Origin of the sequence: Pseudomonas sp. D(2018), assembly GCF_005502555.1 — a bacterium.
Classification (GTDB): Bacteria; Pseudomonadota; Gammaproteobacteria; order Pseudomonadales; family Pseudomonadaceae; genus Metapseudomonas; species Metapseudomonas resinovorans.
Map to the genome: position 1 here is coordinate 1 of NZ_SCOK01000029.1, position 55,788 is coordinate 55,788.

Annotated in this window: 51 protein-coding genes and 3 pseudogenes (1 of these 54 only partly in view); 33 read left to right on the plus strand and 21 right to left on the minus strand. The window is 64.7% G+C overall.

All coding sequences use genetic code 11. From position 1 onward, the window contains the following. Positions 1-244 precede the first annotated feature (244 nt). Positions 245-1,573, minus strand: a complete 1,329-nt coding sequence (locus FFS60_RS18135) for a TldD/PmbA family protein (protein ID WP_137822752.1) — start codon at positions 1,571-1,573, stop codon at positions 245-247. Then, positions 1,573-3,006, minus strand: a complete 1,434-nt coding sequence (locus FFS60_RS18140; protein ID WP_137822753.1) for a TldD/PmbA family protein — start codon at positions 3,004-3,006, stop codon at positions 1,573-1,575. Before FFS60_RS18140 ends, FFS60_RS18135 begins: the two co-directional genes overlap by 1 nt. Before the next feature lie 171 nt (positions 3,007-3,177). Between FFS60_RS18140 and FFS60_RS18145 the strand changes: the two genes are divergently transcribed. The 14 genes from FFS60_RS18145 to FFS60_RS18210 all read left to right on the plus strand — a co-directional run bounded on the left by FFS60_RS18145 (position 3,178) and on the right by FFS60_RS18210 (position 21,809). Next, on the plus strand, positions 3,178-4,446 hold the full coding sequence (locus tag FFS60_RS18145; protein ID WP_137822754.1) for an MdtA/MuxA family multidrug efflux RND transporter periplasmic adaptor subunit: 1,269 nt from the start codon (positions 3,178-3,180) through the stop codon (positions 4,444-4,446). Then, on the plus strand, positions 4,443-7,535 hold the full coding sequence (locus FFS60_RS18150) for an MdtB/MuxB family multidrug efflux RND transporter permease subunit (RefSeq protein WP_137822755.1): 3,093 nt from the start codon (positions 4,443-4,445) through the stop codon (positions 7,533-7,535). Before FFS60_RS18145 ends, FFS60_RS18150 begins: the two co-directional genes overlap by 4 nt. 76 nt (positions 7,536-7,611) lie before the next feature. Beyond that, complete coding sequence (locus tag FFS60_RS18155) at positions 7,612-10,719, plus strand: multidrug efflux RND transporter permease subunit (RefSeq protein ID WP_137822756.1); 3,108 nt, start codon at positions 7,612-7,614, stop codon at positions 10,717-10,719. Next, complete coding sequence (locus FFS60_RS18160) at positions 10,716-12,215, plus strand: efflux transporter outer membrane subunit (protein WP_371926451.1); 1,500 nt, start codon at positions 10,716-10,718, stop codon at positions 12,213-12,215. The genes FFS60_RS18155 and FFS60_RS18160 overlap by 4 nt, the downstream gene beginning before the upstream one ends. Positions 12,216-12,626: 411 nt before the next feature. Continuing rightward, entirely contained in the window at positions 12,627-13,370 is a 744-nt protein-coding gene (locus tag FFS60_RS18165; RefSeq protein WP_137822757.1) for an SDR family oxidoreductase, read from the plus strand. 16 nt (positions 13,371-13,386) lie between these two features. Further along, entirely contained in the window at positions 13,387-13,713 is a 327-nt protein-coding gene (locus FFS60_RS18170) for a DUF190 domain-containing protein (RefSeq protein WP_028631233.1), read from the plus strand. A gap of 50 nt (positions 13,714-13,763) precedes the next feature. Continuing rightward, the gene (locus FFS60_RS18175; protein WP_028631234.1) at positions 13,764-13,979 is read left to right on the plus strand and encodes a DUF3820 family protein; all 216 of its coding nucleotides are present in this window, start codon (positions 13,764-13,766) and stop codon (positions 13,977-13,979) included. A 501-nt stretch (positions 13,980-14,480) separates the two neighbouring features. Beyond that, positions 14,481-15,782 (plus strand): outer membrane beta-barrel protein, encoded by a 1,302-nt coding sequence (locus tag FFS60_RS18180; RefSeq protein WP_256658113.1) that lies wholly within the window; start codon positions 14,481-14,483, stop codon positions 15,780-15,782. An 82-nt stretch (positions 15,783-15,864) separates the two neighbouring features. Next, the gene (locus tag FFS60_RS18185) at positions 15,865-17,175 is read left to right on the plus strand and encodes an ABC transporter substrate-binding protein (protein ID WP_137822759.1); all 1,311 of its coding nucleotides are present in this window, start codon (positions 15,865-15,867) and stop codon (positions 17,173-17,175) included. 107 nt (positions 17,176-17,282) lie between these two features. After that, complete coding sequence (locus FFS60_RS18190; protein ID WP_137822760.1) at positions 17,283-18,005, plus strand: ABC transporter ATP-binding protein; 723 nt, start codon at positions 17,283-17,285, stop codon at positions 18,003-18,005. Between the two features lie 4 nt (positions 18,006-18,009). Further along, a complete protein-coding gene (locus FFS60_RS18195) occupies positions 18,010-18,714 on the plus strand; it encodes an ABC transporter ATP-binding protein (protein ID WP_028631238.1) in 705 nt (234 codons plus the stop codon). Beyond that, positions 18,711-19,577, plus strand: coding sequence for a branched-chain amino acid ABC transporter permease (locus FFS60_RS18200; RefSeq protein ID WP_256658112.1), 867 nt, complete (start codon positions 18,711-18,713; stop codon positions 19,575-19,577). Before FFS60_RS18195 ends, FFS60_RS18200 begins: the two co-directional genes overlap by 4 nt. Then, complete coding sequence (locus FFS60_RS18205) at positions 19,577-20,599, plus strand: branched-chain amino acid ABC transporter permease (protein WP_137822761.1); 1,023 nt, start codon at positions 19,577-19,579, stop codon at positions 20,597-20,599. The genes FFS60_RS18200 and FFS60_RS18205 overlap by 1 nt, the downstream gene beginning before the upstream one ends. Positions 20,600-20,879: 280 nt before the next feature. Then, a complete protein-coding gene (locus FFS60_RS18210) occupies positions 20,880-21,809 on the plus strand; it encodes a LysR family transcriptional regulator (protein WP_137822762.1) in 930 nt (309 codons plus the stop codon). A 37-nt stretch (positions 21,810-21,846) separates the two neighbouring features. Here FFS60_RS18210 and FFS60_RS18215 read toward each other — a convergent pair whose 3' ends face one another. The 7 genes and pseudogenes from FFS60_RS18215 to FFS60_RS18245 form a co-directional block, all read right to left on the minus strand. Continuing rightward, entirely contained in the window at positions 21,847-22,350 is a 504-nt protein-coding gene (locus tag FFS60_RS18215) for a sterol desaturase family protein (protein ID WP_137822763.1), read from the minus strand. 292 nt (positions 22,351-22,642) lie between these two features. After that, complete coding sequence (locus tag FFS60_RS18220; RefSeq protein ID WP_028631242.1) at positions 22,643-24,220, minus strand: malate:quinone oxidoreductase; 1,578 nt, start codon at positions 24,218-24,220, stop codon at positions 22,643-22,645. Between the two features lie 179 nt (positions 24,221-24,399). Next, positions 24,400-25,827, minus strand: coding sequence for a mechanosensitive ion channel family protein (locus FFS60_RS18225; RefSeq protein WP_137822764.1), 1,428 nt, complete (start codon positions 25,825-25,827; stop codon positions 24,400-24,402). Positions 25,828-26,003: 176 nt separating this feature from the next. After that, positions 26,004-26,442, minus strand: a pseudogene (locus tag FFS60_RS18230) (N-acetyltransferase family protein); the annotation flags it as partial. A gap of 49 nt (positions 26,443-26,491) precedes the next feature. Continuing rightward, a pseudogene (locus FFS60_RS18235) lies at positions 26,492-27,133 on the minus strand (LysE family transporter). A gap of 38 nt (positions 27,134-27,171) precedes the next feature. Continuing rightward, a complete protein-coding gene (locus FFS60_RS18240) occupies positions 27,172-27,384 on the minus strand; it encodes a helix-turn-helix transcriptional regulator (RefSeq protein ID WP_009050838.1) in 213 nt (70 codons plus the stop codon). Positions 27,385-27,391: 7 nt separating this feature from the next. Then, positions 27,392-27,949: a DUF2975 domain-containing protein gene (locus tag FFS60_RS18245; protein ID WP_137822765.1), complete on the minus strand. Its 558-nt coding sequence runs from the start codon at positions 27,947-27,949 to the stop codon at positions 27,392-27,394. 153 nt (positions 27,950-28,102) lie between these two features. Here FFS60_RS18245 and FFS60_RS18250 point away from each other — a divergent pair, with 153 nt between their 5' ends. Then, positions 28,103-28,444 carry a DUF190 domain-containing protein gene (locus FFS60_RS18250; protein WP_137822766.1) on the plus strand — a complete coding sequence of 114 codons (342 nt, stop codon included), beginning with the start codon at positions 28,103-28,105 and terminating at the stop codon, positions 28,442-28,444. A gap of 137 nt (positions 28,445-28,581) precedes the next feature. Here FFS60_RS18250 and FFS60_RS18255 read toward each other — a convergent pair. The 3 genes and pseudogenes from FFS60_RS18255 to FFS60_RS18265 form a co-directional block, all read right to left on the minus strand. Further along, a pseudogene (locus FFS60_RS18255) lies at positions 28,582-28,897 on the minus strand (glutathione S-transferase N-terminal domain-containing protein); the annotation flags it as partial. A 70-nt stretch (positions 28,898-28,967) separates the two neighbouring features. Further along, positions 28,968-29,627 carry a glutathione S-transferase family protein gene (locus FFS60_RS18260; protein WP_137822767.1) on the minus strand — a complete coding sequence of 220 codons (660 nt, stop codon included), beginning with the start codon at positions 29,625-29,627 and terminating at the stop codon, positions 28,968-28,970. A gap of 276 nt (positions 29,628-29,903) precedes the next feature. Continuing rightward, on the minus strand, positions 29,904-30,245 hold the full coding sequence (locus FFS60_RS18265; RefSeq protein WP_028631248.1) for an FKBP-type peptidyl-prolyl cis-trans isomerase: 342 nt from the start codon (positions 30,243-30,245) through the stop codon (positions 29,904-29,906). Positions 30,246-30,543: 298 nt separating this feature from the next. Between FFS60_RS18265 and FFS60_RS18270 the strand changes: the two genes are divergently transcribed. Then, positions 30,544-30,906: a DUF3509 domain-containing protein gene (locus FFS60_RS18270; protein WP_137822768.1), complete on the plus strand. Its 363-nt coding sequence runs from the start codon at positions 30,544-30,546 to the stop codon at positions 30,904-30,906. Between the two features lie 50 nt (positions 30,907-30,956). On the opposite strand, the gene FFS60_RS18275 is transcribed toward FFS60_RS18270, so the two are convergent. From FFS60_RS18275 to FFS60_RS18295, 5 genes are all read right to left on the minus strand, one after another. Then, a complete protein-coding gene (locus FFS60_RS18275; protein ID WP_028631250.1) occupies positions 30,957-31,148 on the minus strand; it encodes a hypothetical protein in 192 nt (63 codons plus the stop codon). 217 nt (positions 31,149-31,365) lie between these two features. Further along, positions 31,366-32,760: an efflux transporter outer membrane subunit gene (locus tag FFS60_RS18280; protein ID WP_137822769.1), complete on the minus strand. Its 1,395-nt coding sequence runs from the start codon at positions 32,758-32,760 to the stop codon at positions 31,366-31,368. Next, the gene (locus FFS60_RS18285; RefSeq protein WP_028631252.1) at positions 32,757-35,945 is read right to left on the minus strand and encodes an efflux RND transporter permease subunit; all 3,189 of its coding nucleotides are present in this window, start codon (positions 35,943-35,945) and stop codon (positions 32,757-32,759) included. The genes FFS60_RS18280 and FFS60_RS18285 overlap by 4 nt, the downstream gene beginning before the upstream one ends. A gap of 11 nt (positions 35,946-35,956) precedes the next feature. Next, positions 35,957-37,198, minus strand: coding sequence for a multidrug efflux RND transporter periplasmic adaptor subunit MexE (gene mexE, locus FFS60_RS18290; RefSeq protein WP_137822770.1), 1,242 nt, complete (start codon positions 37,196-37,198; stop codon positions 35,957-35,959). Between the two features lie 373 nt (positions 37,199-37,571). Further along, positions 37,572-38,489 (minus strand): LysR substrate-binding domain-containing protein, encoded by a 918-nt coding sequence (locus FFS60_RS18295; RefSeq protein ID WP_137822771.1) that lies wholly within the window; start codon positions 38,487-38,489, stop codon positions 37,572-37,574. A gap of 161 nt (positions 38,490-38,650) precedes the next feature. Between FFS60_RS18295 and FFS60_RS18300 the strand changes: the two genes are divergently transcribed. The 4 genes from FFS60_RS18300 (at position 38,651) to FFS60_RS18315 (ending at position 43,617) form a co-directional block, all read left to right on the plus strand. Further along, positions 38,651-39,673, plus strand: a complete 1,023-nt coding sequence (locus tag FFS60_RS18300; RefSeq protein ID WP_028631255.1) for a zinc-dependent alcohol dehydrogenase family protein — start codon at positions 38,651-38,653, stop codon at positions 39,671-39,673. A gap of 197 nt (positions 39,674-39,870) precedes the next feature. Continuing rightward, positions 39,871-40,800, plus strand: coding sequence for an AraC family transcriptional regulator (locus tag FFS60_RS18305; RefSeq protein WP_028631256.1), 930 nt, complete (start codon positions 39,871-39,873; stop codon positions 40,798-40,800). Between the two features lie 103 nt (positions 40,801-40,903). Beyond that, positions 40,904-41,362: a (2Fe-2S)-binding protein gene (locus tag FFS60_RS18310; RefSeq protein ID WP_028631257.1), complete on the plus strand. Its 459-nt coding sequence runs from the start codon at positions 40,904-40,906 to the stop codon at positions 41,360-41,362. 11 nt (positions 41,363-41,373) lie between these two features. Continuing rightward, the gene (locus FFS60_RS18315; RefSeq protein WP_137822772.1) at positions 41,374-43,617 is read left to right on the plus strand and encodes a xanthine dehydrogenase family protein molybdopterin-binding subunit; all 2,244 of its coding nucleotides are present in this window, start codon (positions 41,374-41,376) and stop codon (positions 43,615-43,617) included. Between the two features lies 1 nt (position 43,618). Here the strand turns inward: FFS60_RS18315 and ptrC are convergent, their stop codons facing one another. Next, entirely contained in the window at positions 43,619-43,813 is a 195-nt protein-coding gene (gene ptrC, locus FFS60_RS18320) for a type III secretion system co-regulatory protein PtrC (RefSeq protein WP_028631259.1), read from the minus strand. Between the two features lie 194 nt (positions 43,814-44,007). After that, entirely contained in the window at positions 44,008-44,919 is a 912-nt protein-coding gene (locus FFS60_RS18325; RefSeq protein ID WP_028631260.1) for a LysR family transcriptional regulator, read from the minus strand. A 126-nt stretch (positions 44,920-45,045) separates the two neighbouring features. Between FFS60_RS18325 and FFS60_RS18330 the strand changes: the two genes are divergently transcribed. Further along, positions 45,046-45,789: an SDR family oxidoreductase gene (locus FFS60_RS18330; protein ID WP_028631261.1), complete on the plus strand. Its 744-nt coding sequence runs from the start codon at positions 45,046-45,048 to the stop codon at positions 45,787-45,789. A gap of 53 nt (positions 45,790-45,842) precedes the next feature. Here FFS60_RS18330 and FFS60_RS18335 read toward each other — a convergent pair whose 3' ends face one another. Next, the gene (locus FFS60_RS18335; RefSeq protein ID WP_028631262.1) at positions 45,843-46,073 is read right to left on the minus strand and encodes a DUF2789 domain-containing protein; all 231 of its coding nucleotides are present in this window, start codon (positions 46,071-46,073) and stop codon (positions 45,843-45,845) included. 189 nt (positions 46,074-46,262) lie between these two features. Between FFS60_RS18335 and FFS60_RS18340 the strand changes: the two genes are divergently transcribed. Both FFS60_RS18340 and FFS60_RS18345 read left to right on the plus strand, forming a co-directional pair. Next, positions 46,263-46,586: a hypothetical protein gene (locus FFS60_RS18340; protein WP_137822773.1), complete on the plus strand. Its 324-nt coding sequence runs from the start codon at positions 46,263-46,265 to the stop codon at positions 46,584-46,586. A gap of 85 nt (positions 46,587-46,671) precedes the next feature. After that, positions 46,672-46,962 (plus strand): hypothetical protein, encoded by a 291-nt coding sequence (locus FFS60_RS18345; RefSeq protein WP_028631264.1) that lies wholly within the window; start codon positions 46,672-46,674, stop codon positions 46,960-46,962. 152 nt (positions 46,963-47,114) lie between these two features. Here the strand turns inward: FFS60_RS18345 and FFS60_RS18350 are convergent, their stop codons facing one another. Continuing rightward, positions 47,115-47,591: a hypothetical protein gene (locus FFS60_RS18350; RefSeq protein ID WP_137822774.1), complete on the minus strand. Its 477-nt coding sequence runs from the start codon at positions 47,589-47,591 to the stop codon at positions 47,115-47,117. 428 nt (positions 47,592-48,019) lie between these two features. Here FFS60_RS18350 and FFS60_RS18355 point away from each other — a divergent pair, with 428 nt between their 5' ends. The 10 genes from FFS60_RS18355 to FFS60_RS18400 all read left to right on the plus strand — a co-directional run. Then, positions 48,020-48,514 (plus strand): hypothetical protein, encoded by a 495-nt coding sequence (locus tag FFS60_RS18355; RefSeq protein WP_028631266.1) that lies wholly within the window; start codon positions 48,020-48,022, stop codon positions 48,512-48,514. A gap of 38 nt (positions 48,515-48,552) precedes the next feature. Continuing rightward, complete coding sequence (locus tag FFS60_RS18360) at positions 48,553-49,572, plus strand: hydroxyquinol 1,2-dioxygenase (protein ID WP_137822775.1); 1,020 nt, start codon at positions 48,553-48,555, stop codon at positions 49,570-49,572. A gap of 92 nt (positions 49,573-49,664) precedes the next feature. Further along, positions 49,665-51,128 (plus strand): aldehyde dehydrogenase family protein, encoded by a 1,464-nt coding sequence (locus FFS60_RS18365; RefSeq protein WP_028631268.1) that lies wholly within the window; start codon positions 49,665-49,667, stop codon positions 51,126-51,128. Positions 51,129-51,136: 8 nt separating this feature from the next. Beyond that, a complete protein-coding gene (locus FFS60_RS18370; RefSeq protein ID WP_137822776.1) occupies positions 51,137-52,204 on the plus strand; it encodes a maleylacetate reductase in 1,068 nt (355 codons plus the stop codon). Positions 52,205-52,279: 75 nt separating this feature from the next. Further along, positions 52,280-53,155 (plus strand): intradiol ring-cleavage dioxygenase, encoded by an 876-nt coding sequence (locus tag FFS60_RS18375; protein WP_137822777.1) that lies wholly within the window; start codon positions 52,280-52,282, stop codon positions 53,153-53,155. Further along, complete coding sequence (locus FFS60_RS18380) at positions 53,152-53,463, plus strand: YciI family protein (RefSeq protein ID WP_028631271.1); 312 nt, start codon at positions 53,152-53,154, stop codon at positions 53,461-53,463. Before FFS60_RS18375 ends, FFS60_RS18380 begins: the two co-directional genes overlap by 4 nt. Further along, entirely contained in the window at positions 53,460-53,789 is a 330-nt protein-coding gene (locus tag FFS60_RS18385) for a Rieske (2Fe-2S) protein (protein WP_137822778.1), read from the plus strand. Before FFS60_RS18380 ends, FFS60_RS18385 begins: the two co-directional genes overlap by 4 nt. A gap of 289 nt (positions 53,790-54,078) precedes the next feature. After that, positions 54,079-54,963 carry a LysR family transcriptional regulator gene (locus tag FFS60_RS18390; RefSeq protein WP_137822779.1) on the plus strand — a complete coding sequence of 295 codons (885 nt, stop codon included), beginning with the start codon at positions 54,079-54,081 and terminating at the stop codon, positions 54,961-54,963. Positions 54,964-55,010: 47 nt separating this feature from the next. Continuing rightward, positions 55,011-55,670 (plus strand): YceH family protein, encoded by a 660-nt coding sequence (locus tag FFS60_RS18395; protein ID WP_028631274.1) that lies wholly within the window; start codon positions 55,011-55,013, stop codon positions 55,668-55,670. 106 nt (positions 55,671-55,776) lie between these two features. Further along, on the plus strand, positions 55,777-55,788 hold the 5' end (the start) of the coding sequence (locus FFS60_RS18400) for a M14-type cytosolic carboxypeptidase (RefSeq protein ID WP_028631275.1). Its footprint extends 1,119 nt past the window's final position; the window shows 12 of its 1,131 coding nt (coding positions 1-12); it begins with the start codon at positions 55,777-55,779; its stop codon lies off the right edge, out of view.

The following is a 55,788-nucleotide window of genomic DNA, read 5'->3' on the forward strand; positions in this document are numbered from 1 at the left end:
TCCTGACCGCGCGCCTCTCCCTGGATGTAGCCCATAAACGACAATGCCCGTATCGATCGATACGGGCATTGTCTTCAGCTTCGACTCAGACGGCTAGGTTTTCACACAGTCTGAATGGCCTCCCTTTTTTGTGCCCGGGCACCGGGTTTCCGCAGGTTGCGGCCAAGCGGAGCGCGGCCCAACGTTCGGTGCCATTCCGGCGCGACGTGACGATGGGTTTCGTGCCTCTACCCATCCTACGGGCTTACAAGGTGAGCTTCAGCCGGTTGACCAACGCCCCCGGCAGCAGCGCCGACCAGGTCTGGCGCTCCCCGTAGGTGCTGCTGGACAGCCGTAGCTGGCGCTCCAGGGTCAGGTCTTCCAGTTGCTCGCCGAGCAGGCTGAACAGGCTGTCGTCGAAGCGCATGGTGTCCACCGGGGCCTGGATCTGGCCATCTTCCACCCAGAAGGTGGCGAAGCGGGTCATACCGGTCATGCGTGCGGCGGGCAGGTCCGACCAGTTCAGGTACCAGAGATTGCCGATGTAAAGGCCTGTGCCCAGGCGTTCCAGCACGCGGTCCTGCGGCAGGTTGCCGGCGCCCATCACCAGCGACTGGGTGGCTTCGTTGGCGTCGGCGCAGTTCGCTTCCAGGCCGTATTCGCGGGCGCTGCGGGGGTAGACCAGTTGCCCGGGCATCTTCCCGTTGCGGATCAGGGCCACGTCGCTGCGTGGCGCACCTTCCGGGCCGAAAGCCGGGGCGAGGGCGCCGGCTACCTGCTCGTCCAGGTTCAGCAGCGGGCTGAAGCGGGCGCTGCCATCCTGCAGGCGTTGCAGAGGGCTTTCCTTGTTGGCCAGGGCGCGAGCGGAGAAGCCGGTCCAGGACAGCATGCCCAGGACTTCGTCGAGTGCTGCCGGGGCCAGGTAGGCGCGGTAGTCGCCGGGTTGCAGGTGGCGAACCGGCTTGCCCAGGTGCTCCAGTTGCTGGCGTGCATGGTCGAAGCGGCTGGCGAATTCGGCGCCCTCCCAGTGCGAGCCGGCGTAGTCGGCTTTCACCGCCTGGTGGTTGGCGTGGAACAGGCTCCAGTCGAAATTGAAACAGTGCGCAGCGTGCCAGCCGAAGGCGCCAAAGCTGTTGGCGAAGCCCCGGTACAGCGGGCCGGAGGCGTAGATGCCCACCAGGTCGAGGCCGTTGGCGACGGCGTCGATCTCGGCCAGCACGCTGGCGCAGTCGGGGAGGGCGGTTTCGTCTGTTGCACGCCGATGCCAGGCGGCGCGTTCCAGTTGCAGGTAAGGGTCCGGTGGCAACTGTCCGATGACCAGTCGCAGTTGCACCAGCCCCTCGGCCAGGTGCCGGCGGTCGCTTTCCAGGTCACCGCTGAGGGTGACGGCGATCTCCGCGCTGCGGTCGTCACGGATCAGCCGCACGCGCCCGATGGCCTGGGTCACGTGGCCGGCCTGGCGTACCTGGGCCTTGTTGAAACGAATGAACTCGGACTCCTCGGCGCTGTACCAGAGGCTGAAGTCCTCGCCTGCCTGCAGGCTGGCGCCCAGGCTTTCGGCCAGGGCGGTAAAGCGGGATTCTGCGTCGGCCATCACTGGGCTCCTCCAAAGACTTCCACCTGTCTGAAGACGCATGCGGGCGCGGCATGGCCCACGCGCACCACCTGGTTGGGTTCGCCCTTGCCGCAATAGGGCGTGCCATGGACCTCGAAGGTACTGGCGTCACCCACTGCGGCGAGGCTGCGCCAGAAGTGCGCCGACACACCCCGGTAATTGGGATTCTTCACCACGCCCTTGAGCTCGCCATTCTCGATCAGGCGGCCCCATTCGCAGCCGAACTGGAACTTGTTGCGGGCATCGTCGATGGACCAGGAGCGGTTGGTGCTCATCAGCACGCCGCGTTCGATGCCGCCGATCAGTTGCGCCAGGCTCTGGTCGCCAGGCTCCAGGTTGAGATTCGCCATGCGATCGATGGGGGCACGGTTCCAGTTGCTCGCCCGGCTGTTGGCGACCCCGGGCAGGCCGCTGCGTTGCTGGGAAAGCGCACCGCCCAGGGGGCGCAGCAGGCGTCCGTCCTTGATGAGCATTTCCTTGCGGGCCGGCTGGCCGTCGTCATCAAAGCTGTAGCTGGCCAACTCTTCGGGAATGCCAGGGTCGAAACTGATGTTCAGCAGCGCCGAGCCGTACTGGTAGCGGCCGAAATCGTCCAGGCCGATGAAGCTGGTGCCGGCATAGTTGCGCTCGTCACCGAGGATGCGGTCCAGCTCCAGCGGGTGGCCGATGGATTCGTGGATCTGCAGCATCATCTGGTCCGGCATCAGCAGCAGGTCGGTGATTGCGCCGGGGGTGTTGGGCGCCAGCAGGAGTTGCAGGGCTTCGTCCGCTACCCGTGCCGCGGCGCCACCGAAGCCCAGGCGCTGGAGCACTTCACTACCGCCCTGCTGGCCGCTGCCATAGCCGCCGAAGCTGCGGGTCTGGCTGTCGCTGCCGTCGAAGGCGGTGACGCTGATGCCGGGGTAGGTGAAGCGCAGGTCCTGCCATTGTTCGGCGCCGGCGCTGTTGAGGTAGAGCTGCTCGTGCCGCTGGCTGTCCAGATAGAGGTTCCAGTTGACCAGTCGCGGATCGTCGGGAATGCGCGCGGACTCCTCGGCCAGCAGCTCGAAGCGTTCGGCGAGGCTGGGGAAGGGCTGGTCCAGTCCCGGGGACTGATAACGGGCACTGGCTTGTGGCGGCTCCAGACGGCTCTGGTCGACCAGGGCGTAGCGGGCAATTTGCCTGGCGAGCGCCTCGGCCTTGTTCAGCGCCCGTTGCAGGCCGGCGGGACTGAGGTCGGCGGTGGCCGCATAAGCCTCTACGCCAGCCAGGCGCACGCTGAGCATGGCGCCCAGGTCCTGGCTCAGTGACGGTGGCTCGGCCACGCCACGGCGCAGCATGGCCTGTTCGGCGGTCTGCCGGACAATGCGCAGGGAATGGAACTCGGCGCGGGTGGTAAGGGCGGCGAAATGCTGCCTGAGATTTTCGAACACGGAACACTCCCTGGCCCGGTGAAGTCGATTCTGGCGCTGCCATCGCGTTGCGGTGGCAGGTCAGTAAGCATAGTAAGTGGCGTAAGCACTAGGTAAATAGCCGGTAAATAGACTTTGCCTTCTGCTTTCAACTGCTTATCGTTCACGCTCTCGCAGACTTCGACCTGAATCATGTCCCCGATTACTGACAAGACCCCGAAATCCCGTTCCCTTCGTCACTGGCTGACCATCGCCTTCGCGTTGCTCGCGCTTCTGATGCTGATCTGGTGGCTCTGGCCGGAAACCGCCGCCAAGCCCAGCGGCGAGGGCGGCCGGGGAGGGCCGGGCCGTCCGGGCTTTGGTGCCTTCTCAGGACCGGTACCGGTGCGCGTGGCGACCATCACCCAGGGCGACTTCCCGGTTTACCTCAAGGCGCTGGGCACGGTGACTGCGCTGAACACGGTGAACGTGCGTGGCCGTGTCGACGGCGAGCTGGTCAAGCTGCCGTTCGAGGAAGGCCAGCAAGTCAAGGCCGGTGACCTGCTGGCGGTGATCGATCCGCGTCCTTACCAGGTCGCCTTGCAACAAGCCGAAGGCACCCTGGCGCAGAACCGCGCGCAAATGAAGAACGCCGAGATCGACCTGGCCCGCTACAAGGGCCTCTACGCCGAAGACAGCATCGCCAAGCAGACCCTGGATACACAGGAAGCCCTGGTGGCGCAGTATCGCGGCACCATCAAGACCAACGAGGCCGCGGTGGCCGAGGCCAAGCTCAACCTTGGCTTCACACAGGTGCGCGCGCCCATCGCTGGCCGCCTTGGCCTGCGCCAGGTGGACCTGGGCAACCTGGTCAGCAGCGGCGACACCACGCCGCTGGTGGTCATTACCCAGACCAAACCCATCAGCGTCGCCTTCACCCTGCCCGAGGGGCAACTGCCGGCCGTGGTCGGCCCGTTCCGCGCCGGTCGATCCCTGGTGGTCGAAGCCTGGGATCGTGGTGACAAGGTCAAGCAGGCCGAAGGCGTGCTGCAGAGCCTGGACAACCAGATCGACACCACCACCGGCACCCTCAAGCTCAAGGCGCGTTTCGCCAACGACGACGAAGCCCTTTTCCCCAACCAGTTCGTCAACATTCGCCTGCGTGCCGAGCTGTTGCCGCAGGCGGTGCTCATCCCCTCGGCTGCCGTGCAGTTCGGCAGCCAGGGCACCTTTGCCTACGTGATGGACGGCGAGAAGAAGGTCAAGGTCCGCAAGCTGGAAATCGGCCCGGACGACGGCGAACGCACGGTGGTCAAAAGCGGCCTGCAACCGGGCGAGCGCGTGGTGCTGGAAGGCACCGACCGCCTGCGCGACGGCAGCGACGTGGAAGTGGTGCATGACGCGGACGAGGTTCCCGTTCAGCCCTCCGAGCAACTCCAGGGCGCCAAGCCTGAAGGCCAGGACGCGAAAGGCGGCGTATGAACCTCTCTCGCCTGTTCATCCTGCGACCGGTCGCCACCACCCTGAGCATGTTGGCGATCCTGCTCGCCGGCCTGATCGCCTACCGCCTGCTGCCGGTTTCCGCGCTGCCGGAAGTGGACTACCCGACCATCCGCGTCCTCACGCTCTATCCGGGAGCCAGCCCGGACGTGATGACCAGTGCGGTCACCGCGCCGCTGGAGCGCCAGTTCGGGCAGATGCCCGGGCTGACCCAGATGTCCTCCACCAGCTCCGGCGGGGCGTCTGTCATCACCCTGCGCTTCAGCCTGGAAGTAAAGCTGGACGTCGCCGAGCAGGAGGTGCAGGCGGCCATCAATGCGGCCGCCAACCTGTTGCCCAGGGACCTACCGGCGCCGCCGGTCTACAACAAGGTCAACCCGGCGGATACCCCGGTGCTCACGCTGGCCATCAGCTCGAAGACCATGCCGCTGCCCAAGCTGCATACGCTGGTGGACACGCGCATGGCGCAGAAGCTGGCGCAGATCAACGGCGTCGGCATGGTCAGCATCGCCGGGGGCCAGCGCCAGGCCGTGCGAATTCGCGTCAACCCTGAAGCCCTGGCGGCCAATGGCCTGAATCTGTCGGATGTACGCAGCCTGGTCGGCGCCTCCAACGTCAACCAGCCCAAGGGCAACTTCGACGGCCCGACCCGCGTGTCCATGCTGGACGCCAACGACCAGCTGAAGTCCGCCGAGGAGTACGCCAATCTCATCCTCGCCTACAACAACGGCGCGGCCCTGCGCCTGAAGGATGTGGCCGAGATCGTCGACGGCGCCGAGAACGAGCGCCTCGCTGCCTGGGCCAACCAGAACGAAGCGGTGCTGCTGAACATCCAGCGCCAGCCGGGCGCCAACGTCATTGACGTGGTGGACCGCATCCAGGCGCTGCTGCCGGCGATCAATGCCAACCTGCCGGCGGGCATCAGCGTCGTGGTGCTCACCGACCGCACCCAGACCATCCGCGCCGCCATCACCGACGTGCGCCACGAACTGTTCCTCGCCATCGCCCTGGTGGTGATGGTGACCTTCCTGTTCCTGCGCCGCATGAGTGCCACCATCATTCCGTCCATCGCCGTGCCACTGTCCCTGGTGGGCACCTTCGCGGTGATGTACCTGGCCGGCTTCTCCATCAACAACCTGACGCTGATGGCCCTGACCATCGCCACCGGATTCGTGGTGGACGATGCCATCGTCATGCTGGAGAACATCGCCCGCCACCTGGAAGAGGGCGAGACACCGCTCAATGCCGCGCTCAAGGGCGCCAGGCAGATCGGCTTCACCCTGATTTCCCTGACCTTCTCGCTGATCGCGGTGCTGATCCCGCTGCTGTTCATGGCCGATGTGGTGGGGCGGCTGTTCCGCGAGTTCGCCATCACCCTGGCGGTGGCCATCCTGATCTCGCTGGTGGTCTCCCTGACCCTGACGCCGATGATGTGCGCGCGCCTGCTCGAGCGCGAAAGCAAGGAAGAGGAGGGGGGCTTCTACAAGGCCAGCGGCGACTTCATCGACGGCATGATCAATTACTACGGCCGGGGCCTGACCTGGGTGCTCAAGCACCAGGGCCTGACCCTGCTGGTGGCCGTCGGCACCCTGGCGCTGACCGTGGTGCTCTACCTTGCCGTGCCCAAGGGCTTCTTCCCGGTGCAGGACACCGGCGTGATCCAGGGCATCACCGAAGCGCCGCAGTCGGTGTCCTTCCGCTCCATGAGCGAGCGCCAGCAGAAGGTCGCCGCGCTGATCCTCAAGGACCCGGCGGTAGCCAGCCTGACCTCCTACATCGGCGTCGATGGCGACAACGTCACCCTCAACAGCGGCCGCATGCTGATCAACCTCAAGCCCCACGGCGAGCGCGATGTGACCGCCAGTGAGGTGATCCAGCGCCTGCAGCCGGAACTGGACAAGCAGAGCGACATTCGCCTTTACCTGCAGCCGGTGCAGGACCTGACCATCGAGGACCGGGTCAGCCGTACCCAGTTCCAGTTCAGCATGGAATCCCCCGACGCCGACCTGCTCAACGAGTGGACCGGCAAGCTGGTGGACGCGCTGCGCCAGCAACCGGAGCTGTCCGATGTGGCCAGCGACCTGCAGGACAAGGGCCTGCAGGTCTACCTGAACATCGACCGCGACATGGCCGGTCGCCTGGGCGTGGAAATCTCCGCCATCACCGACGCCCTCTACGACGCGTTCGGCCAGCGGCAGATCTCCACCATCTTCACCCAGGCCAGCCAGTACCGCGTGGTGCTGGAGTCCGCCGCAGGCGAGGTGATCGGCCCGCAGGCATTGCAACAGATCCATGTGGTCACCAGTGGCGGCACCCAGGTACCGCTCTCTGCCCTGGCCAGGGTGGAAGAGCGCCAGGCGCAACTGGCGATCAACCATATCGGCCAGTTCCCTGCGGTGACCCTGTCCTTCAACCTGGCACCGGGCGTTGCCCTGGGCGAGGCGGTGGCGGTGATCGAGCGGGTACAGCACGACATCGGCCTGCCCGAAGGCATCCAGACCCGCTTCCAGGGCGCGGCGGCGGCCTTCCAGGCGTCGCTGTCGAGCACGCTGCTGCTGATCCTGGCGGCGGTGGTGACCATGTACATCGTGCTGGGCGTGCTCTACGAGAGCTACATCCACCCGGTGACCATCCTTTCCACACTGCCCTCGGCGGGCGTCGGCGCCTTGCTGGCGCTGTTGCTGACCGGTAATGACCTCGGCCTGATTGCCATCATCGGCATCATCCTGCTGATCGGCATCGTGAAGAAGAACGCCATCATGATGATCGACTTCGCCCTGGAGGCGGAGCGGAACCAGGGCATGTCGCCCGAGGCCGCGATCTACCAGGCGGCGCTGCTGCGCTTCAGGCCGATCCTGATGACCACCCTGGCGGCCCTGTTCGGCGCCATCCCGCTGATGCTCGCCACCGGCTCCGGCGCCGAACTGCGCCAGCCGCTGGGCCTGGTGATGGTCGGCGGTCTGCTGCTCTCCCAGGTGCTGACCCTGTTCACCACGCCGGTGATCTACCTGGCCTTCGACCGCCTGGCCCGCCGCTTCACCGGCCGCAGCGCGGCGGGGGTGGCGGTATGAGTCGCTTCTGCTCCTTCTCCCGCTTGCGGGAGAGGGCTGGGGTGAGGGCAGTCGCGCTCCGCGCGGAGGTCAGTCGTTGAACCTCTCCGCCCCCTTCATCCACCGCCCGGTCGCCACCATGCTGCTGAGCCTGGCCATCCTGCTCCTGGGCAGCGTCAGCTTCGGCCTGCTGCCGGTGTCGCCGTTGCCGCAGATGGACTTTCCGGTGATCACGGTGCAGGCCAGCCTGCCCGGTGCCAGCCCGGAAATCATGGCGTCCAGCGTCACCACGCCGCTGGAGCGTTCGCTGGGCACCATCTCCGGCATCAACCAGATGACCAGCCGCACCAGCCAGGGCTCGACCCGGATCATCGTGCAGTTCGAGCTGGACCGGGACATCAACGGCGCCGCCCGCGATGTGCAGGCGGCCATCAACGCCTCGCGCAACCTGCTGCCCAGCGGCATGCGCAGCATGCCCACGTACAAGAAGGTCAACCCGTCCCAGGCGCCGATCATGGTGCTGTCGCTGACGTCCGACGTGCTGGAAAAGGGCCAGCTCTATGACCTGGCGTCCACCATCCTGGCCCAGAGCCTGTCCCAGGTTAAGGGCGTGGGCGAAGTGCAGATCGGTGGCAGTTCCTTGCCCGCCGTGCGGGTGGAACTGGAACCGCAACTGCTGAACCAGTACGGCATCGCCCTGGACGACGTGCGCACCACCATCGCTGCCGCCAACCAGCGTCGTCCGAAGGGCGCGGTGGAAGACGCCGGCCGCCACTGGCAGGTGGGTGCCAACGACCAGTTGGAAAAAGCTGCCGACTACGCGCCGCTCATCCTCCGCTACCAGGATGGCGCCGCCCTGCGCCTGGGCGACGTGGCCACCGTCCGCGACGCGGTGGAAGACCGCTACAACAGCGGCTTCTTCAATGACGACTCCGCCGTGCTGCTGGTGATCAACCGCCAGGCCGGCGCCAACATCATCGAGACCATCGAAAGCATCAAGCAGCAGTTGCCGGCGCTACAGGCGGTGCTGCCGGCCAGCGTCAAGCTGGACCTGGCCATGGACCGCTCGCCGGTGATTCGCGCCACCCTGCACGAAGCCGAGCGCACCCTGCTGATCGCCGTCGCGCTGGTAATCCTCGTCGTCTACCTGTTCCTGGGAAACTTGCGCGCCTCGCTGATTCCGGCACTGGCGGTGCCGGTGTCGCTGGTGGGCACCTTCGCCGTGATGTACCTGATGGGCTTCTCGCTCAACGTACTCTCGCTGATGGCGCTGATCCTCGCCGCCGGGCTGGTGGTGGACGACGCCATCGTGGTGCTGGAAAACATCTCGCGGCACATCAACAACGGCATGGCGCCCTTCAAGGCGGCGCTGCAGGGCACCCGTGAAGTGGGCTTCACCCTGCTGTCGATGAACCTCTCGCTGGTGGCGGTGTTCGTCTCCATCCTCTTCATGGGCGGCATCATCGACCGGTTGTTCCGCGAGTTCTCCCTGACCCTGGCGGTGGCCATCCTGGTCTCGCTGCTGGTGTCCCTGACGCTGACACCGATGCTTTGCGCACGCTGGCTGAAGCCCCACGTGCCCGACCAGGACAGCCGTCTGCAGCGCTGGAGCGAGGCACTGCACACGCGCATGGTCGGCGCCTACGACCGCACCCTGGGCATTGCCCTGCGTCACCCGCGCCTGACCCTGGTCAGCCTGTTGCTGACCATCGGCTGCAACATCGCCCTGTACGTGCTGGTGCCCAAGACCTTCCTGCCGCAGCAGGACACCGGCCAGTTGATCGGCTTCATCCGTGGCGACGACGGTCTGTCGTTCACTGTGATGCAGCCGAAGATGGAAATCTTCCGTCGCGCCGTGCTGGAAGACCCGGCCGTGGAGAGTGTCGCCGGCTTCATCGGCGGTGGTGGCGGCATCAACAATGCCTTCATGATCGTGCGCCTCAAGCCCATCGCCGAGCGCAAGGTGTCGGCGCAGAAAGTCATCGAACGGCTGCGCGCGAACCTGCCCAAGGTGCCCGGTGGCCGGCTGATGCTGATGGCCGACCAGGACCTGCAATTCGGTGGTGGTCGCGAGCAGCGCAGCTCGCAGTACGAGTACGTGCTACAGACCGGCGAGCTGTCGGACCTGCGCACCTGGCTGCCGAAGGTCACCGCCGCGCTCAAGTCGCTGCCTGAACTCACCGCCATCGACGCCAACGAAGGGGAGGGCGCCCAGCAGATCACCCTGCAGGTGGATCGCGACACGGCCAAGCGCCTTGGCATCGACATGGCCATGGTCAGCTCGGCGCTGAACAACGCCTACAGCCAGCGGCAGATCTCCACCATCTACGACAGCCTCAACCAGTACCAGGTGGTGATGGAGGTCAACCCGAAGTACGCCCAGGACCCGGAAACCCTCAAGCAGGTCCAGTTGATCACCGCCGACGGCCAGCGTGTGCCGCTGTCCAGCTTCGCCCGCTACGAGCGCAGCCTGGAAGAAGACCGGGTCAACCACGAGGGCCAGTTCGCCTCGGAGAGCATTGCCTTCGACCTGGCGCCTGGCATCAGCCTCGACCAGGCCACCGTGGCGATCGAGAAAGCGGTGGCCGCCATCGGCCTGCCCAGCTCAGTGATCGCGCGCATGGGCGGCAGCGCCGACGCCTTCCAGAGCACCCAGCAAAACCAGCCGTGGATGATCCTCGCCGCCCTGGTGTTGGTGTACCTGGTGCTGGGCATCCTCTACGAGAGCTACATCCATCCGCTGACCATTCTCTCCACACTGCCGTCGGCCGGTGTCGGCGCGCTGCTGGCGATCCTGCTCACCGGCGGGGAGTTCAGCCTGATTTCCCTGCTGGGGCTGTTCCTGCTGATCGGCGTGGTGAAGAAGAACGCCATCATGATGATCGACCTCGCCCTGCAGCTGGAGCGCCAGGAGGGCATGTCCCCGGACGAGTCCATCCGCCAGGCCTGCCTGCTGCGCCTGCGGCCGATCCTGATGACCACCATCGCCGCCATCCTCGGCGCCGTCCCGCTGCTGATTGGCGGCACCGAGGGCGCGGAGATGCGCCAGCCACTCGGCGTGGCCATCATCGGCGGCCTGGTGCTGAGCCAGTTGCTGACCCTCTATACGACCCCCGTGGTCTACCTCTACCTCGACCGTCTACGCCATCGCTTCAACCGCTGGCGTGGCGTGCGCACTGACGCCGCTCTGGAAACACCCCTATGAACACCGCCGCCACTTCCCTGAAACCCCTGCGTCGCGCCATGGCCCTGGCCCTTGCCGGCCTGCTGCTCGGCGGTTGCGCCATCGGCCCGGACTACAAGCGTCCGGAGCAGAGCGTGCCCGTGCAGTTCAAGCATGCCGAGGGCTGGTCCCTGGCCACCCCGGCCGACCTGGAGCACCGTGGCCGCTGGTGGGAGCTGTACGGCGATGCCACCCTCAACGACCTGCAGCAGCGCCTGGAAACCTCCAACCAGACCCTGGCGCAGTCCGTCGCCCAGTACCGCCAGGCCCAGGCGCTGGCCCGTGGTGCCCGCGCGTCCTTCTTCCCGTCGGTGACCGGCAATGCCGGCAAGACCCGCTCGGGCCAGGGTGGCGGCGACAGCACAGTGCGCCTGTCCGACGGCTCCACGGTCACCAGTTCCGGTGGCGGTGGCGTTTCCAAGAGCTATGACGCCAGCCTTGGCGTGAACTGGGAAATCGACCTCTGGGGCAAGCTGCGCCGCCAGCTGGAGTCCGACACCGCCAGCATGCAGGCCAGCGCCGCCGACCTCGCCGCCGCACGCCTCAGCCTGCAATCGGAGCTGGCGCAGAACTACCTGCAACTGCGCGTGCTGGATGCCCAGAAGCGCCTGCTGGATGCCACCGTCGCCGGCTACCAGCGTGCCCTGACCCTGACCCAGAACCAGTACAAGGCCGGCATCGTCACCCGTGTCGACGTGGCCCAGGCCACCACCCAGCTGAAGAGCACCCAGGCCCAGGCCATCGACCTCAAGTACCAGCGCGCGCAACTGGAAAACGCCATTGCTGTGCTGGTGGGCCTGACGCCCGCCGAATTCAGCCTGGCCGAAGTGGACAGCGTGCCGGCGCTGCCGACCGTGCCGACGCTGCTGCCCTCGCAACTGTTGGAACGCCGCCCGGACGTGGCCTCCGCCGAACGCAGCGTGATGTCCGCGAACGCCCAGATCGGCGTGGCCAAGTCGGCCTACTTCCCCAGCCTCAGCCTGAGCGCTGCCGGTGGCTATCGCAGCGGCAGCCTGCACGACTGGATCACCACGCCGAACCGTTTCTGGTCCATCGGCCCGGAATTCGCCATGACCCTGTTCGACGGCGGCCTGATCCGCTCCCAGGTGGCGCAGGCCGAAGCCAGCTACGACCAGACCGTGGCCGTCTATCGGCAGACCGTGCTCGACAGTTTCCGTGAAGCCGAGGACTACATGGTCCAACTCGACGTGCTGGAAGAGGAGAGTGAGGTGCAGCAGGAAGCCCTCGACGCCGCCCGCGAAGCCCTGCGCCTGATCACCAACCAGTACAAGGCTGGCACCGTGGACTACAACAGCGTCGTCACCAACCAGGCCACGGCGCTGAGCAACGAACGCACGGTGCTGACCCTGATGGGCACCCGCCTGACCACCAGCGTCCAGCTCATCGCCGCCCTGGGCGGTGGCTGGGAGCAGGGGCAGCTGGAGCAGGTGGACCCGGACTCCGAAGCGACGCCCTGACCTCTGCATCTCCCAGGGAGAAGGATTGCTGTGGGGGCGAATTCATTGGCTATGTCTGCGTTGGCTGTTGCTAGACGGCAACCGGTGAGCGTGGGCGCCTGTAGGAGCCAGCTTGCTGGCGAAAATGTCCGCGTTCGCTAGCAAGCTAGCTCCTACAAGGGATTCCAGGGCCTTCAACGTTTTACGCAGACAAAGCCAATTCATTCGCCAAGCGGGCCGAAGGTCCGCTCTACAGGCATCCTTTGGGGGCAGCTGCGCTGCCCTTGGCGAATGAATTCGCCCCTACAGGGGACGGCCTTCGTGCCTCGCTGATAGCCGGTTCCGCACGCGGCTCCAACTCCGGCTATACCACTGGAAAGGCCCCGCACGCGGCACCAGCCGCGGCCTCGAGAGCCTGGCGAGGAGAACTACATGCCTCAACCTGCCAGAACCGCCATTGTCACCGGGGCTTCCCGGGGAATCGGCGCCGCCATTGCGCGGCGCCTTGCCGCCGAAGGCATCCAGGTAGTGGTCAATTACGCCTCACGGCCGGAAGCTGCGGAGCAAGTGGTGCAAGACATCAGGCTGGCCGGTGGCCAGGCCTATCCGATATTGGCCGACATCAGCGACCCGGTGGCGGTGGCGGTGCTCTTCGACCAGACGGAGATGGAGTTCGGCGGGATCGACATCCTGATCAACAATGCCGGTGTCATCCAGCCGGGGCTGGTTTCCCTGGCCGATACCGACATGGCGCTCTACGACCGTCTGTTCGCCGTCAATACCCGCGGCACGTTCAACACCCTCAAGCTGGCGGCGACGCGCCTGAACAGTGGCGGGCGAATCGTCAACCTGTCCAGCAGCGTAGTGAGCCTGAGCCTGCCGGGCTACGCCATCTACGCGGCTTCAAAGGCCGCGGTGGAAACCATGAGCGCGATCTTCGCCCGTGAGCTGCGCGGACGAAACATTTCGGTCAACTGCGTGGCACCGGGGCCGACGGCGACCAACCTGTTCCTTGACGGCAAGCCCCCTGAATTGGTGGAACGCCTGACCAAGCAGGCCCCGTTGGAGCGCCTTGGCAACCCGGAGGACATCGCCAACCTGGTGGCCTTCCTGGTCGGACCGGAAGGCGCCTGGGTCAATGGCCAGACGCTCAGGGTCAATGGCGGCATCGTGTAATCGGATGGAGGTTGACATGAAGGGTTACCAGCTCACGCTCTACACCCAGCAGAACCGGCGTCACCAAGGCAAGATGCTGGCCGACTGGGTTGTTGGCCTGGCCATGGACATGGGCCTGCGCGGTGCCACCCTGGTCTCCGGAATCGAAGGGTTTGGTCATACCAAACACCTCCATTCCCAGCACTTCTTCGAGATGGCCGACCAGCCGATGCTGATCGTCATGGCACTCAGCGATGCCGAATGCGACGCCTTGCTGCGGCGGTTGGAGGAGGAGGGCCTGACGCTGTTCTACGTCAAGGTGCCGGCCGAGTTCGGCCTGCTGGGCGCGCCGGTGGATGCCTGAGCCCGGGCTCTGCGACAATCGCCGCTTTCTTCCCCCCGCAAGGCCGCCCGATGAAGCCCGAAGACCTGTTGCTCCTGGTCACCCGCGAAATGCCCTATGGCAAGTACAAGGGCCGCCTGATCGCCGACCTGCCCGGGCATTACCTCAACTGGTTCGCCCGCGAGGGCTTCCCCAAGGGTGAGATCGGGCGGCTGCTGATGCTGATGCAGGAGATCGACCACAACGGCTTGAAGCCGTTGCTGGAGCCGCTGCGCAGGAAGCGTTGAACGCTTTCCCTGTGGGGCCTGCTCGGCGGATGAATTGGCCATGTCTGCGTTACGTGTTGCAGGTAGCTGCATTGCCCGTAGGAGCTGGCTTGCCAGCGAATGGCCCCGTTTCGCTGGCAAGCCAGCTCCTACAGGGCTCCTGGCCCGATGGTAAATCTCTCGCAACCGCTAACGCAGTCATAGCCAATGAATTCCCCCTACAAGGGAAAGGCGAATGCCGTCGCGCAGCGCTATCCCGCCAATTCCGTCCGATAACCGCCCACCCCGCGTGACCCCTTTTCCGCCCCGGCCGCTCTAGCTCAGGAGCGCGCGTCATTGTTCTCGATTCGCAAACACTCAAATCGCCGAAACCGGAATTGTTGGTGAGGAGGGCCGCTTGTAGCTTGCGACCCAACCGGACAGCCAGGCCCGCACTGCCAGCGGGGCGTGTCCGCATCAGGCTGACTAATAACAACAAGGTAGCTCAAGCATCTTTCCGCGTCCACTCTGTTCGCCCCGGTCCTGGCGGCCGCAGCGCTGTTCCCCGTTCACATCCAGGCCGCCGAGCCTGGCCCGTCCGGTTCGCTGTTCCGCAGCGCCTTCGGCGACGGGCTGGAAAAGGACTACGGCATCAAGGTCCATGGCTGGGGCCAGGCCGGCTGGATCTACAACGACAACGGCAGTGACGACGTGAGCAAGCAGGCCTTCTTCAACAACGATGAAGGCTTCAACCTCAACCAGTTCGCCCTGGCCATCGAGAAAACCCCCAAGGGCAATGTGGTCGGTCGTGTCGGCCCGTTCCCTGGCCCGATGCCGCAGGAAGCCGACTGGGGCTTCAACGTCACCGCGCTGTACGGCAAGGATGCGCGCTTCTTCAAGACCTACGGCTTCGACGAAGACCTTGGCGTCAACCGTTCGGCCGACGCCAATGACGAGAACTTCAACATCGCCCAGGCCTACCTGGACTTCTACATCCCGGTGCTCGGCGGCTCCAACCTGATGCTCGGTGTGTTCCACACCCCACTGGAGAACGAGATCGGCTTCGCTCTGCCGAGCCCGGCGCCGACGGACTTCTACAGCCACACCTATTCCTTCATGCATGGCCCGGCCAAGCACACGGGCGCGCTCTACTCCTTCAAGCTGCCGCAGGAAGAGGGCGGCAGCATGCTCGGCTTCGAGCTGGGCGTGGTGCAGGGCTGGAACAACATGCAGGACCCCAACGGCGACCCGGATGTCATCGCCAACCTGCGCTGGCGTTCGGCGGACTTCCGCACCTGGGTCGACTGGGAAAACATCTACGGCAACGGCGCTGGCGACAGCTTCGCCGAGTGTGCCTGCGGCTCGCCCATTCCGGCGGGCAGCGACGACGACAACCTGACCCGTTACGCCTCCTACCTGACCGTTTCCCATGTGCTCGATGAGCGCAACCGGGTGGCGGTGGAGTTCAACTACGGGCAGCAGGAAGACGCCGCCTTCGCCGCATTCGCCAACAAGGGCAACGCCCAGTGGTACGGCACCGACGTCAACTGGTACCACCGCCTGGGCGACAACCTGATGTGGAACAGCCGCGCCGAGTGGTTCTACACCGACGCGCCGGTGCATGTGGTGATGGCCAACATCGATCCGCACACAGGCATCCCCGATCCGAGCTGGGGCAGCTTCTACGGCTTCACCACCAACCTGGCCTGGACGCCGGTGCCCAACGTCCGCCTGCGCCCCGAACTGCGCTACGACATCCACAGTGGCAATGGTCGCGATGCCTTTGGCGGCGGCCGCGAAGACAGCCAACTGGTGGGCTCCTTCGACGTCACCGTCTTCTTCTGATCCGGCGCCAACCTACTGCCATCCCGGCCGGGCCCCTTTGCGCGCCCGCGCCTGGCCTCATCTTCCTGTCGAGGTATCCGTCATGGACAACAACAAGAAACTCCTCGGTGCCGGGCTGTCCCGGCGTGATTTCCTGCGGGCCAGCGGCGTCGTGGCTGGCGGCTCGCTGCTCGCAGGCTTTTCTTCCGGCCCCTTGTTCGCGGCTGAGAAGGTCATCCGTATCGGCTATGTCAGCCCCCAGACCGGGCCGCTGGCACCTTTCGCCGCAGCGGATGCCTACATCATCGAAAGCCTCGCTTCGGTGTTGAAAAACAGCATCACCGTGGGCGGCCAGCGCTGCCGCCTGGAGGTGATCGTCAAAGACAGCCAGTCCAACCCTAACCGCGCCGCCGAAGTGGCCAACGAGTTGATCCTTTCCGACGGCGTCGACCTGATGCTGGTGTCGTCCACGCCCGAGACCACCAACCCGGTTTCGGACCAGTGCGAGATCAACGAAATCCCCTGCATCTCCACCGTCGCGCCCTGGCAGCCCTGGTTCTTCACCCGTGGCGGCAAGCCGGACGAAGGCTTTGAGTGGACTTACCACTTCTTCTGGGGCCTGGAAGACGTGATCGCCACCTACACCGCCATGTGGGGCGGCATGGGCAGCAACAAGGTGATCGGCGGGCTGTTCCCCAACGACGGTGACGGCAATGCCTGGGGCGACAGCAAGCTGGGCTTCCCGCCGGTGCTCTCGCAGAAGGGTTTTCAGCTGGTGGACCCGGGCCGCTTCCAGAGCCTGACCGACGACTTCTCCGCGCAGATTTCCGCGTTCAAGAAGGCCGAGGCGGAGATCGTCACAGGCGTGGTCATCCCGCCGGACCTCACCACTTTCTGTACCCAGGCGCGCCAACAGGGCTTCCAGCCCAAGGCGATGTCGGTGGGCAAGGCGCTGCTGTTCCCCTCGGCGGTGGAAACCCTGGGCAAGGCCGGGCACAACCTCTCCACGGAGATCTGGTGGAGCCCGAGCCACCCGTTCAGTTCCTCCCTCAATGGACTGACCGCCGGGCAACTGGCCGAGCGCTACACCAAGGCCACCGGCAAGCAGTGGACCCAGCCGCTGGGCTTCGTGCATGCGTTGTTCGAGCTGGCGGTGGACATCCTCCAGCGCACCGAGGAGGTCGGTAACCCCGAGGCGACCCGCGATGCGCTGCGCAAGACCGAGCTGAACACCGTGGTCGGCCCGGTGAGCTGGAAGAACGGTCCGGTGAAGAACGTCGCCAAGACCCCGCTGGTGTCCGGCCAGTGGCGCCTGGGTGGCCCTTTCACTTACGACCTGGTGATCACCAGCAACCAGACCGCGCCGCAGATTCCCCTGGGCGGGGAGATGCAGGCGATCACGTACGGCGGTTGAGTCCGAGCGCGGGCAGGTTCCCTCACCCCAACCCTCTCCCAGAGGGAGAGGGGGCTTTCCGTAGCCCGGATGAAATCCGGGCTACAGCTTCATACAGGTAACGACACATGCAACAACTCCTCGTACTGGAGCAGGTGCACAAGCACTACGGCTCGGTGAAAGTGACCGACGACTTCAGCCTGGCTCTGGCGCCGGGCGAGGCGCTGGGCATCATCGGGCCCAACGGCGCCGGCAAGAGCACGCTGTTCAACCTGATCGCCGGGGGCGTGGCGCCTGACAGCGGGCGCATCCACTTCCAGGGTGATGACGTCACCCGCGAGCCGGTGTTCAAACGCTGCCAGCGTGGCATCGGCCGCTCCCACCAGATCCCGCACCCGTTCGTGAAGATGACGGTGTTCGAGAACCTGCTGGTGGGTGCCACCTTTGGCGCCGGCCAGACGGAAAAGGACAGCTACGTCTGGTGCGCGCACATCCTCGAACTCACCGGCCTGATGAAGAAGGCCAACGCCCTGGCCGGGTCCCTGACCCTGCTGGAACGCAAGCGCCTGGAGATGGCCCGCGCCCTGGCCACCCGGCCGCAACTGCTGCTGCTCGACGAGATTGCCGGCGGCCTTACCGAACCGGAGTGCCTGGAACTGGTCGGCACCATCCAGGGCATCCACCGTTCCGGCACCGCGATCATCTGGATCGAGCACATCGTCCACGCGCTGCTGGCGGTGGTCGGTCGCCTGGCGGTGATCAACTTCGGCCGCAAGCTGGACGAAGGCGAGCCCAGCGCGGTGATGGCCAACCCCAAGGTTCAGGAAATCTACATGGGCATCGGGAGCTGAAGTCATGCTGACGATCCGCAAACTGCGCGCCGGCTACGGCGACTTCCAGGCGTTGTTCGGCATCGATCTGGACCTGGCCGAAGGGGAAACCCTGGCCATCATCGGCTCCAATGGCGCCGGCAAATCCACCTTCATGCGTTCGCTCGCCGGGCTGATCCGCAACGACCCCGGCGCCATTCGCTTCAAGGGCGAGTACATCGGCAGCCTGCCGGCCAACCAGGTGCTGGAGCGTGGCATCGCCCTGGTGCCGGAAGGCCGCAAGCTGTTCCCCTCGCTCAGCGTCGAGGAGAACCTGCTGATCGGGGGTTACAGCAAGCGCCAGGGCGCCTGGAACCTGGAGCGCATCTACAGCCTGTTCCCGGTACTGGCCAACCTGCGCAAGCGCCCCGGCACCGCGCTCTCCGGTGGCCAGCAGCAAATGGTCGCCATCGGCCGCGCGCTGATGTCCAGCCCAGGCCTGTTGCTTTGCGACGAGATCAGCCTCGGTCTGGCGCCGACCACCATCAAGGACATCTACGCCGCACTGCCGTCGATCAAGGCCGATGGCACAGCGGTGATCCTGGTGGAGCAGGACATCAACCAGGCCCTCAGCGTCGCCGACCGCTTCTATTGCTTCCAGGAAGGGCGCATCTCCCTTTCCGGCAAGCCGGGGGAGGTGAGCAAGGAACAGATCAAGGCGGCCTATTTCGGCCTGGCGGAGGCACGATGATGGAATGGCTCAATACCCTGGTGCAGGGCGTGCTGCTCGGCGGCCTCTACGCCATGTTCGCGGTCGGCCTGTCGCTGATGTTCGGCATCATGCGCCTGGTCAACATCGCCCATGGCGACTTCATCGTGCTGGCCTCCTACCTGGCCCTGGTGGTGGTCGAGGCGCTCGGCCTGTCGCCGCTTGCGAGCCTGGTGCTGGTGGTGCCGGTGATGTTCGTGGTCGGTTACGGCCTGCAACGGCAACTGCTCAATCGCACCCTCGGCAACGACATCCTGCCGCCGCTGCTGGTGACCTTCGGCTTGTCGATCATCCTGCAGAACGTGCTGCTGGAGTTCTTCAGCGCCGACAGCCAGAAACTCTCCCAGGGCGATCTGGAAGTGGCCAGCGTGGCCGTGGGCGGCCTCAGCCTCGGCGTGATGCCGCTGATGGTGTTCGGCAGCGCGCTGCTGGTGATCGGCGGTTTGCAGCTGCTGTTCTACAAGACCAGCCTGGGTCGCGCTTTCCGCGCCACCTCTGACGACCAGCACACGGCCCAACTGATGGGCATCGACAACCGCCACATCTTCGGCCTGGCCATGGCGTTGGCGATGGCGGTGGTGTCCATCGCCGGCGTGTTCCTCGCGGTACGTACCAGCTTCGACCCCAGCGTCGGCCCGGCGCGCCTGCTCTACGGCTTCGAGGCGGTGATCATCGGCGGCCTCGGCAGCCTCTGGGGCACCCTGGCCGGTGGCGTGATCCTCGGTGTTGCCCAGGCGGTGGGGGCGCGTATCGATCCGGGCTGGCAGATCCTCGCCGGCCACCTGGTGTTCCTGCTGATCCTGGTTTTTCGCCCGCGTGGCCTGTTTCCCCGGAGTGTCGACTGATGAATGCGATGAACAATGCCTACCTCGTCCAGCGCGCCACCCGCAGCAGCCAGGTGGGCCTGGCGCTGCTGGGCGTGCTGGTGCTGGTGCTGGCGTCTCTGCCGTTCTGGGCCGACCGCGCGGTGCTGCGGTTGGTGGTGGAGTTCGCTTACTACCTGGCCCTGGCGCAGATGTGGAACCTGCTGGCGGGCTACGCCGGCATGGTTTCGGTGGGCCAGCAGGCCTTCGTCGGCCTGGGTGGCTACCTGCTGTTCGTGCTGGCGTCGCAGTTGGGTGTGCCGCCGCTGGCCGCGGTATTCCTCTCCGGCCTGGTGGTGGCGCTGCTCGCAGTACCCACGGCGCTGGTGCTGTTCCGCCTGCGCGGAGCCTATTTCGCCATTGGCACCTGGGTGGTGGCTGAGGTGTTCCGGCTCGGCCTGGCCCAGGTGGGCAGCCTGGGCGGTGGCTCCGGACAGAGCCTGCCGGCCTCCATCGTTCGGCAGATCGGCAGCAGCCGTGACAGCCGCGAGATGCTGCTGTACTTCAGCGCCCTGGGCATTGCCGTGGCGGCGGTGCTGGTGGTCTACCTGCTGCTGCGCTCGCGCCAGGGCCTGGCGCTGACGGCCATCCGCGACTCCGAGCCGGCATCCGGGAGCCTGGGCATCAACGTGTTCCGCACCAAGCTGCTGGTCTATGTGCTGGCTGCCGGCTGCACGGGCGTCGTCGGTGCGCTGATCTTCCTGCAGAAGCTGCGCATCTCCCCGGATGCCGCCTTCAGCGTGCAGGACTGGACGGCAGCAGTGATCTTCATCGTCATCATCGGCGGCATCGGCACCCTGGAAGGGCCGCTGATCGGCACCCTGATCTACTTCGCGCTGCGCAGTTGCTTCGCCGAATTCGGCGCGCTGTACATGATCATCCTCGGCTGCGTGGCGGTGGTGATGATGCTGAAGGCACCGCAGGGTGTCTGGGGGCTGGTGAGCGAACGCTTCGGCTGGCAGCTGTTCCCGATGCAGCGCAAGTTGTTGGGAGCTGGTCTGTAGGGGCGAAGTCATTGGCTATGTCTGCGTTGGCTGTTGCGAGAGATTTACCATCCGGCCAAGAGTCTTGTAGGAGCTGGCTTGCCAGCGAAACGGGGCCATTCGCTGGCAAGCCAGCTCCTACGGGCAATGCAGCTGCCTGCAACACGTAATGCAGACATAGCCAATTCATTCGCCAAGGGCGGCGTAGCAGCCCCGCTCGTGTACGAAGGGCAGACCTTCGGCCTGCTTGGCGATTGAAATCGCCCCTACAGTTAGATCATCGCTGGAACTGGAAAACACCATGGACCGCCTGCTCAGCATCGAAGCCTTCGTCCGCGTCGCGGAAACCGGCAACTTCGCCAAGGCCGCCCAGCAACTGGGCGTGACCCGCTCGGTCATCAGCCATCGCATCCAGCAATTGGAGGAGTACATCAGCGCGCCGCTGTTCCACCGCAGCACCCGCCATGTGCGTTTGTCGGAGGTCGGGGAGACCTACTACAAGGAATGCGCCGACATGGTAGCGACCTTCAACAGCCTGACCGAGCAGATGCGCGACCTGCGTGCCAAACCCACCGGCAAGCTGCGCATCCAGATGCTGCCGGGCTTTGCCATCGGCCACTTCGGCAGCCTGCTGGCGGAATTCACCGAGCTCTACCCGGACATCGAGGTCGACGTGATCGTCAATGACCGGGTGGTGGACCCGATCGAGGAAGGCTTCGACGTGGCCTTCCAGATGTTCCCTCCGTTGGCCGAGAGCCTGATCGAGCGCAAGCTGTTTTCCGTCCGCCGGCTGTTCTGCGCCTCCCCCGACTACCTGGAGCGCCAAGGCGCGCCCGCCGTGCCCGCAGACCTCCAGGCACACAAGGTGGCGCTCTACGAGGGCTACCCGTCGCGCAACAAATGGGTGTTCAACGGCAATGAACAAGTGGAACTCAACCTCACCGGTCAGGTGCGCTCCAACTCCGTCCACCTGCTGCGCGATTACGCCATCACCGGTACCTGCGTAGTCTGCCTGCCGACCCTAGTGGCCAGCGACGACCTGCTGGCCGGGCGGCTGGTCCCCGTGCTCACCGACTACTCGCTGACGGCCTTCAACTTTTCCGCCGTCTACCCGGCCACCCAACGCCGGGCGCTGAAGGTGCGCACCCTGATCGAGTTCCTGGTGGAGCGAATCAGCGATGAACCGGCGTGGGACCGGGCACTGTTGGAGCAGGGTTGGATCAAGGCATAAAGCCACAGGCACGGCAGGCGTCTGTCCCCGACTCCGGTCAGGCCCGCGCCTCTCGTTCGGTCCGCACGAAATGTTCGCGCGTACCGAACACCCAATCAAACCACGGCTTGGTTACGCACCAGTTGGCCTGCGGGTTGGGACCCATATGGTGGTCGTAGTGCCAAGGCAGGTGCCGGCGGGCCCAGTCGGGGTTGTCGTGGGCCTTCTTGTGAGTGAAGTAGTAGTTGCCGGCGCAGTACCAGAGCGTCAGGCACAGCCAGGGCGCCCAGAGGATCAGGGGCGCCACCAGGGCGCTGGCAGCGATCAGTGCCCAGGCTTCCTTGCCCTGCGCATGCCAGCCCAGCGGAGGGCGGCGGTAGCAGGGGTCGTAGAAGTCGTGCTGGCGGGCATTGCGGTGGTGTTCGTGGAAATGGAAGCTCCAGAAAGTACCGCGCTTGCGGCCCATGCCGTGCAGCACGATGCGGTGGAACCACCATTCGGTGAAATTGCCGAGCAGCAGGCCGGCGGAGATGCTGATCAGCGCTTCGAGGTGCCAGGGCATTTTCTTCTCCTTGTTGTTGTCCCATGGAACCCGGAACAGGACAGCTCTCCGGGCTACGGAACCAAGGTTCGCGCGGGTGTACGAAGGGAACAGCCTGACTTTCGATTAGCGTCGACGCAGGGCAAGCAGGACCCGCGTCGACACTATCGTTCAGAGCAAAGGAACGCGTCCCGACAGCCATGCTGAGGGACAAGCCTCGCAGGTGGGTGCTGAGCCTGCGAAGCCCAAGATTTCCCGGCACCGTGGCCAGTGCTGTCGGGCTTCGTCGAACTCGCTCCAACCTATGATTCGTTTACTGCGCAGCCACCTCGGGCAGTACCGGTACGTAGTCCAGCTGCAGGCGCTCGCTGCTCCAGGCGCGGACCTGGTTGGTCAGCTCCAGGTCGTTGTTCAGCTTGCGGCCGTAGGAGGGGATGATTTCCTTCAGGCGAGCCTGCCATTCCGGCGTCTGCACCTTGTCCTTGAAGGTCTTCTCCAGCACGGTGAGCATGATCGGCGCCGCGGTGGAGGCGCCCGGCGAGGCGCCCAGCAGGGCGGCGATGCTGCCGTCGGCGGAGCTGACGACTTCGGTACCGAACTGCAGGACGCCGCCTTTCTCGGCGTCCTTCTTGATCACCTGCACGCGCTGGCCGGCGGTCAGCAGTTCCCAGTCTTCGTCCTTCGCCTGCGGGAAGTATTCACGCAGCTCGTGCATGCGGTCGGCCTGGCTGAGCATCAGCTGGCCCATGAGGTAGGTGCTGAGCGGTAGGTTGTCCAGGCCGGCATTGGTCATCGGGCCGATGTTGTCGGTGGTCAGGGCGCTGAACATGTCCAGCAGCGAGCCGTTCTTCAGGAACTTGGTGGAGAAGGTGGCGAAGGGCCCGAACAGCAGCACCTTCTGGCCATCGATCACGCGGGTGTCCAGGTGCGGCACGGACATCGGTGGCGAGCCGACCGAGGCCTTGCCATAGAGCTTGGCCTGGTGCTGGGCGACGACCTCGGGGTTGCGGGTAACCAGGAACTGGCCGCCCACCGGGAAGCCGGCATAGCCTTCGGCTTCCGGGATGCCGGACTTCTGCAGCAGCTTGAGGGCGCCACCGCCAGCGCCGATGAAGACGAATCTGGCCTTGACGCTGGTTTGCGCCTCGTTGTTGCCGAGGTCGGCCGCGGTAACGGTCCAGGTGCCGTCATCGTTGCGCTTGATGTCGCGTACTTCGTGCTTGAGGTTCAGCTTGACCTTGTCGCTTTGGGTCAGGGAGCCGATCAGCTGGCGGGTGATCTCACCGAAGTTCACGTCGGTGCCGATGGCCATGCGGGTGGCGGCGACCTTCTGGTCGGCTGGGCGGCCTTCCATCGCCAGGGGTACCCACTGTTTGATCTGATCGAAGTCTTCGGAGTACTCCATGCCACGGAACAGCGAGCTGTGTTGCAGGGCGGCGTGGCGCTTCTTGAGGAAGGCGATATTGTCATCACCCCAGACGAAGCTCATGTGCGGCACGCCGTTGATGAAGGACTTCGGGTTGCTCAGCACGTTGCGTTCGACCTGGTAGGCCCAGAACTGCTTGGAGATCTCGAAGGATTCGTTGATCGCCACGGCCTTGCTGATGTCGATGCCGCCGTCTGCGGTTTCCGGCGTGTAGTTCAGCTCGCAGAAGGCGGAGTGGCCGGTGCCTGCGTTGTTCCAGGGGTTGGAGCTTTCCGCTGCGACCTGGTCCAGGCGCTCGTAGATGTCGATGGTCCAGCCCGGCTCCAGTTCGTGGAGATAGGTGCCGAGGCTGGCACTCATGATGCCGGCGCCGATCAGCAGCACGTCGACGGACTTCTCCGGCTCGGGTTGCTTGGCACAGCCGAGCACCGTGAGGCACAGGAGTCCTAGGAGGAGTTTTTTCATGGGACTGTCCCTTTCTGTTTCTCGAAAGGGGCGGTGCGCAGGCAAATGTCGTGCCGGAATCGGGGGATGGCCCTGAATCGTTTCACTTGGCGGGATTCAAGGGCCTGGAAGCACGCGAGTGTGGCGGGAATCCGCCCTTTTGGGGGCGGTGAGGGTGCCGGGCGGGCGGTTTTCCGCCCTCAGCCCTTCTTGTGCAGCCAACTGAGAAAGCCGCCTTTCCTGATTGCCTGGGGCTTCTGCAACAGCAGGTTGCGACTGGCCTGCTCACGGAAGGCGCGTAGACGGGTGAGGGCGGCACGGACTTCGATGCGCTCCTCCAGGCAGCTACGGATTGCGTCCCGCTCGACGCGGTAGAGCACGCAGGAGGTGAGCGCGGTGAATCGCGCCTGGGACGGTGCATCGTTGGCGATGCCTTCTTCGCCGAGAATTTCGCCCGGTCCCATGCGACCGGCCTCGATCATGCCGGCGCCGTCCGGTACCGCCGCCGAGATGACGCCGGTGCCGATCACCAGCAGGCCATCGGAAACCTCGCCGACATCCAGCACCACCTGGCCGGCGGAGAAGGCCAGGGGCGCCATGACCTGGCTGAGTTCGTCTTTCTCCTCGCTGCTCAGGGCACGGAAAATCTTCACGTCCTCCAGCAGTAGACGCGGCCGCGACCAGGGCTGGGGCACGCTATCGCTGCTGAAGGCTATGCCGGCGGCTTCGAGATGGCGGTGCGCCAGGTCGTACATCAGGTTGCGGACTTCGGTCTTGTTCTCGCCGGTACGGATGAAGCCGCTGGCTTCGTACTCCACGGACTCCAGGTCCGAGCCCTTGATCGCGACCTTGGGCTTGGGGCTGGTGAGCAGCACGCTGATGCCCTGCACCGTCTTTTCCAGGGCATCCAGCACCCGGCGCGGTCGCACCTGGGTGGGGACCCTGAGGCTGATGGACACGCCCGTCAGCTCATAGGGGCGGCTGAAGTTGTGGACCTTGGTCTTGGCCGAAACCGAGTTCGGAATCACCACCGTGCTGCCCTGGCTGGTGAGCAGGTGGGTGGCGCGCCAGTCGATTTCCACCACCTTGCCTTCGGTACCGTCGATGGAAATCCAGTCATCCAGTTGGTAAGGCTTGGTGGTGTTCAGGACGATGCCGGAGAACACATCGCTGAGGGTGCTCTGCAGGGCCAGGCCGATGACGATGGCCATGACCCCGGAGGTGGCCAGCAGGCCTTTCACCGGCAACTGCATCACATAGGCCGCCGCCGCCACCACCGCCACCAGGAAGATCACCGCGCCCAGCAGGTCCTGCAGCAGTCGCCCGGCATGGCCGATACGCGGCATCAGCAGGCCCAGCACCACGGTCAAGGTGCGAGCGCAGAACAGCCACCAGACGATTTCCAGGGCAGTGGCCACCAGGTTGAGTGTGGTGTCCGTCCAGGGCGGCGGCTGCAGTGGGTTCAACCCGGCATCGATGATCAGGGCGCTGAACAGCAGGAAGAGCACGACGCGGCAGAGCACCCGCCAGGTGCGTTGCTCGACGGGAATGCTGCGCCAGACCAGCAGGTCGAGCAGCAACAGGGCGACGCCGAAAACCAGCGGGTGGTTCTGAATGAATGCGAGCATGAAATCCCTTCCGCGAGTGAGTGTGCATCACGTTAGCAGAGCTCACCATCAGGCTGAATTGTCCTGTGGGGACGATTCAATTGGCTGGGGCTGCATTCCGTGCTGTAGGCAGCTGCATTGCCCGTAGGAGCTGGCTGGCCAGCGAATGGCGGCGTTTCGCTGGCCAGCCAGCTCCTACTCTGTTTGTTCCGGCGCTCTTCGATGGCGAACGGCACGAACCCGAGCTTCGGATACAGCAGCAGGCCCGCCACGTTGTCATTGAAGCAGGACAGGGTCACCTGTGCGGCCTGGTGTTTGTCCCGGGCGATGCGCAGCATCTCGCCGATCGACTGCCCGGCGACGCCCGCGCCGCGGGCCCTCGGGATCGACGATGAGATTGCCGAGGGTGCAGGTGCCGTGGGCTTCCCACCGGTAGAAGTTGGCGAAACCCAGTACCTGGCCGTCTCGCTCGATCACTGTCGAATCGCAGCGTTGGGCAATGGAGTCGCGCAGTTGCTCATGAGTCAGCGGCCAGCTGGCCGCCGGGAAAAAGAAAAACAGCTCCTCGGGATTACCGGCAAAACCGCAGATCCGTGGAATATCCCGATCCTGCACGGGGCGAAAAGTGAAGCTCATGTCCTGTCTCCTGACCCTGAAAATCCATGGCGTGCGCCCGGCCCCGGTTTCAGCGATTGGCCACCAGATGGGCGCCGAACAGCAGGTAGCAACTGCCGGCAAAGCGGTCCAGCCATTTGCGCGAACGACTATAGACGGCAGCCATGCGGTTGCTGGCGAAGAACAGCGCGACGCAGCAGTACCAGGTGAACGACAGCGAGGCCATGGTGAGCACGGCCAGGCCCAGCAGCAACGGCGGTGGTGACGCCGGCATCGAGGTGGCGAAGATGGTGGCGACGAACAGCGCCGACTTGGGGTTGGTCATGTTGCCGAGAAAGCCCAGGCGATAGGCCGAGAACAGGCTGCGGCCCGACTCACCAGGCAAACCGTTGCCCGCCCCGGTCGGCGCCGGCTTGCGCCTGAACTGCTTCAGGCCCAGGTAGATCAGGTAGCAGCCACCGGCGATCTTGAAGGCCAGTTACAGGGCCGGGGCGGCACTGAACAGCGACTTGATCCCCAGGCCGCCGGCCAGCCCCCAGAGCACCGTGCCGGTGGCGACACCCAGCGCGGCGATCATGCCATGGCGACGCGAACAGCTGGCGGCCAATTGCGCCGTGGTAAAGAAGTTCGGCCCCGGCGTGACCACGGCCACGGTCCAGAGCAGCGCCAGCGACAGCAGCGGGCCGGCATACAGCAAATGTTCGAGCGCCATGACACAGACCGCCTTTATCGCGTTAAGGGAGGCCGACGCTACTCCACCTCGGGCTCATGGATCAACAGGTCGCCCGGCTGACACTCCAGGTATTGGCAGATCGCGTCCAGTGTCGCGAGCCGCAGGCCCTTGACCTTGCCCTGCTTGAGCAGGGACAGGTTGGCCTCGGTGATGCCGATCGCCGCCGCGAGGTCCTTGGATTTGACCTTGCGTCGGGCCAGCATCACGTCCAGTTGAATGACAATTGACATACTGATCTCACACGAAGGCGCGGTTTTCCGAATCCACTTCACTGGCCTGCCAGAGGATACGCGCGATGATGGAAATACACGCAGCCAAAAACAGCGCGACAAAGGTCGGGGCGGTGATGCTGAGACTGATCAGGCGCTCGCCCACCGGCGCGTTCAGGGTGACCCAGATGCTGAGTAGCGGCTCGCAGAGAAAGTCCAGCAACACCCACAACGCCACGCCCCGCCCGACCTTGCCCAAATGCACCGCCGCCGCGCTGGAAAAGTACTCGCCGCGGGCATAGCTCTGGAACAACTGGCGCAGATGGCTCAAGCCAAAGGCCAGCGCCAGCAGGGGGATGCTCGACAGCAGAATGCCGCCCAGGGTTTGCCACCAGGGAAAGACAGCACCGGCAGCCAGATGGCTCGACAGGCTATTGCTCAGGCCAAAACCGAACCCGTAGCCACTTTCCGCGCTCAACTGCGGAAACAGCCACAGCGCCGCGTTGAGCAGCAACATGGCAATGATCAATAACAGGGTGACAGCCGACATGCGCTGGCTGAACCGGGCAATATCTTGGGACGTCATGGGAAGGCTCCAGAGGAAGGAATGTGGAGAAATCATAAAGAAGTAATTATCGTAAAACAATAATTAATTTCTGCTTTTCGATCATTTAATTCATAAGCCCAGCAATACCCCCGGGGCTATGCTGAAAGCAATGGAGGCCATTGGAGAACGCTCATGAACGGTTTCCTGGTGATTTTCTTCACCCAGCAAAATCGCCGCTATCACGGCAAGATGGTCGGTGACTGGCTCGTCGACCTGGCCAACGAGCTGGGCCTGCGCGGCGCGACCATGAGCACCGCCATCGAAGGTTTCGGCCACACCGGCCGGCTGCACTCCGCACACTTTTTCGAACTCGCCGACCAACCCATCGAGGTCCGCCTGGCACTCACCGAAGAGGAGTCAGCCCGGCTGTTCGAACGCCTGGAGGACGAGGACATTGCGCTGTTCTATATCAAGACGCCGATCGAGTTCGGCACCCTTGGCAAAGACGCCAAGAAAGCGGACGCGGGCGGATGACGCGCTGAAGACAGTCGCACGCGCCTGGGTTACCGTACGGGCCTGACGTTGTGTCGAGGACAGCTCCATGGGCAAGCCCGCCCCCCGTAAAGACGGGGTCCACCGCGCGCCTCCCACGCGGCCGGCAGCGTCCTCTGGAATCAACTGGCCGGTCTTGTCGGCCAGGTAGATGAGGATGGCGCCAGACTCGAACAGTGGCAGCGGACGACCATCCGGGCCGTTGGGGTCGATGATGGCGGGAATCTTGTTGTTCGGATTGAGGGAGAGGAACTCCGGCGACATCTGGTCGTTGCGCTCGAAGCTCACCAGGTGCGGCTCGTAGGGCAGGCCGGTCTCCTCCAGCATGATCGAGACCTTGACGCCATTGGGCGTCGGCAGGGAGTAAAGCTGCAGCCGGTCCGGCTGGGTCGCGGGCCACTTGCGAGCGATGGGGAAAGCCGACAGTTCACGCATGGGGACTTCCTGTTCGAGATTGAAGGGCGAATGGGCAACCTTACCTGTCGACTGCCGAAGAGTGGATGGCTCAGTCGCGATCCGGCGCCCCCAGCGGGAACAGCGGTCGATACATGCGCGCTTCGTCCACCGCGCGGGCGAACGAGGGACGAGCCAGCAAGCGCTGCCGATAGGCCCGGACGTTGCCGAACGACCCGGCAATCGGGTGTACCCAGTCGGCATAGAACAGCGCCGGCGCGGCTGCGCAGTCGGCGAGGCTGAAGGTTTCGCCGGCCGCCCAGGCTCGGCCCGCGAGCTTCTCTTCGAGCCAGGCGTAACTGCGCTCCAGCAGGCCTTTCGCTTCCGCCACGCCAAGCGCGTCGCGCTGCTCTGCCGGGCGCAGGCTATCGAACACCGGCTTCTGCATCGGCGTCATCACATACAGGTCGAAGAAGCGATCCAGCATGCGCACCTCAAGCGCGGCTTCCGACCCCTCGGGGATCAGCGTCACCGGCCCGGCATGATGTTGCTGCAGGTATTCGATGATGATGCTCGACTCCATCACCGGCCGCTCGCCGTCCAGCAGCAACGGAAACCGCTGGAGCGGCCAGAGGGTCTGGAACTCGTCGGCGGTGGTCGGGTCATCCGGTGACAGCAAGCGCATGCGGAAGGGTGTGTCGTTCTCGTAGAGCGCGATCAGCACCTTCTGGCAGTAAGACGAGAAGGGATGGGCGAACAGTTGCAGGGACATGGGCGACTCCTGTTGAAGTTGGGATTCGCTAGCTGGTCGATTGCCATTTGGGGAAATCGACAGGTTTTGGCTGTTGTAGGAAGACGACTTTGTCCCTGCAAAGGGTAGGCGCCTATGGCGCTGAGGGACCGCTGTCAGCGTGCTGAAAGAGTCGTCCGGTATCCTGCCTGTCGCCGGCGACACGATTGCCGGGTGTTATCTCCCCTCTATTGCGCGGTTCCAGCGGCAGCCCAGGCCACAAGCCTGCGGCCTGTCGCTGTGCAGCACCGGGGTGAATCAATCGTCCCGCGTCAGCACTTCCAGCAATTCGATCTCGAACAGCAGGTTGGAGTTGGGCTTGATATGGGCGCCGACCTGGCGTTCGCCGTAGGCCAGGTGCGCCGGGACGAAGAGCTTGCGCTTGCCGCCCACTTTCATGCCCATCAGGCCGATGTCCCAGCCCTTGATGACACGCCCGGTGCCGATCACGCACTGGAAGGGCTTGCCACGGCTGTAGGACGAATCGAACTCGGTGCCGTCTTCCAGGGTGCCGCGGTACTGGGTGGTGATCAGGGCGCCCTTGACCACTTCCTTGCCGTTGCCCAGCTGGATATCGGTTATCTGCAGTTCGTCACTCATGGGATGTGCTCCTTGGTTCGCCGGTCGGGTCCGGCCATTTGCGCGCAGCCTTTTCGCAGGATCGCGCGCGCCGGTCAAGCCACGACGTGATTCGTCGACGACAGGAACGCCCGGCTTCATTGGGGCTTCGTGCAATTTGCATGAGCGTTGGGCGGGGAATCGTGCAAGTCACCCACAGGTTGCAGGGCGCTCCCGTTCCATATGGCTGATTTGCAAGGAAATTACCTGAAGCAGCAAACGGGCACGACGACTGCAGGGAACAAGGTCCGAAAACCCAGGACCCGACAGGAGTTTCCGAATGAAGCTGCCATTTACTGCCTTCTATGATGCCTTTGCGCAGTACCAGGTAGTCGTGAAGCCCCGGCCCGATGGGTCATTGTTGCTCACGTTGACCGGACAGGACGGCGAAGCGCTCTGCAAGGCCATCGACAACGAAGCCTTCTACAGCGACGCGCGCGTGCGCCAGGTGATCCGGGAACTGCAGCGGGACATGAAGCTGGACGCGGGCGAAGTGCACTGGCACGACAAGGGCATCGACTGGGTATCGCGCGATCTGCCTACCTATCAGGGCGGGCCCATTCACATGACGGCGGCCAAGACGCTGGTGGCGCGGCGCAAGCTGGAGCCCAGGCAACAGGCTCGTCGAACCCCCGTAGCCTGAACACCGCTGACGGATGAAAGGAGCGGGGCGACCCGCTCCTTTTTTGTGGCTTAGCCACGCTTCGCTTTTTCGGCGAGTTCCTTCTGGGCGACAGCTTCGTTTGCCTCGTGTTGCTGTTTTTCGATCTGCGCAAGGCGCTTCTCGTAGCGGGAGATGGTGCGGTCGCCGCCGCCGGATGCCATCGCCGAACCAGCGGAAAGGGCGACGGCCAGCAAGGTTGCGGAAGTGATGAGCTTTTTCATGGAATGTCTCCTATCGAGATCAAGGGGTGGGGTATCCAGAGCAATCTCCGAATTCGTTACAGCCGTCCTTGACGCAGGCAGTGGGCTTCCCGGTGGCCGGTCGCGCCGGTCGTTCGCGGGAATCCATCGCGACTTGAATAAAAGGCCCCGCGGCGAGGAGCTCGTACCCGCGGGGTGAAAATGCCGGCCGGGGCAGGCCGGGCAAGGGAAGAGAGGGTCACGCCTGGGGTTGCCAGCCGCCGCCAAGGGCCTTGTAGATGGCGACGATGCCGCGATAGACCTCGACTTCGGCCTGGGCCTGGGCGTCTTCGGCGGCCAGGCGCTCGCGTTCGGCGTCCAGCAGCACGAGGAAGTCCACAGTGCCTTCGCGATAGCGGGTTGCGGCCTGTTCGGCGGCGGCACGGGTGGCTTCCGACTGGCGTACCAGGGAAACCAGGCGCTGCTGGCGCTTGCCGTAGTCGCTGAAGGCGTTCTCGGACTCCTCCAGGGCCAGCAGCACCTGTTGCTCGTAGCCGGCCAGGGCACCTTCGGCGTCCGCTTCGGCACCCCGCAGGCGGGCGCGGACGCTGCCCAGGTCGAAGGCCGCCCAGGAGATGGTCGGGGCCACGGCCCAGGCTCGTGCAGCGGAGGAACCGATCTGCGAACCGCGCCCAGCGGTGAAACCGAGGAAGCCGGAAAGGCTCACACGGGGGAACAGATCAGCCGTGGCCACGCCCACGCCGGCGGTGGCGGCGGCCAGTTGGCGTTCGGCGGATCGCACGTCCGGGCGGCGGCGCAGCAGTTCGGCGGGATCGCCAATGGGCAGGGCCTTGGCGATCACCGGCAACGGTTTGGGCGACAGGTCCACGGTCAGCTGTTCCGGGCGCTGGCCGAGCAGCGTGGCGATGCGGTTGCGGGCACGCGCTTCTTCGGCCTGCAGTTGCGGCAGGCTGGCTTCGGTGGCGGCCAGACGCCCGTCAGCGCGCAGCACATCCAGCTCGCTGCCGACGCCCGCGTCGCGCAGTTGTTCGGTCAGGCCACGGGACTCCTGCTGGTTCTCCAGGTTTTCGCGGGCAATCCGCTCCCTGAGCTGCGCGCCACGCAGGTTGCCGTAGGCGTCCACCAGTTCGGCGATCAGGCTGACCTGCAACTGCTGCAGGTCAGCCTGGGCCGCGTCGGTTTCCGCTTCGCTGGCTTCGATCTGGCGTTGGATGCGGCCGAACAGGTCCAGCTCCCAGGCCATGTTCAGGCCCAGGTCGTAACGCTCGCTGTTGGCGCGCTCTTCGGTGACGCCGGGCTGCTGGCCCTTGCCGATTTCGGCGCTGGCGCCAGCGGTGACCACCGGAAACTGGTCGTTGCCAACATCGTCGCGGAAGGCACGGGCCGCCTTGAGGCGGGCGAAGGCGATGCGCAACTCACGGTTTTCCTTGAGCGACTGCTGCACCAGCTGATTCAGGGTCGGGTCGTCGAACTGTTGCCACCAGACGCTCTCGAAACGGCCGCGATCGGCCTTCACGGCGTCCGCCGAGGCGAGCCGCGCGGGCTCGGTGTCGGGGGCCTTGTAGTCCGGGCCCACGGCACAGGCGGAAAGGGTCAGTGCCAGCAGGGCGGGGGCGAAAGCCTTGTGCATCATGCGTGTGCTTCCTTCAGTTGCGGGGCGCGGGCGGCCTTGCGCGCTTCGCGCTTTTCGACGAATCCGCGGATCAGGACGTAGAACACCGGGGTCAGCAGCAGGCCGAAGAAGGTCACGCCGATCATCCCGCTGAACACCGCGACACCCATGGCGTGGCGCATTTCGGCGCCGGCACCGGAGGACAGCACCAGGGGCACCACGCCCATGATGAAGGCGATGGAGGTCATCAGGATCGGGCGCAGACGCAGGCGGCAGGCTTCCAGGACGGCGGCGACGCGGTCCAGGCCTTCTTCCTGTTTCTCCTTGGCGAACTCGACGATGAGGATGGCGTTCTTGCACGCCAGGCCCACCAGTACGATCAAGCCGATCTGGGTGAAGATGTTGTTGTCGCTACCAGCCAGGATCACCCCGGTGATGGCGGAGAACAGCACGGTCGGCACGATCAGGATCACCGCCAGCGGCAGGCTCCAGCTCTCGTATTGGGCGGCCAGCACCAGGAAGGCCAGGAGCACGCAGAGCGGGAAGATGAAGATCGCGGTATTGCCGGCGAGGATCTGCTGGTAGGTCAGGTCCGTCCATTCGTAGGTCATGCCGTTGGGCAGCTCTTCGTCCAGCAGCTTGGCGATGGCCGCCTCGGCCTGGCCGGAGCTGTAGCCGGGCGCGGCTGCGCCGTTGATCTCGGCGGTGATGAAGCCGTTGTAGTGCATGACGCGATCGGGGCCAGCGCTGTTTTCCACCTTGACGAAGGTGGACAGCGGGATCATCTCGCCACGGTTGTTGCGCACCTTCAACTGGCCGATCTGCTCGGGCTCCAGGCGGAATTGCTGGTCGGCCTGGACGTTGACCTGGTAGGTGCGGCCGAAGCGGTTGAAGTCGTTGGCGTACAGCGAACCCAGGTACACCTGCATGGTGTCGAAGATGTCGCTGATGGCCACGCCGTGGGTCTTGGCCTTCTCGCGGTCGATGGCGGCATCCACCTGCGGCACGTTGACCTGGTAGCTGGTGAACACCGACATGGGGTTCAGTTCCGGCAGCTGGCGCGCCTTGGCGATGATGTTCTGGGTCTGCTTGTACAGCTCCTCGTAGCCCAGGTTGCCGCGGTCCTCGACCTGCAGGCGGAAGCCGCCGATGGTGCCGAGGCCCTGAACCGGGGGCGGCGGGAAGATCGCGATGTAGGCATCCTGGATATCCGCGAACTGCTTGTTCAGCTCGGCGGCGATGGCGCCAGCCGACATGGACGGGTCCTTGCGCTCATCGAAGGGCTTGAGCGGGGTGAACACGATCCCGCTGTTCGGGCTGTTGGTGAAACCGTTGATGGACAGGCCCGGGAAGGCCACGGTGTTTTCCACGCCCGGGTGCTTGGAGGCGATCTCGGACATGCGCTTGATCACCGCTTCGGTGCGGTCCAGGGTGGCGGCATCCGGCAGTTGTGCGAAGGCCACCAGGTACTGCTTGTCCTGTTGCGGCACGAAGCCGGCCGGAGTGCTGGAGAAGCCCAGGTAGCCGAGTCCCAGCAGGCCGGCATAGATGAACATGGCGATGCTGCTGCCCCGCAGGACGCGGCGCACGGTACGGACGTAGCCGCCGCCAGCGCGTTCGAACATGCGGTTGAACGGGTTGAACAACCAGCGGCCGAACAGCGTGTCGAGCACGCGGGAGAAGCGATCCTTCGGTGCGTGGTGGTCCCTCAGCAGCACAGCGGCCAGGGCCGGCGACAGGGTCAGCGAGTTGAAGGCCGAGATCACCGTGGAAATGGCGATGGTCAGGGCGAACTGCTGGTAGAACTGCCCTGTGAGGCCAGAGATGAAGGCGGTGGGCACGAATACGGCGCACAGCACGAGGGCGGTGGCGATGATCGGGCCGGTCACTTCCTTCATGGCCTGGCGGGTGGCTTCCACCGGCGACTTGCCGAGTCCGATGTTCCGTTCGACGTTTTCCACGACGACGATCGCATCGTCCACCACGATGCCGATGGCCAGCACCAGGCCGAACAGCGACAGGGCATTGAGCGAGAAGCCGAACAGGTGCATCACCGCGAAGGTGCCGATCAGCGACACCGGCACGGCGGCCAGCGGGATGATCGAGGCGCGCCAGGTCTGCAGGAACAGGATCACCACCAGGACCACGAGCACGATGGCTTCGAGCAGGGTGTGAACCACCGCCTCGATGGAACCGCGCACGAAGATGGTCGGGTCATAGACGATTTCGTAGTCCATGCCCTGGGGGAAGCTCTGCTTCAGTTCGGCCATGCGCTCACGAACGGCGTCGGAGATTTCGATGGCGTTGGAGCCGGGACGCTGGAACACCGGAATCGCCACGGCCGGCTGATTGTTCAGCAGCGAGCGCAGGGCGTACTGGTTGGACCCCAGCTCGACGCGGGCGATGTCCTTCAGGCGAGTGATCTCGCCGTCGTCACCGGCCCGGATGATGATGTTCTCGAACTCTTCCTCGGTGACCAGGCGGCCCTGGGTGTTGATCGACAGCTGGAAGCTGTTGCCGGCATCGGACGGCGGCGCGCCGAGGGCACCTGCGGCGACCTGGCGGTTCTGCTCGCGAATGGCGTTGACCACATCGGTGGCGGTCAGGTTGCGCGAAGCCACCTTGTTCGGGTCGAGCCAGACACGCAGGGAGTAGTTGCCCATGCCGAACAGCTGCACGTCGCCCACGCCATCCAGCCGCGCCAGCTCGTCCTTGACGTTGAGCGCCGCGTAGTTGGACAGGTAGAGCATGTCGTAGCGGTTATCCGGTGAGGTCAGGTGCACCACCATGGTCAGGTCCGGAGAGGCCTTGTCCACGGTTACGCCAAGCCGCTGCACCTCGGTGGGCAGGGTGGGCATGGTCCGGGTCACGCGGTTCTGCACCTGCACCTGGGCGTTATCCAGGTCGGTGCCCAGGGCAAAGGTGATGGTCAGGGTCAGCTTGCCGTCGTTGGTCGCCTGGGAGGACATGTAGAGCATGCCTTCCACGCCGACGATGGCTTGCTCCAGCGGCGAGGCGACGGTTTCACCGATCACCTTGGGGTTGGCGCCGGGGAAGTTGGCGCGCACCACCACCGTCGGCGGTACCACTTCCGGGTATTCGCTGATGGGTAGCTGGAACAGCGAGATGGCGCCGCCGATCAGGATCAGCAGCGACAGCACGGCGGCGAAGATCGGCCGCAGGATGAAGAACTGGGAAAAATTCATGGCGTGCTACCTCAGCCGCGCGGGCCGACGGACGTTTTGGCGTTCTGCTCGGCCACTCGCGGAGCGTTGCTGCTATCCACGGATTGGCGCAGGCGGGCCAACTGTTCGAGGGTGGATTCGTCGGCCATGGGCACGGCTTGCGGTTCCACAGGTGCGCCGGGCATGGCGCGCTGCAGGCCGTTGACCACGATCGTTTCGCCCTTGACCAGGCCGTTGCGCACGATGCGCAGGCCTTCCAGCTTTGGCCCCAGTTCGATGGAGCGGTAACTCACCTTGTTGTCTTCACCCAGCACCAGGACGAACTTCTTGCCCAGGTCGGTGCCGATGGCCTCGTCCTTGATCAGCGCGGCCGGGTAGGTCTCGCTGCCCACCAGCTTGATGCGGGCGTAAAGACCGGGGGTGAAGCGGCCGTCCTTGTTGTCGAACACGGCGCGGCCACGGATGGTGCCGGTGCGCGGATTGACCTGGTTGTCGAGGAAGTCCAGCTGGCCCAGGTGCGGGTTGCCGGTTTCGCTGGACAGGCCCATGTACACGGGGCTGGCGGCGCGGGTGTCGGAGCCGGTCTTGCGGGCCAGTTCCACGTACTTGAGGAAGGCGCGCTCGTCGGCGTCGAAGTAGGCGTAGACCTTGTCGGTGGAGACCACCGAGGTCAGCAGCGACTGGCTGGCGTTGACCAGGTTGCCTTCGGTGATTTCGGCACGGCTGACGCGACCGTCGATGGGCGCGGTCACGCGGGTGAAACTGAGGTTGAGCTTGGCGTTGTCCAGTTCGGCCTGGGTGGCGGCGACCGCGGCCTGGGCCTCGGTGGCAGCGCTGGCGCGAGCGTCGGCCAATTCGGCGGAGATGGCATTGCTCTGGCGCAGGCGCTCACCACGGCGGGCTTCGTTGGCGGCACGGTTCTGGTTGGCGCGGGCTTGCTGCAGTTGGGCTTCCAGGCGCTTGACCTCGGCCACGAAGGGGCGCGGGTCGATCTGGAACAGCAAGTCGCCTTTCTTCACCAGGCTGCCTTCATCGAAAGCCACCCGGTCGATGTAGCCGGAGACGCGCGGGCGGATTTCCACGGACTCCGGAGCTTCCAGGCGACCGGTGAATTCGTCCCATTCGTTGAGGGGCTGTTCGATCACTTCGGCGACGCTGACCTTGGGGGCCGCTTGGTTGAGCGTGGCTTCCGGTGCCTTGCCGCAAGCTACCAGTACCACCGCCGCCGCGAGGGTAAGAGGGTAACGCCAGAGATTCTTCTGTATTGCTTCCATGGGACAGCTCCGCCAATTGGTTTTATGAATGGGCGGAGTCTGCGTGCGGAGATTCGACCAGACGAATCGAACACCCTGAAGATGACTATTACTGGAAGTGATTGATCAGGGCGGGGTTATGGCGTTGTTGATGGTTTGGAATCTGTAGGGGCGATTTCAATCGCCAAGGGATGCGCAGCGTCCCCTGAGAGTTTGATGGGCAGACCTTCGGCCTGCTTGGCGAATGAATTGGCGATGCCTGCATTGCGTGTTGCAGGCAGCTGCATTGCCCGTAGGAGCTGGCTCTTGGCCCGTTGGTAAATCTCTCGCAACAACAAACGCAGACATAGCGAATGAATTCGCCCCCCACATAAGAAGGGGCGTCGCCTGGCCGCTATTCCAGGCTGTCCGGGTCCCCGCAATACATTTGAATGCGTGAACGCAGCCAGCGCTCGGCGGGGTCGTTGTCCTGGGCGCCGCGCCAGGCCATGGACAGCTCGAACGACTGGACCGGCAGGGGTGGGTCTTCGGCACGCAGGCCACCGGCGGCGGCGAGGGCGGCGGCGGTGTAGTCCGGCACCATGGCCACCAGGTCGGTGCCCGCGAGCAGGGTGCCGAGGCCGTTGAACTGCGGCACCGCCAGCACGACCTTGCGCGTTTTGCCGACCTTGGCCAGCTCCTCATCCACGAAGCCTCCCAGGTCGCCGGCGAAGGACACCAGGGCATGGGGCCTGGCGGAGTAATCATCCAGGCTCAGCGCGCCGGGCACCGAGTCGGCGCGCAGGAGCTTGGGCCTGGAGCGCCGCAGGGTCTTGCGCTTGGCGTTGGCCGGCAGTTCCTCGGTGTAGGCGACGCCCACGGAGATTTCGCCGGAGGCCAGCAGGTTGGGCATCAATAGATAGTTGGTGCGTCGCACCACCAGCACCACGCCGGGGGCTTCGGCGCGCAGGCGGCGGAGCAGGGCGGGGAGCAGGGCGAACTCCACGTCGTCCGACAGGCCGATGCGGAACACGGCGCTGCTGGTGGCCGGATCGAAGTCGGCAGCACGGCTGACGGCCGTGGAGATGGAGTCCAGCGCCGGGGAGAGCAGGGCGAAGATCTCCATGGCCCGGGCCGAGGGTTCCATGCTGCGGCCAGTACGCACGAACAGCGGATCGTCGAACAGGGTCCGCAGGCGGGCCAGTGCCGCACTGATGGCCGGCTGACCGAGGAACAGCTTTTCTGCCGCGCGCGTCACGCTACGCTCGTGCATGAGCGTCTCGAACACGATAAGAAGGTTGAGGTCAACTCTTCGCAGGTCGTTCCGGTTCATGGAATCATCCGTAATTAATGTGTGAAAGGTGCAGTTCCCACGGCCGGTCGTCAAGGCTCACATCATCGCCGTTTATGACAACTATCAATGGCCGCGGGTGGTTTTGTAGATAAAGCCCGGATAGAGTCCGTGGCTATGAAGAGTCACAGGCGAGGTATGTGATGTCCCGCATGATCCGTTTTCACCAGTTCGGGGGCCCCGAGGTCCTTACGCTCGAAGAGTTGCCGACACCCGTTCCGGGCCCGGGCGAAGTCCTGGTGCGCACCCAGGCTCTGGGTGTGGGCTGGAGGGACGTGCTCTGGCGGCAGAACCTGGCGGCCGAGCAACCGGCTCAATTACCTTCCGGTCTCGGTTCCGAGATGGCCGGCATCGTGGAAGCCGTGGGCGAAGGCGTCGATGACCTGAAGCCCGGCACCCCCGTGGCCAGCTTCCCGGCCAGTACGCCGAGCCAACATCCGGCCTGGGGTGACCTGGTGCTGATGCCGCGCAATGGCCTGGTGGCCTATCCCGACGTCCTGACGCCGGAGGAAGCCTGCATCCATTACACGCCGCTGCTGATGGCCTATTTCGCCCTGGTTGACCTGGGCGGCCTGAAGCCGGGTCAGCATGTGCTGGTCACCGAGGCCGGGCATTGCCTGGCGCCGCAGACGGTGCAGTTGGCCAAGGCGTTGGGTGCCAAGGTCATCGCATCGACCAGCTACCCGGAAAGCCGTGCCTTTATCAAAGGACTGGGTGCCGACAAGATCATCGTCACCGAAGAGCAGGACCTGGTCCTGGAGGCCGAGCGCTTCACCCAGGGCAAGGGCGTCGAGGTGGTTCTGGATCAGTGCGCCGGTCAGCAGATGAAGCTCCTGGGCGACGTGGCCGCGCAGCGCGGCAAGCTGGTTGTCTATGGCTGCAACGGCGGCAACGACACTGCGTTCCCGGCTTGCGCCGCGTTCAAGAAACATCTGCAGTTCTATCGGCATTGTGTACTCGACTTCACCGGTTCTCCGGAGCTGGGCATCGAGGCCAATGAGGCTTCGGTTCAGCGTGCGCTGGACCATATCAACCAGATGACCCGTGATCATCTGCTGAAGCCTCCGGTTGATCGCGTCTTCGCGTTCGAGGACTTCGTCGAGGCGAACCGTCACATGGAAACCTGCCCGGCAGGTGGGCGTGTCGTGATCAAGGTTGCCGACTGAGGAAGGCGGGGCGGGCCGTTGGGTCCGCCCCGAATCTGTCTTGTTGTGGAATGTTGGGCAGTGTGCCGCGCGAGGCGGCCGGGCTGATAGCCGAATCCTGCTGGATTATTGCCTGATCCTCCTGAACCGCTTCCGGGTGCGAGACTAGCCTGCACGCCATGGGTAGAGTTGGCCCATCTTCTCCGAGGGTCCAAACCATGAATGCACATACGCTCCTTGCCGCGCAGGAATCCGGGGCGGCTGCGCGCCAGCAGCAGGAGCTGGTGCAGTTCATTGAACGATTCACCGAACAGGACGGTGCGCAGGTTACGGCCATTCCCGGCCTGACCCTGTTCCGCACTGCGCAGCCCAGCGAACCCCTGCACTGCCTCTATGAGCCGGCTCTCGGCCTGGTGGTGCAAGGGCGCAAGAAGGTGCTGCTGGGCGAAGAAACCTACTACTACGGGCCGTCGCAGTTCCTGGTAGTGTCGGTGGACCTGCCGGTGATCGGCCAGGTCATCGATGCCAGTCCTGAAGTGCCTTTTCTCAGTCTGCGCCTGGACCTCGATCCCAAGGAAATCAGTGCCCTGCTGATGGAGCTGCCATCTCCAGCTCCCTCTCCCCAAGCCTGTCCACGCTGCCTGTCGGTGAGCGGCCTGGGTGATTCGCTGCAGGATGCGGTGCTGCGCCTGCTGCGTCTGCTGGATACCCCCGAAGACATTCCCGTGCTGGCGCCTCTGGTGCGCCGGGAAATCCTCTATCGCCTGCTGCGCGGCGAGCAATGCGCTCAACTGCGCCAGATTGCCAGCAGCGGCACCCAGGGCCATCGCATCGGCCGCGCCGTGAACTGGCTGCGGCAGAACTTCCATCAGCCATTGCAGATCGAACGCCTGGCCAGCGAGGTGAACATGAGCACCTCGGCCCTGCATCATCACTTCAAGGCGATGACGGCCATGAGCCCGCTGCAGTTCCAGAAGCAACTGCGCCTCCAGGAAGCCCGCCGGCTGATGCTGGTGGAGGCCCTGGACGCCGCCAGTGCCGGAGGCCGGGTGGGCTACGAGAGCCCGTCGCAATTCAGCCGCGAATACAGCCGGCTGTTCGGCGCTCCGCCATTGCGGGACATCGCGCGCCTGCGCCAGTCGGCGTGAAGGTGCCCCGCAAGGGGCCCCCTGAACCATCATTACCCTGAATGCCCGTTCGGCGTTGCCGATCGGTTTCTCCCGAACCATCCAGACAGAGGTGGTAAGCCTGATGATTACCCTGAACCTGAACGGCAACGACGTTGAACTCGATGTGCCTGCGGACATGCCCTTGCTCTGGGCATTGCGCGACGTTGTAAACCTGACTGGCACCAAGTACGGCTGCGGCATGGCCCTGTGTGGTGCCTGTACCGTGCATATCGATGGCCAGGCGACCCGGTCCTGCGTCACCCCGGTTTCCGCGGTGGTGGGCAAGAAGGTCACCACCGTCGAAGCGGTCGCCGAAGACCCGGTAGGCAAGGCCGTGCAGACGGCCTGGCGCAAGCTCGACGTGGTGCAGTGCGGCTACTGCCAGTCTGGGCAGATCATGTCCGCCACGGCGCTGCTGCGCGGCAACCCGAAACCGAGCGATGCCGATATCGATGCGGCCATGAGCGGCAACATCTGCCGCTGCGCCACCTACGTGCGCATTCGCGCCGCCATCCATGAAGCGGCCGGCACCCTGGCCTGAGGAGAGTCGACATGGGCACGTTCGAAACCAATACCCGGGCCTCCAGCGGCATCCTCAATGTCAGCCGGCGTACCTTCCTCAAGGGCAGTGGCGGTCTCGCGCTGGGCATCGCCTTCGCGCCGCTGCTGCGAAGTGGCGAAGCCCTGGCTGCTGCAGCCGGGCCTTTCATGCCTAATGCCTTCGTCCGAATCGCGGATGACGGCAGCGTGACCGTCCTGGCCAAGCACGTGGAAATGGGGCAGGGCAGCTATACCGGCCTGGCTACCTTGCTGGCCGAGGAACTGGATGCCGATTGGAGCCAGGTGAGGGTCGAGGGCGCACCGGCCAACGCCACGCTCTACAACAATCTGGCGTTTGGTCCGATGCAGGGCACCGGTGGCAGCTCCGCCATCGCCAACTCCTACGAGCAGATGCGCAAGGCCGGTGCCAGCGCCCGCGCCATGCTGGTGGCGGCCGCCGCCGAACAGTGGAAGGTACCGGCGGCGGAAATTACCGTGAGCAAGGGGGTGGTCAGCCACGCCGCTTCGGGCAAACAGGCGGGCTTCGGCGAACTGGCCGCGGCAGCGGCGCGCCAGCCAGTGCCGGCCGAGGTACAGCTCAAGTCGCCGAAGGATTTCACCCTGATCGGTCAGGATCGTCTTTCCCGCAAGGACAGCGCCGACAAGACCGACGGCAGCGCCACCTTCACCCAGGACTTCAAGCTGCCCGGCATGCTGGTGGCGGTAGTCGCCTACCCGCCGCGCTTTGGCGGTGTGCCGAAATCGGTGGATGCGAGCAAGGCCAAGGCCGTGCCCGGTGTGGTGGAGGTCGTGGAGTTCACCGACACGCCCCATGGTCGCGCCGGCGTCGCGGTTCTGGCGAAGAACACCTGGGCGGCGCGCCAGGGCCGAGACGCCCTGGTGGTGGAGTGGGACGAAACAAAGGCATTCAAACTCGGCAGCGAGGCGATCTTCGCCCGCTATCGTGAGGCCGCCGGCAAGGAAGGCCGGATCGCCGGCAAGCAGGGCGATATCGCCACGGCCATGGCCCAGCCCGCCAGGCTGATCGAGGCCGACTTCGAGTTCCCCTATCTGGCCCATGCCGCCATGGAGCCGATGAACTGCCTGGTGAAGATATCCGCCGGCCAGTGCGATGTCTGGAACGGTGAGCAGTTCCAGACGGTGGATCAGTTGGCTATCGCCAAGTACCTGGGCATCCCGGTGGAGAAGGTCAGCCTGACCCAGCTCTACGCGGGTGGCAGTTTCGGTCGTCGCGCCAACCCGCAGTCGGACTACCTGCTGGAGGCGGTGGCCATCGCCAAGGCGGCCCGGGCCAAAGGTCAGGACGTACCGGTGAAACTGGTCTGGACCCGCGAGGATGATACCCACGGCGGCTACTTCCGCCCGGCCTACCTGCATCGCGCGCGCCTGGCGCTGGATGACGAGGGCAAGCTGCAGGGCTGGCACCAGCGCGTGGTGGGGCAGTCCATCCTCAAGGGCACGGCCTTCGAGGGGGCGATGGTGAAGGAAGGCATTGATCACACCTCGGTGGAGGGCGCGTCCAACCTGGCCTACGCGGTGCCCAACCTGCAGGTGGAATTGCATACGCCGGACGACATTGGCGTACCGGTGCAGTGGTGGCGCTCGGTGGGGCACACCCATACCGCCTATGCGGTGGAATCCCTGATCGACCAGGCCGCCACCACTGCCGGCAAGGACCCTTATGCATATCGCCACGAGCTGCTCGGCAAGAAACCACGCCATCTTGGGGCGCTGGAGCTGGTCGCGCAGAAAGCGGGCTGGAACCAGCCAATGCAGCCGGGCGCGGAAGGCGAGAAGCGCGGGCGTGGCATTGCCGTGCATGAGTCCTTCGGCTCCTTCGTCGCCCAGGTGGCGGAAGTGACGGTAAAGGCCGATGGCAGCTACAAGGTGGATCGTGTGGTCTGCGCGGTGGATTGTGGCGTGGCGATCAATCCGGACGTGATCAGGGCGCAGATGGAAGGTGGCATCGGCTACGGCCTGGCCGCCGCGCTGCATGGCGCGATCACCCTGAAGGATGGGGTGGTGGAGCAGTCGAACTTCCACGACTTCCAGGTGTTGCGGATCAACGAGATGCCGGTGGTGGAGGTGCACATCGTGCCGTCGGCGCAAGCGCCTACCGGTGTTGGCGAGCCCGGCGTTCCACCTATTGCCCCGGCCGTGGCCAATGCGCTTTACGCGGCAGTGGGGCAGCGCTTCTACAAGCTGCCGTTGCCAAGACAGGTGAAGCCGGCCTGATTCAGGCCGCCTGGGCGGCGCAGATCAGCTCACGCAGGGCCTTGCGCTCGGCCACCGGAGTGGGGGCCTTGCGCACGGCCAGGCTGCCGTCTTCCAGGCTCACCACGACTTCGGTCTCGAAGTGCAGCCGCAGGTCATCCAGGGTCACGTGGGTGACTTGATAGAGGTTGTCGCTGATACGAGGGTCGGCTGACATGGCATTGGTCTCGTTCCGGTTGGCCGCAGGGCCGATGGAGCGATAGTGACGCCCGGGCATCCAGCGCGGAATTGAAAGGAGGTGATGGTGAACATCATTCCTGTCGATGGCATGGCGTGGCCCCTATAGGGGCACCTTGAGTCAGGCTACGTAGCTGCAGAACCCTACAGAGGCTTCGACTTCGTGCTGTCCAGTCAGCCCTGCGGAACGAAGGCGGGGTCGGAAAGGTGCTCGACCAGCAAATCGTGGACCAGCCTTACCCGCGGCGATACGGGGCCTTGCTGGGGGCGGTAGATGAACATTTCCCAGGGCGCTGGCGCCTGGTCCTGAAGCACTGCCAGCAAGCGGCCGGCACGGATGTGCGAGTCGACCAGGTAGCTGGGTAGCTGACCGAAGCCGATTCCGGCCAGTACAGCGTCCAGTTCGTTCTCCGGGTCGTCGGTGCAGAACGCTGCATTTGCCGGCTGGATCTGCCGACCCTCGGCGAACATCCAGGGCCAGACGCGTCCGGTGTTGCTGTCGATCAATGCGGTGGTTGGGGTCTGGTGCAGGGCGTCCACCGTCCCGGGTGTGCCCTGGCGTTGCAGCAGCTCCGGGGTCCCGACCACCCGCATGGGGATCTGCGCCACGGCCCGGGCGATATAGCGACGGTCACGAATGAAGCCGATGCGTACGCCGAGGTCGATCTGTTGTTCCACGGAGTCAGTGAGCTGGTCGGAGAGGCGCATGTCGAAGTGGATGCCTGGGTGTTCCCGGGCAATGTCCGCGAGTACGGGAAGCAGAAAACGTCGCCCGACCGAGCGCGGTGCGGCAATGCCTACGCGCCCGGCCAACGCCTCTTCGCGCTTGCCGCCATGCTCCTGGAACAACTGGTCCAGTCCGGCCAGGGCCTCGCGGGCCTGGCTGGCGAGGCGCTCGCCGAAGGCGGTGATCTGCACGTGACGGGTGCTGCGATGGAACAGCGGTTCACCGAACTGATCTTCCAGGTCCTTGATGGCGCGGGTCACGGTTTGCGGCGAAGCGCCGAGGCGGGTTGCGGCTTCGCGGAAGCTTGGGGTTTCGGCGGCAACACAGAGGATGCGTAGCAGTTCGATGCGATTGAACATGGTCAGTGTTCCATTAACTGGAATTGCTAAATCCTAACTATTCCATTCATTGACGATAAAACCTTTCCGATACTGGCGCTCAGTCACCGGATTCATCCCGATTCCGGGCTTCCTGGGAGTGCCTTCATGAGCAACAACATCTCCAACAAGGTCGTGGTCATTACCGGTGCCAGCAGTGGGCTGGGCGAAGCTACCGCCCGGCACCTGGCGTCCCTGGGCGCCAAGGTCGTGCTCGGCGCGCGTCGGGTCGAGCGCCTGCAAAGCCTGGTGGCGGAGATCGAGGCGGCTGGCGGTGAGGCCTTGGCCATCGCCACCGATGTCACCTCTGCCAGCCAGGTGGCCGCCCTGATCGACGGCGCGGTGCAGCGCTTCGGCCGTGTCGATGTGCTGCTGAACAACGCCGGGCTGATGGCCATCGCGCCCATGGATGAAGTCAAGGTCGACGAGTGGTCGCGCATGTTCGACATCAATGTCATGGGTGTCCTCCACGGCGTAGCAGCAGCGCTGCCGCTGTTCCGCAAGCAGGGCAGCGGGCATTTCATCAATGTCGCGTCAGTCGCCGGCATCAAGGTGTTCAGCCCAGGTGGCACCGTCTATAGCGCCACCAAGTTCGCGGTGCGTGCCATCAGCGAGGGGCTGCGCCATGAGGTCGGTGGCGCCATCCGCACCACGGTGATTTCCCCCGGCGCAGTCGATTCCGAACTGAAGCACGGGAGCTCTCACCAGGAAAGCACCCAGACCCTGGGCGAGTTCTACAAGATGGCCATACCCGCCGACTCGGTGGCGCGGGCCATTGCCTATGCCATCGAACAACCGGCTGATGTGGACATCAGCGAAGTGGTGCTGCGTCCTACGGTGCAGGACTTCTGAACGCTGACGTAATGCAAGGCGGCCCTGGTGGCCGCCTTTTTCGTTCTGGCGATCTACTTGCTCAGTAGCACCGCCAGCTCGTCGGCTTCCTCGCACCAGTCGGAATCCTCCGTCAAGGCGTCACGCAGGAAGGCGGACTGGGCCTGGTTCCAGAATGGTGCATCAGGCAGGGCCTGGCCTACCGCGAGTCGATTGCCGGTGACGAAGCGTTCTATTCCGGCCTTGTCGGAGGGCAGGCCGAGCTGGTCGAAGAGGGCACTGAGGGAGTGATGGCTGGTGTCCATGTGCGAGGCCTCCGGTGGGGGTGGGCGATGGGGAAATGACCTCCATCGACTATAGACCCTGCGCCGGCCAGGACCGCTGGACGACAGCATGTCGGCCAAGGCTGGTGCCGGCTTGCGCTGCGGGCTGGCTTGGCTAGCCTCACAAAAAGCGCGGTTATCCAATCGCGAGCCACCTGCACAGGGGGCGAAATGGGCATCCAGTGCGAGCAAAAATACTCATTGCGGGACCCGGTGGAGGCCATGCTGCTGGTCGCGCCTGTCTGGACGCCGGTGCTCTTCATCTTCCTTGCCCAGTTGCTCCATGAATTCTTCCAGATCTACTGGCTGTTCAATTCCAGCCTGAGCACCTTCGGCATGTTCCTGGTGCCGGCCGTTTCAGCGCTCCCCCTGATCCACGATTCGCCTCGTCCGCTGGTCATCAGGCTATTGATGGCGGGCGGCTACTACCTGGTTGGGTTAGCGGCGATCTTCCTGATGTCCTGGGGGATGCTGCTCTATACCGGCTATACCTGATCCGTCCGCGGAACCTGACGCGGGGCTGTGGATCAAAGGCCCCGGGTCCGCACATTCGGCGGATCGTCCCACTACGGAGCCTTTCATGTCGCCTTTGAAGAAACTCGCACTCATCGGACTCGTGGCCCTGCCGCTGGCTGGTTGCCTGAAAGAGGAGCCCATCGACCAGGCGGTGCTCTGCACCTACAGCACCGATGCCGAGGCCAAGCTGTGCAAGCCCGGGCAGATGTCCTGGTTCAAGGCGGGCAAGGCGATCAACCAGTCCCTGCCGTTGAGCGTGGCGGCGGCGTATTGCGACTTCAACTATCAGGTGATGTACAACGAGGCGGGAGTGATCTGCGTGTTCACCGACAAGCGCCTGAGCCTGGTGAAGTAGGGAGCGGCGCGGAGTCTGCACGTACCGAGCGGCGCCGGGCGGTCTGCCCGTATTTTTCAGCCCCAAATAGAAAGAAGGCGCCACATGTGGCGCCTTCTGCCTTTCGAGGATTTGCATACATCGTGATTGCCTGCCTCTGAACGGCTCCGGGATCAGCTGATGCGGTTGGCACCAGTGCGGTCGGCGCCGCCTTCAGCGACATCGAAGGCCTTGGTGCGGTCAGAACCGCCTTCGGCGACATCGAAGGCCTTGGTGCGGTCGGAGCCACCTTCGGCGACATCGAAGGCCTTGGTGCGGTCAGAACCGCCTTCGGCGACATCGAAGGCCTTGGTGCGGTCGGAACCGCCTTCGGCGACATCGAAGGCCTTGGTGCGGTCGGAACCACCTTCAGCGACATCGAAGGCCTTGGTGCGATCGGAGCCGCCTTCAGCTACCCGCAGGGACTGGGAGCGGTCGGAACCGTTTTCAGCGATACGGTTAGCGCCGGTGCGGTCAGCACCACCTTCGGCTACGCGGTGGATGCTGGTGCGGTCGGAACCCCCTTCAGCGACAACGGAACCCTGGGGCAGGGCAAAAGCAGTGGCGGACAGGCTGGCGATGAACAGGCTGGCAAGGATTTGCTTTTTCATTTTCGGGCACCTCGGTGAGGGGGGTGGAATTCGTCTACGGGGCCCATGTTACTGATACGTTTTCGATCAAGAAGTGATCCTGCGTGATGGTTACCATCGACACCGATGATAGTTATTGGTGGCCTATTAAAAACAATGAGTTAGTGATTTTTTGAGAGGGCTATTGCGCAATGTGGAAAGGCTATTTCCTTGAATTGGCATAATCGATTTATTCGATCAATGTAGGCGATAGCGTCTCTCCATCGTTCCCGCTGTTGTGGTTTTTATCTTGCGGATAAAGCCGCGCAGCTTGCCGAGAGCGGCGTGCTAGAGCGCTTCCAAGACTGTTCGCGTTTTGCAAACACTGTTGTCGCCTGCCTTGGAATTGTTGGTTGCGGGTGCCGCTCGTAACGTTCACTCACCCACTACAACAACAAACGGTGAATGAGATGAGCACTGCCGCGTTCCGTACTGTCTTCGGCTCGCTCGACGACCATCGCATGGGGTCGATCGAGATCATCCAGGGCGAAGCCCGCCATTACGCTTTCTCCAATATCTTCGACGTCGCCAGCCGTTCCGCTCCCTATGAAAAGGTCGTGGTCGGCCTGAACCTCGGCTATGTCATCGAGACCCTGCGCGCCGAAGGCACCTCTCCCTGGTACACCGCCGCCCACGACGAGTTCGCCATCTCGGTGGACGGCGAGGTGCGGGTGGACTTCCTCAAGCTTGAAGAGCCACTTGCCGAAGGTGAGGGCACCCAGTTGGCCGGTGAGCAGCCCAAGGGCCGCCCGATGGGCTATGTCCTGCTCAAGCGCGGCCACCAGGCCCTGTTGCCGGCCGGCTGTGCCTATCGCTTCGAAAGTGCGCGCCCGAACGTGTTGTTGCTGCAGACCATCAAGGGACCGCTGTCGGTGGAGAAGTGGGCAGACATCTGCCTGAAGTGACAGCCCCGACCGACAACCAGAACAAGAGGACATCCACCATGGCCATGCTCGAAACCCTCGATACCTCCGCCAGCTTCGCCGCCGATGAAGTCGAAGCCAGCCTGCCTGATTCCGTTACCGGCTACCGCAGCTTCAAGCTGGGCGCCTTTACCCTGTCCCGTGACGAATACTTCGTGCGTATCCAGTGGCCAGCCAAAGGCCAGGAGCGCTCGCACCTGATTCCCGCCGACGCCTTCCTGCGCGCCACCATGCGCGATGTGGCCTGGGGCTTCTTCTACGGCTGGGTGAACTTCGACGAAGTGATCGGCACCCGTAACCACTACGGCAAGGTCGATCTCTATGCCGGCACCTTCAACGGCGTGCTGAGAACCGCTGGTGTGGATTACACCGAGCAGTTCGAGACGCCGAAGATCATGGCCACTTTCAAGGCCATCCTGCGTGACTGGACCAACGCCGGCTTCGACCCCTTCGCCGCGCCGGAGGAAACCGGCAGCGCCTTCGGTCGCAAGAACGGCGACAACATCGAAGCCATCGAGCGCTTCCGCGTGGCCACCCGGCGCATGCCGGGCCTTCCGGATGATTCGCCGTTGCGCAACGACCTGCCGGTGAACCGCCAGTTTGTCGATGTGCCCCAGGATGAGCCGGAGATCCACGCTGCCGAAGGCTTCGAGGGCGAACTGCATGCCTTCAACCTCTACAAATACCTGTCGCGCTCCGATGTGACCTGGAACCCCTCGGTCAGCTCGGTGTGCAAGGCCAGCCTGTTCTGCCCGACCACCGAGGAGTTCATCCTTCCGGTGTTCCACGGCAACGACCGCGTGGAGTGGTTCCTGCAACTCTCCGACGAAATCATCTGGGATGTGGCTGACAAGGACGACGGTGCGCCACGCGCGCGCATCACCATGCGTCCCGGCGATATCTGTGCCATGCCTGCGGACATCCGCCACCAGGGCTACTCCACCAAGCGCTCCATGCTGCTGGTGTGGGAGAACGCCACGCCGAACCTGCCGCAGCGCTACGAGAGCGGCGAGCTGAAGCCCTACCCGGTGGACTTCTGATCCGTTCTGCTCCCTCTCCCTCTGGGAGGGGGAAGTACTTCACGTCATACACAGACGCCGCAGTTCGCCGCGGCGCCCGGAGAGCTTTTCCCATGCAAAACCAACTCTTCATCGACGGCCGTTTCGTACCGGCCCTGAAGGGCGGGACTATCGAGGTCCTGTCGCCCCACGACGGCTCGCTGATCACCCGGATCGCCGCCGCCGAAGCCGAGGACGTGGACCTGGCAGTGGCTGCCGCCAAGCGGGCTTTCCCGGCCTGGGCCGCGCTGTCCGGCGCCGAACGCGGCCGCCTGCTGCTGAAGCTGGCGGACAAGATCGAAGAACACCTTGAGGAACTGGCGCAGCTGGAGTCCCTGGATACCGGGCACCCGATCCGCGATTCCCGCAGTCTCGACGTACCGCGCACGGCTGCCTGCTTCCGTTACTTCGGTGGCATGGCCGACAAGATCGAGGGCGCGGTGATTCCGGTGGAAGCGGGCTTCCTCAACTATGTGCAGCGCAAACCCATCGGCGTGGTCGGCCAGATCGTGCCGTGGAACTTCCCGTTGATGTTCACCAGCTGGAAGATGGGTCCGGCCCTGGCCGCCGGCAACACGGTGGTGATCAAACCGTCGGAGATCACCCCGCTGTCCACCCTGCGCATCGCCGAGCTGATGAAGGAAGTGGGCTTCCCCGATGGCGTGGTCAACGTGGTGCCGGGCTACGGCCATACCGCCGGCCAGCGCCTGGCCGAGCATGAAGACGTGGGCAAGATCGCCTTCACCGGTTCCACCGCCACCGGTCGACGCATCGTCGAAGCCTCCCAGGGCAATCTCAAGCGGGTGCAACTGGAGCTGGGCGGGAAGGGCGCCAACATCGTCTTCGAGGATGCCAACCTGGAGGCCGCCGTGAATGGCGCCGCCTGGGCCATCTTCCACAACCAGGGCCAAGCCTGTATTGCCGGCTCGCGGCTGATCCTCCACGAGCGCATCGCCGACGAGTTCCTCGAGCGTTTCATCGGCCTGGCGCGTTCCATCCGCCTGGGCAGCCCGCTGGACCCGAATACCGAAATGGGTCCGCTGACCTCGGCCCAGCACCGTGATCGGGTGCTGGCCTACGTTGATATCGCACGTGCCCAGGGCGGGCGCGTCCTCAGCGGCGGCAAGGCGCCCAGTGATGCGGCATTGGCCGACGGCTACTACATCGAGCCCACCGTCGTCGAAGCCCAGCCGGATCATCGCGTGGCCCAGGAAGAGGTGTTCGGCCCCTTCGTCACCGTGCTGCGCTTCTCCTCCGACGAAGAAGCCCTGGCGATTGCCAATGGCACCCAGTACGGCCTTGGCAGCGGTCTCTGGACGCGTGATTTGCAGCGCGCCCACCGCATGGCGGCGAACATCCACGCCGGTATGTGCTGGATCAACTGCTACAAACGCGTCAGCCCCGGTAGCCCCTTCGGTGGCGTCGGCCAGTCCGGCTATGGCCGCGAGATGGGCTTCGAGGCCATCCACGACTACACCGAGGCCCGCTCGGTGTGGGTCAACGTGGACGCCAAGATCCCGCCCCATTTCAAGCGCTGAGGTCCACCATGAATCCCTTCATCTACCAAGGCCTGGCCTCTCGCGTGGTATTCGGCTGGGGCAAGCTGGAAACCCTGGCCGACGAACTGGACAAGCTCGACGCCCGCCGCGCGCTGATTCTCACCACGCCGGAGCAGCGTCACCTGGGTGAGCGCGTGGCAGGCATCCTCGGCGAGCGTGCCGCCGGGGTCTATCCGCAGGCGGTGATGCATGTGCCGGTGGAAGTGGCCCGTGCCGCCCGTGAAGAGGCGGCCCGGCTTGGCGCCGACTGCTGCGTGGCCATCGGCGGCGGTTCCACCATTGGCCTGGGCAAGGCGATTGCCCTGGAATCCGGCCTGCCGATCCTCGCCGTGCCGACCACTTATGCGGGCTCGGAGATGACCCCCATCTATGGCATGACCGAGAACCGCCTGAAGAAGACCGGGCGCGACTTCCGCGTGCTGCCGAAAACGGTGGTCTACGACCCGCAACTCACCTTGAGCCTGCCGACGGCCATTTCCGCCTGCTCCGGCATGAACGCCATGGCCCACGCGGTGGAAGCCCTCTACGCCCAGGACGCCAACCCCATCATTACCCTGATGGCGGAGGAGTCCATCCGCGCCCTGGCCGAATCCCTGCCGGGCGTGGTGGCCAACCCGGAAGACGCCGAAGCCCGCAGCCGGGCGCTCTATGGCGCCTGGCTGGCCGGTATCTGCCTGGGCTCGGTGGGCATGGCCATCCACCACAAGCTCTGCCACACGTTGGGCGGCACCTTCAACCTGCCCCACGCCCAGGCCCATGCGGTGGTGCTGCCCCATGCCGCCCACTACAACCGCGAGGCCGCCGCCGAACCCTTGCGCCGCGCGGCCCGTGCCCTGGGCGGGAAAGAGGCGGGTGAGGTCGGGGCGCTGCTGTTCGCCCTGAATCAGAGGCTGGGCATTCCGGCGTCCCTCGCCGAGCTCGGCTTGCCCGAGGAGGGGCCAGCGGAAACGGCGGTGATCGCCTGTTCCAGTCCCTACTTCAACCCGCGCCCCTTCGAGCAGGACGCCATCGAAGCCATGCTTGTCCGCGCCTGGCAGGGCCTGCCTCCCGCGTGACGTTCTAATCCCTCTCCCTTCAGGGAGAGGGAACTTCCACGCCTCTCGCCGTCACCGACCCAACGGGAACACAAGATGAACAACATCCCGCCTAACGAAGCGAAAATTTCTGCCCAGGCCGTCGCCGCCTTCGCCAACACGCCCAACCCGCGTCTGCGCCAAGTGGTGCAAAGCCTGGTTCGCCACCTCCATGCCTTCGCCAGCGAGGTGGAGCTGACCGAGGAGGAATGGCTGGAAGGTATCCGCTTCCTCACTGACACCGGCAAGCAGTGCGACGGCATCGTGCGCCAGGAATTCATCCTGCTGTCCGATGTGATCGGCCTGTCCATGCTGGTGGACGCCATCAACCACCGGGCCAGTGACGCGGCCACCGAAACCACGGTATTCGGGCCGTTCTACATTGCCGGCATGCCCGAGCGCGGCCATGGCGAGAACATGGCCTTCACGCCGGGTGAACCGGCCCTGGTACTGGGACGTGTGCTTGACGCGGCGGGCGAGCCCATCGCGGGTGCCGTTCTGGATGTCTGGCAGACCGCCGAGAACGGCATGTACTCCGGGCAGGACCCGGATCAACCCCTGACCAACCTGCGCGGTCGCTACCGCACGGACGAGGAAGGGCGTTTTGCCATCCGCACCATCATCCCGGTGAGCTACCCCATTCCCACAGACGGCCCGGTGGGGCGCCTGCTCCAGGCCAGCGACCGCCATCCGTGGCGCCCGGCGCATCTGCATTTCATGGTCATGGCGCCCGGTCACCGCACCCTGGTCACCCACTTGTTCAACCATGACGACCCGTACCTGGAGTCGGATGTGGTGTTCGGCGTGAAGGATTCTCTGAAAGTGGTCTATCAGCCGTGCCAGGCGAACCATCCACTGGCGGTCCGCCATGACATTGATGGGGCCTTCCGCCTCGCCAGCTACGACTTCGTGCTGGAGCGCGAAACCGCATGAGTCAGTACTTCGCCGTTTTCGCCACCGACAAGCCGGACCAGCTCGGCCTGCGCAACCAGGTGCGCCCGGCCCATCGGGAACACTTGCGCAACCCCTATCCGCACCGGGTGGTGGTGCGCCTCGGGGGCCCCACCCTGGACAACGGCAACGGCCGCATGAACGGCACCCTGCTGGTGGTGGAAGCCATGAGCCTGGCCGAGGTGCAGGCCTTTCTCGGTGATGATCCCTACGTACGCGCCGGGCTGTTCGAACACATCGAGATCCGCCCCTGGAACTGGGGCCTGGGCAATCCGGAGCTGCGGGGATGAACGCCCTCTGCACGTTGGACGCCATCACCGATGGTGGCGCCCTGGCGCTGAACACCGAACTGGACGGCCGCATCCAGGCGCTGGTGCTGGTCCGTCGCGGCGAGGATGTATGGGGTTATCGCAATCGCTGCCCGCATTTCTCGGTGCCGCTGGACTTCCGCCCCGGTGAGTTCAGCACCTACCGCAGCCAGGTGCTGATGTGTGCCCATCACAGCGCCCTGTTCCGCTTCGAAGACGGTCAGTGCATCGAAGGGCCCTGCGAAGGCAGCCGGCTGGACGCGGTGCCGGTGCGGGTAGTGGAGGGGAGGGTGATGCTCCTGCTGTAGGGGAGAATTCATTCGCCATGTCTGTGTAGGAGCTGGCTTGCCAGCGAAGCGGGACCATTCGCTGGCAAGCCAGCTCCTACGGGCAATGCAGTCAGTAGCCCGGATGTTTACTCGCCAAGCCGGCCCGTGGCCTGCCCTGGGCGCCTGCGAGGGGCAGCTTCGCTACCCTTGGCGAATGAATTCGTCCCCACAAGGTGTGCGACCTGCAAATGCGTGCCTTAACAAATGCCAATGCCCAATTCCGCCTAACCTGCAATAAAGGCTCATCGCCCCCTATTGGCAGCAAGAGATGAACCTGTTCGAAGACATGCGGGTATTCGTGGTGGTGGTCGAGGCCGGTAGCTTTTCGGCAGCGGCGCAGCGGCTGAACATCGCCAAGTCGGTGGTCAGCCGGCGCATGAGCGCACTGGAGCGGCACCTGGAGTGCCGGTTGTTCAACCGCACGACCCGGCGCCTCAGCCTCACCGAAACCGGCCTGGATTATTTCGAGCGCACCCAGCGCATTCTTCGTGACCTGGTCGAGGCCGAAGAAGCCACCCGCAGCCTGCAAAGCGAACTGCGCGGGCGGTTGCGCCTGGCGGCGCCCATGTCTTTCGGCCTCAAGTACCTGTCGCCGGCGCTCAATGAGTTCATGCAGGCCCATCCGGGATTGGAGGTGGAGCTGGACCTGAACGACCGCTACGTGGACCTGGTCAACGAGGGGTACGACCTGACCCTGCGCATCGGCCGCCTGCCCGATTCCACCCTGGTAGCCCGCGAGCTGGGGCCTTGTCCCCATGCTGTCTGCGCCAGCCCCGGTTACCTTGCCGAACGCGGCACCCCCGAGGTGCCGGAGGACCTGCGCGAGCACCAGTGCCTGGGGTACAAGAACCGCGCCAACAGCAGCCAGTGGCAGTTCCTCATGGGGCGTGAGTGGCGTTCGGTGGCGGTGCGGCCGCGGCTGATCGCCAACAATGGCGAGGTGCTGGTGCAGGCTGCGGTGGATGGCCTTGGGCTGGTGTCGCTGCCGCGCTTCCTGCTGGAGGAAAACCTGGCCAAGGGCCGGCTGGTGGAGGTGCTGCAGGACTTTGCGTTGCCCAGTTCGCAGATCTACGCGGTCTGTCCGCCAGGGCGCCGTTTGCCGGCCAAGGTGCGGGCCTTCATCGACTTCCTCTTAGAACGCTTTTCTCGCTAGCCGCCGGGGACTAGGCTAGTGGCACTTTTCAGCAAACGGATAGTGCTATGTCCACCGAGATTCATGCCCAGTTCGCCGAAGCCCCCCTCACTGCCATCGAGGCCCGACTCGTCGGTAGCCTGATCGAGAAGCAGGCGACGACCCCCGAAGCCTACCCGTTGACCCTCAACGCCCTGGTGCTGGCCTGCAACCAGAAGACCAGCCGCGAACCGGTGATGAACGTCACCCCGGGCCAGGCCGGCCAGGCACTGCGCAACCTGGAGTCGCGCGGCCTGGTGAAGCTTGTGATGGGCAGTCGCGCCGACCGCTGGGAGCAGCGAACGGACAAGGCGCTGGAAATCGTACAGCCGCAGTTGATCCTGATCGGCCTGCTGCTGCTGCGTGGCCCGCAGACCCTGGGCGAACTGCTGACCCGCAGCAATCGCATGACCGACTTCGACGACACCGAAGACGTCCGCCATCAGCTCGAGCGCCTGATCGCGCGTGGGCTGGTGGTGCTGATGCCGCGCCAGGGTGGCCAGCGCGAGGATCGTTACATGCACCTGATGGGCGAGCCGGCGGATCTGGAGGCCCTGATGGAAGCGCGCGCCAGCCAGCCGGAGCGTGGTGAGTCCCGTGCTGCTGCCGATGCGCGCATCGAAGAACTGGAGGCCCGGGTCGCCGACCTGGAAGCCCGTCTGGCGCGTCTGGAAGACCGCGGCGAGTAAAGAACTGCGGGGCGCCGGCTGTCCGTCGATGTCGCCCCGACGATTTCCCTGCGTGACCCGACCTGCGATCCTGTCGCAACCGTGAAACACCGCCCCTGAGGTATCCATGAAGATCAGC

What these genes read in the sequence shown, in the direction of transcription:
- FFS60_RS18135 (WP_137822752.1), bottom strand. Translation starts at nt 1,573, where the DNA reads ATGGCCGACGCAGAATCCCGCTTTACCGCCCTGGCCGAAAGCCTGGGC.
- FFS60_RS18145 (WP_137822754.1), top strand. Translation starts at nt 3,178, where the DNA reads ATGTCCCCGATTACTGACAAGACCCCGAAATCCCGTTCCCTTCGTCAC.
- FFS60_RS18150 (WP_137822755.1), top strand. Translation starts at nt 4,443, where the DNA reads ATGAACCTCTCTCGCCTGTTCATCCTGCGACCGGTCGCCACCACCCTG.
- FFS60_RS18160 (WP_371926451.1), top strand. Translation starts at nt 10,716, where the DNA reads ATGAACACCGCCGCCACTTCCCTGAAACCCCTGCGTCGCGCCATGGCC.
- FFS60_RS18165 (WP_137822757.1), top strand. Translation starts at nt 12,627, where the DNA reads ATGCCTCAACCTGCCAGAACCGCCATTGTCACCGGGGCTTCCCGGGGA.
- FFS60_RS18170 (WP_028631233.1), top strand. Translation starts at nt 13,387, where the DNA reads ATGAAGGGTTACCAGCTCACGCTCTACACCCAGCAGAACCGGCGTCAC.
- FFS60_RS18175 (WP_028631234.1), top strand. Translation starts at nt 13,764, where the DNA reads ATGAAGCCCGAAGACCTGTTGCTCCTGGTCACCCGCGAAATGCCCTAT.
- FFS60_RS18185 (WP_137822759.1), top strand. Translation starts at nt 15,865, where the DNA reads ATGGACAACAACAAGAAACTCCTCGGTGCCGGGCTGTCCCGGCGTGAT.
- FFS60_RS18190 (WP_137822760.1), top strand. Translation starts at nt 17,283, where the DNA reads ATGCAACAACTCCTCGTACTGGAGCAGGTGCACAAGCACTACGGCTCG.
- FFS60_RS18195 (WP_028631238.1), top strand. Translation starts at nt 18,010, where the DNA reads ATGCTGACGATCCGCAAACTGCGCGCCGGCTACGGCGACTTCCAGGCG.
- FFS60_RS18200 (WP_256658112.1), top strand. Translation starts at nt 18,711, where the DNA reads ATGATGGAATGGCTCAATACCCTGGTGCAGGGCGTGCTGCTCGGCGGC.
- FFS60_RS18205 (WP_137822761.1), top strand. Translation starts at nt 19,577, where the DNA reads ATGAATGCGATGAACAATGCCTACCTCGTCCAGCGCGCCACCCGCAGC.
- FFS60_RS18210 (WP_137822762.1), top strand. Translation starts at nt 20,880, where the DNA reads ATGGACCGCCTGCTCAGCATCGAAGCCTTCGTCCGCGTCGCGGAAACC.
- FFS60_RS18215 (WP_137822763.1), bottom strand. Translation starts at nt 22,350, where the DNA reads ATGCCCTGGCACCTCGAAGCGCTGATCAGCATCTCCGCCGGCCTGCTG.
- FFS60_RS18220 (WP_028631242.1), bottom strand. Translation starts at nt 24,220, where the DNA reads ATGAAAAAACTCCTCCTAGGACTCCTGTGCCTCACGGTGCTCGGCTGT.
- FFS60_RS18225 (WP_137822764.1), bottom strand. Translation starts at nt 25,827, where the DNA reads ATGCTCGCATTCATTCAGAACCACCCGCTGGTTTTCGGCGTCGCCCTG.
- FFS60_RS18240 (WP_009050838.1), bottom strand. Translation starts at nt 27,384, where the DNA reads ATGTCAATTGTCATTCAACTGGACGTGATGCTGGCCCGACGCAAGGTC.
- FFS60_RS18245 (WP_137822765.1), bottom strand. Translation starts at nt 27,949, where the DNA reads ATGACGTCCCAAGATATTGCCCGGTTCAGCCAGCGCATGTCGGCTGTC.
- FFS60_RS18250 (WP_137822766.1), top strand. Translation starts at nt 28,103, where the DNA reads ATGAACGGTTTCCTGGTGATTTTCTTCACCCAGCAAAATCGCCGCTAT.
- FFS60_RS18260 (WP_137822767.1), bottom strand. Translation starts at nt 29,627, where the DNA reads ATGTCCCTGCAACTGTTCGCCCATCCCTTCTCGTCTTACTGCCAGAAG.
- FFS60_RS18265 (WP_028631248.1), bottom strand. Translation starts at nt 30,245, where the DNA reads ATGAGTGACGAACTGCAGATAACCGATATCCAGCTGGGCAACGGCAAG.
- FFS60_RS18270 (WP_137822768.1), top strand. Translation starts at nt 30,544, where the DNA reads ATGAAGCTGCCATTTACTGCCTTCTATGATGCCTTTGCGCAGTACCAG.
- FFS60_RS18275 (WP_028631250.1), bottom strand. Translation starts at nt 31,148, where the DNA reads ATGAAAAAGCTCATCACTTCCGCAACCTTGCTGGCCGTCGCCCTTTCC.
- FFS60_RS18280 (WP_137822769.1), bottom strand. Translation starts at nt 32,760, where the DNA reads ATGATGCACAAGGCTTTCGCCCCCGCCCTGCTGGCACTGACCCTTTCC.
- FFS60_RS18285 (WP_028631252.1), bottom strand. Translation starts at nt 35,945, where the DNA reads ATGAATTTTTCCCAGTTCTTCATCCTGCGGCCGATCTTCGCCGCCGTG.
- mexE (WP_137822770.1), bottom strand. Translation starts at nt 37,198, where the DNA reads ATGGAAGCAATACAGAAGAATCTCTGGCGTTACCCTCTTACCCTCGCG.
- FFS60_RS18295 (WP_137822771.1), bottom strand. Translation starts at nt 38,489, where the DNA reads ATGAACCGGAACGACCTGCGAAGAGTTGACCTCAACCTTCTTATCGTG.
- FFS60_RS18300 (WP_028631255.1), top strand. Translation starts at nt 38,651, where the DNA reads ATGTCCCGCATGATCCGTTTTCACCAGTTCGGGGGCCCCGAGGTCCTT.
- FFS60_RS18305 (WP_028631256.1), top strand. Translation starts at nt 39,871, where the DNA reads ATGAATGCACATACGCTCCTTGCCGCGCAGGAATCCGGGGCGGCTGCG.
- FFS60_RS18310 (WP_028631257.1), top strand. Translation starts at nt 40,904, where the DNA reads ATGATTACCCTGAACCTGAACGGCAACGACGTTGAACTCGATGTGCCT.
- FFS60_RS18315 (WP_137822772.1), top strand. Translation starts at nt 41,374, where the DNA reads ATGGGCACGTTCGAAACCAATACCCGGGCCTCCAGCGGCATCCTCAAT.
- ptrC (WP_028631259.1), bottom strand. Translation starts at nt 43,813, where the DNA reads ATGTCAGCCGACCCTCGTATCAGCGACAACCTCTATCAAGTCACCCAC.
- FFS60_RS18325 (WP_028631260.1), bottom strand. Translation starts at nt 44,919, where the DNA reads ATGTTCAATCGCATCGAACTGCTACGCATCCTCTGTGTTGCCGCCGAA.
- FFS60_RS18330 (WP_028631261.1), top strand. Translation starts at nt 45,046, where the DNA reads ATGAGCAACAACATCTCCAACAAGGTCGTGGTCATTACCGGTGCCAGC.
- FFS60_RS18335 (WP_028631262.1), bottom strand. Translation starts at nt 46,073, where the DNA reads ATGGACACCAGCCATCACTCCCTCAGTGCCCTCTTCGACCAGCTCGGC.
- FFS60_RS18340 (WP_137822773.1), top strand. Translation starts at nt 46,263, where the DNA reads ATGGGCATCCAGTGCGAGCAAAAATACTCATTGCGGGACCCGGTGGAG.
- FFS60_RS18345 (WP_028631264.1), top strand. Translation starts at nt 46,672, where the DNA reads ATGTCGCCTTTGAAGAAACTCGCACTCATCGGACTCGTGGCCCTGCCG.
- FFS60_RS18350 (WP_137822774.1), bottom strand. Translation starts at nt 47,591, where the DNA reads ATGAAAAAGCAAATCCTTGCCAGCCTGTTCATCGCCAGCCTGTCCGCC.
- FFS60_RS18355 (WP_028631266.1), top strand. Translation starts at nt 48,020, where the DNA reads ATGAGCACTGCCGCGTTCCGTACTGTCTTCGGCTCGCTCGACGACCAT.
- FFS60_RS18360 (WP_137822775.1), top strand. Translation starts at nt 48,553, where the DNA reads ATGGCCATGCTCGAAACCCTCGATACCTCCGCCAGCTTCGCCGCCGAT.
- FFS60_RS18365 (WP_028631268.1), top strand. Translation starts at nt 49,665, where the DNA reads ATGCAAAACCAACTCTTCATCGACGGCCGTTTCGTACCGGCCCTGAAG.
- FFS60_RS18370 (WP_137822776.1), top strand. Translation starts at nt 51,137, where the DNA reads ATGAATCCCTTCATCTACCAAGGCCTGGCCTCTCGCGTGGTATTCGGC.
- FFS60_RS18375 (WP_137822777.1), top strand. Translation starts at nt 52,280, where the DNA reads ATGAACAACATCCCGCCTAACGAAGCGAAAATTTCTGCCCAGGCCGTC.
- FFS60_RS18380 (WP_028631271.1), top strand. Translation starts at nt 53,152, where the DNA reads ATGAGTCAGTACTTCGCCGTTTTCGCCACCGACAAGCCGGACCAGCTC.
- FFS60_RS18385 (WP_137822778.1), top strand. Translation starts at nt 53,460, where the DNA reads ATGAACGCCCTCTGCACGTTGGACGCCATCACCGATGGTGGCGCCCTG.
- FFS60_RS18390 (WP_137822779.1), top strand. Translation starts at nt 54,079, where the DNA reads ATGAACCTGTTCGAAGACATGCGGGTATTCGTGGTGGTGGTCGAGGCC.
- FFS60_RS18395 (WP_028631274.1), top strand. Translation starts at nt 55,011, where the DNA reads ATGTCCACCGAGATTCATGCCCAGTTCGCCGAAGCCCCCCTCACTGCC.